The 57,671-nt window shown below is 48.5% G+C and carries 45 protein-coding genes and 1 tRNA gene (2 of these 46 cut by a window edge); 7 read left to right on the forward strand and 39 right to left on the reverse strand.

The features are described 5' to 3' along the window. The 5 genes from B9Y77_RS12775 to B9Y77_RS16065 all read right to left on the reverse strand — a co-directional run. A protein-coding gene (locus B9Y77_RS12775) for a hypothetical protein (RefSeq protein WP_085491912.1) crosses the window boundary here: on the reverse strand, positions 1 to 1,216 show its 5' portion. Its footprint begins 245 nt before the window's first position; only the first 1,216 of its 1,461 coding nucleotides appear in the window; its start codon is at positions 1,214 to 1,216; its stop codon lies off the left edge, out of view. A gap of 17 nt (positions 1,217 to 1,233) precedes the next feature. Beyond that, the gene (locus B9Y77_RS12780) at positions 1,234 to 2,121 is read right to left on the reverse strand and encodes a hypothetical protein (RefSeq protein ID WP_085491913.1); all 888 of its coding nucleotides are present in this window, start codon (positions 2,119 to 2,121) and stop codon (positions 1,234 to 1,236) included. After that, a complete protein-coding gene (locus tag B9Y77_RS12785; protein WP_085492024.1) occupies positions 2,108 to 2,941 on the reverse strand; it encodes a TIGR02147 family protein in 834 nt (277 codons plus the stop codon). Before B9Y77_RS12785 ends, B9Y77_RS12780 begins: the two co-directional genes overlap by 14 nt. Positions 2,942 to 3,083: 142 nt before the next feature. Then, entirely contained in the window at positions 3,084 to 3,773 is a 690-nt protein-coding gene (locus B9Y77_RS12790) for an aspartate/glutamate racemase family protein (protein ID WP_085491914.1), read from the reverse strand. A gap of 183 nt (positions 3,774 to 3,956) precedes the next feature. Continuing rightward, positions 3,957 to 4,100, reverse strand: coding sequence for a hypothetical protein (locus B9Y77_RS16065; protein WP_170861544.1), 144 nt, complete (start codon positions 4,098 to 4,100; stop codon positions 3,957 to 3,959). A 250-nt stretch (positions 4,101 to 4,350) separates the two neighbouring features. Here B9Y77_RS16065 and B9Y77_RS12795 point away from each other — a divergent pair, with 250 nt between their 5' ends. Then, positions 4,351 to 6,195, forward strand: coding sequence for a DNA topoisomerase IV subunit B (locus B9Y77_RS12795; RefSeq protein WP_073425076.1), 1,845 nt, complete (start codon positions 4,351 to 4,353; stop codon positions 6,193 to 6,195). A 77-nt stretch (positions 6,196 to 6,272) separates the two neighbouring features. On the opposite strand, the gene B9Y77_RS12800 is transcribed toward B9Y77_RS12795, so the two are convergent. From B9Y77_RS12800 to B9Y77_RS12830, 7 genes are all read right to left on the reverse strand, one after another. Then, complete coding sequence (locus tag B9Y77_RS12800; RefSeq protein WP_254900033.1) at positions 6,273 to 7,337, reverse strand: BspA family leucine-rich repeat surface protein; 1,065 nt, start codon at positions 7,335 to 7,337, stop codon at positions 6,273 to 6,275. A 128-nt stretch (positions 7,338 to 7,465) separates the two neighbouring features. Continuing rightward, on the reverse strand, positions 7,466 to 8,791 hold the full coding sequence (locus tag B9Y77_RS12805) for a hemolysin family protein (protein WP_085491915.1): 1,326 nt from the start codon (positions 8,789 to 8,791) through the stop codon (positions 7,466 to 7,468). Next, on the reverse strand, positions 8,784 to 9,269 hold the full coding sequence (gene ybeY / locus B9Y77_RS12810; protein WP_012820391.1) for an rRNA maturation RNase YbeY: 486 nt from the start codon (positions 9,267 to 9,269) through the stop codon (positions 8,784 to 8,786). The genes B9Y77_RS12805 and ybeY overlap by 8 nt, the downstream gene beginning before the upstream one ends. Further along, complete coding sequence (locus B9Y77_RS12815) at positions 9,269 to 9,559, reverse strand: hypothetical protein (protein ID WP_012820392.1); 291 nt, start codon at positions 9,557 to 9,559, stop codon at positions 9,269 to 9,271. The genes ybeY and B9Y77_RS12815 overlap by 1 nt, the downstream gene beginning before the upstream one ends. Before the next feature lie 61 nt (positions 9,560 to 9,620). Continuing rightward, on the reverse strand, positions 9,621 to 10,388 hold the full coding sequence (locus tag B9Y77_RS12820) for a metal ABC transporter ATP-binding protein (protein ID WP_085491916.1): 768 nt from the start codon (positions 10,386 to 10,388) through the stop codon (positions 9,621 to 9,623). Next, positions 10,388 to 11,263, reverse strand: coding sequence for a metal ABC transporter solute-binding protein, Zn/Mn family (locus B9Y77_RS12825; RefSeq protein ID WP_073425080.1), 876 nt, complete (start codon positions 11,261 to 11,263; stop codon positions 10,388 to 10,390). The genes B9Y77_RS12820 and B9Y77_RS12825 overlap by 1 nt, the downstream gene beginning before the upstream one ends. Further along, positions 11,263 to 12,054 carry an HAD-IIA family hydrolase gene (locus B9Y77_RS12830; protein ID WP_085491917.1) on the reverse strand — a complete coding sequence of 264 codons (792 nt, stop codon included), beginning with the start codon at positions 12,052 to 12,054 and terminating at the stop codon, positions 11,263 to 11,265. The genes B9Y77_RS12825 and B9Y77_RS12830 overlap by 1 nt, the downstream gene beginning before the upstream one ends. 90 nt (positions 12,055 to 12,144) lie before the next feature. Here B9Y77_RS12830 and B9Y77_RS12835 point away from each other — a divergent pair, with 90 nt between their 5' ends. Further along, complete coding sequence (locus B9Y77_RS12835) at positions 12,145 to 12,870, forward strand: RsmE family RNA methyltransferase (protein ID WP_085491918.1); 726 nt, start codon at positions 12,145 to 12,147, stop codon at positions 12,868 to 12,870. 37 nt (positions 12,871 to 12,907) lie between these two features. On the opposite strand, the gene B9Y77_RS12840 is transcribed toward B9Y77_RS12835, so the two are convergent. From B9Y77_RS12840 to B9Y77_RS12910, 15 genes are all read right to left on the reverse strand, one after another. Next, complete coding sequence (locus B9Y77_RS12840) at positions 12,908 to 16,825, reverse strand: InlB B-repeat-containing protein (RefSeq protein WP_085491919.1); 3,918 nt, start codon at positions 16,823 to 16,825, stop codon at positions 12,908 to 12,910. 177 nt (positions 16,826 to 17,002) lie between these two features. Beyond that, positions 17,003 to 18,187 (reverse strand): formate-dependent phosphoribosylglycinamide formyltransferase, encoded by a 1,185-nt coding sequence (gene purT, locus B9Y77_RS12845; RefSeq protein ID WP_073425083.1) that lies wholly within the window; start codon positions 18,185 to 18,187, stop codon positions 17,003 to 17,005. A gap of 101 nt (positions 18,188 to 18,288) precedes the next feature. Beyond that, entirely contained in the window at positions 18,289 to 19,860 is a 1,572-nt protein-coding gene (locus B9Y77_RS12850) for a hypothetical protein (protein WP_254900034.1), read from the reverse strand. Positions 19,861 to 20,191: 331 nt separating this feature from the next. Next, positions 20,192 to 21,865 (reverse strand): cell division protein FtsZ, encoded by a 1,674-nt coding sequence (gene ftsZ, locus B9Y77_RS12855; protein ID WP_085491921.1) that lies wholly within the window; start codon positions 21,863 to 21,865, stop codon positions 20,192 to 20,194. 31 nt (positions 21,866 to 21,896) lie between these two features. Beyond that, on the reverse strand, positions 21,897 to 23,138 hold the full coding sequence (ftsA, locus tag B9Y77_RS12860; protein ID WP_073425086.1) for a cell division protein FtsA: 1,242 nt from the start codon (positions 23,136 to 23,138) through the stop codon (positions 21,897 to 21,899). Next, positions 23,131 to 23,952 carry a cell division protein FtsQ/DivIB gene (locus B9Y77_RS12865; RefSeq protein ID WP_073425212.1) on the reverse strand — a complete coding sequence of 274 codons (822 nt, stop codon included), beginning with the start codon at positions 23,950 to 23,952 and terminating at the stop codon, positions 23,131 to 23,133. Before B9Y77_RS12865 ends, ftsA begins: the two co-directional genes overlap by 8 nt. A gap of 17 nt (positions 23,953 to 23,969) precedes the next feature. Continuing rightward, positions 23,970 to 25,352, reverse strand: a complete 1,383-nt coding sequence (gene murC / locus B9Y77_RS12870; protein WP_085491922.1) for a UDP-N-acetylmuramate--L-alanine ligase — start codon at positions 25,350 to 25,352, stop codon at positions 23,970 to 23,972. After that, a complete protein-coding gene (gene murG, locus B9Y77_RS12875) occupies positions 25,352 to 26,422 on the reverse strand; it encodes an undecaprenyldiphospho-muramoylpentapeptide beta-N-acetylglucosaminyltransferase (protein WP_085491923.1) in 1,071 nt (356 codons plus the stop codon). The genes murC and murG overlap by 1 nt, the downstream gene beginning before the upstream one ends. Continuing rightward, positions 26,419 to 27,594 (reverse strand): peptidoglycan glycosyltransferase FtsW, encoded by a 1,176-nt coding sequence (locus B9Y77_RS12880; protein WP_085491924.1) that lies wholly within the window; start codon positions 27,592 to 27,594, stop codon positions 26,419 to 26,421. The genes murG and B9Y77_RS12880 overlap by 4 nt, the downstream gene beginning before the upstream one ends. 21 nt (positions 27,595 to 27,615) lie before the next feature. Beyond that, positions 27,616 to 29,001 carry a UDP-N-acetylmuramoyl-tripeptide--D-alanyl-D-alanine ligase gene (gene murF / locus B9Y77_RS12885; RefSeq protein WP_085491925.1) on the reverse strand — a complete coding sequence of 462 codons (1,386 nt, stop codon included), beginning with the start codon at positions 28,999 to 29,001 and terminating at the stop codon, positions 27,616 to 27,618. Next, positions 28,988 to 30,409 carry a UDP-N-acetylmuramoyl-L-alanyl-D-glutamate--2,6-diaminopimelate ligase gene (locus tag B9Y77_RS12890; RefSeq protein ID WP_085491926.1) on the reverse strand — a complete coding sequence of 474 codons (1,422 nt, stop codon included), beginning with the start codon at positions 30,407 to 30,409 and terminating at the stop codon, positions 28,988 to 28,990. Before B9Y77_RS12890 ends, murF begins: the two co-directional genes overlap by 14 nt. After that, entirely contained in the window at positions 30,409 to 32,295 is a 1,887-nt protein-coding gene (locus tag B9Y77_RS12895; RefSeq protein WP_085491927.1) for a penicillin-binding protein, read from the reverse strand. Before B9Y77_RS12895 ends, B9Y77_RS12890 begins: the two co-directional genes overlap by 1 nt. Then, positions 32,288 to 32,605, reverse strand: coding sequence for a hypothetical protein (locus B9Y77_RS12900; protein WP_073425093.1), 318 nt, complete (start codon positions 32,603 to 32,605; stop codon positions 32,288 to 32,290). Before B9Y77_RS12900 ends, B9Y77_RS12895 begins: the two co-directional genes overlap by 8 nt. Then, entirely contained in the window at positions 32,602 to 33,615 is a 1,014-nt protein-coding gene (rsmH, locus tag B9Y77_RS12905; RefSeq protein WP_085491928.1) for a 16S rRNA (cytosine(1402)-N(4))-methyltransferase RsmH, read from the reverse strand. The genes B9Y77_RS12900 and rsmH overlap by 4 nt, the downstream gene beginning before the upstream one ends. Next, positions 33,605 to 34,078, reverse strand: a complete 474-nt coding sequence (locus B9Y77_RS12910) for a division/cell wall cluster transcriptional repressor MraZ (protein WP_073425095.1) — start codon at positions 34,076 to 34,078, stop codon at positions 33,605 to 33,607. Before B9Y77_RS12910 ends, rsmH begins: the two co-directional genes overlap by 11 nt. Positions 34,079 to 34,405: 327 nt before the next feature. Here B9Y77_RS12910 and fliB point away from each other — a divergent pair, with 327 nt between their 5' ends. Together fliB and B9Y77_RS12920 are read left to right on the forward strand one after the other, a co-directional pair. Then, the gene (gene fliB / locus B9Y77_RS12915) at positions 34,406 to 35,437 is read left to right on the forward strand and encodes a flagellin lysine-N-methylase (protein ID WP_085491929.1); all 1,032 of its coding nucleotides are present in this window, start codon (positions 34,406 to 34,408) and stop codon (positions 35,435 to 35,437) included. Between the two features lie 159 nt (positions 35,438 to 35,596). Next, positions 35,597 to 36,139 carry a TlpA disulfide reductase family protein gene (locus B9Y77_RS12920; protein ID WP_085491930.1) on the forward strand — a complete coding sequence of 181 codons (543 nt, stop codon included), beginning with the start codon at positions 35,597 to 35,599 and terminating at the stop codon, positions 36,137 to 36,139. A 248-nt stretch (positions 36,140 to 36,387) separates the two neighbouring features. On the opposite strand, the gene B9Y77_RS12925 is transcribed toward B9Y77_RS12920, so the two are convergent. Further along, positions 36,388 to 36,461, reverse strand: a tRNA-Arg gene (locus B9Y77_RS12925). A gap of 219 nt (positions 36,462 to 36,680) precedes the next feature. Between B9Y77_RS12925 and metF the strand changes: the two genes are divergently transcribed. Continuing rightward, positions 36,681 to 37,571: a methylenetetrahydrofolate reductase [NAD(P)H] gene (gene metF / locus B9Y77_RS12930; protein ID WP_085491931.1), complete on the forward strand. Its 891-nt coding sequence runs from the start codon at positions 36,681 to 36,683 to the stop codon at positions 37,569 to 37,571. A gap of 79 nt (positions 37,572 to 37,650) precedes the next feature. Here metF and B9Y77_RS12935 read toward each other — a convergent pair whose 3' ends face one another. After that, a complete protein-coding gene (locus B9Y77_RS12935) occupies positions 37,651 to 39,834 on the reverse strand; it encodes an OmpA family protein (protein ID WP_254900035.1) in 2,184 nt (727 codons plus the stop codon). Positions 39,835 to 39,852: 18 nt separating this feature from the next. Then, positions 39,853 to 44,193, reverse strand: a complete 4,341-nt coding sequence (locus B9Y77_RS12945; RefSeq protein ID WP_254900036.1) for a hypothetical protein — start codon at positions 44,191 to 44,193, stop codon at positions 39,853 to 39,855. A 489-nt stretch (positions 44,194 to 44,682) separates the two neighbouring features. Here B9Y77_RS12945 and B9Y77_RS12950 point away from each other — a divergent pair, with 489 nt between their 5' ends. Beyond that, positions 44,683 to 45,207, forward strand: coding sequence for a hypothetical protein (locus B9Y77_RS12950; protein ID WP_254900037.1), 525 nt, complete (start codon positions 44,683 to 44,685; stop codon positions 45,205 to 45,207). Positions 45,208 to 45,337: 130 nt separating this feature from the next. Here the strand turns inward: B9Y77_RS12950 and B9Y77_RS12955 are convergent, their stop codons facing one another. Continuing rightward, positions 45,338 to 49,792, reverse strand: coding sequence for a T9SS type A sorting domain-containing protein (locus B9Y77_RS12955; RefSeq protein ID WP_085491934.1), 4,455 nt, complete (start codon positions 49,790 to 49,792; stop codon positions 45,338 to 45,340). A 201-nt stretch (positions 49,793 to 49,993) separates the two neighbouring features. On the opposite strand from B9Y77_RS12955, the gene serC reads away from it, so the two are divergent. Then, complete coding sequence (gene serC / locus B9Y77_RS12960; protein WP_073425102.1) at positions 49,994 to 51,100, forward strand: 3-phosphoserine/phosphohydroxythreonine transaminase; 1,107 nt, start codon at positions 49,994 to 49,996, stop codon at positions 51,098 to 51,100. Between the two features lie 664 nt (positions 51,101 to 51,764). Here the strand turns inward: serC and B9Y77_RS12970 are convergent. The 8 genes from B9Y77_RS12970 to B9Y77_RS13005 all read right to left on the reverse strand — a co-directional run. Continuing rightward, positions 51,765 to 52,100 (reverse strand): GerW family sporulation protein, encoded by a 336-nt coding sequence (locus B9Y77_RS12970; RefSeq protein WP_014545361.1) that lies wholly within the window; start codon positions 52,098 to 52,100, stop codon positions 51,765 to 51,767. 16 nt (positions 52,101 to 52,116) lie between these two features. After that, positions 52,117 to 52,968, reverse strand: coding sequence for a hypothetical protein (locus B9Y77_RS12975; protein ID WP_254900038.1), 852 nt, complete (start codon positions 52,966 to 52,968; stop codon positions 52,117 to 52,119). A gap of 21 nt (positions 52,969 to 52,989) precedes the next feature. Continuing rightward, on the reverse strand, positions 52,990 to 53,820 hold the full coding sequence (locus B9Y77_RS12980; RefSeq protein WP_085491937.1) for a hypothetical protein: 831 nt from the start codon (positions 53,818 to 53,820) through the stop codon (positions 52,990 to 52,992). Then, positions 53,821 to 54,678, reverse strand: a complete 858-nt coding sequence (gene asd, locus B9Y77_RS12985; RefSeq protein WP_085491938.1) for an archaetidylserine decarboxylase — start codon at positions 54,676 to 54,678, stop codon at positions 53,821 to 53,823. Between the two features lie 111 nt (positions 54,679 to 54,789). Next, positions 54,790 to 55,617 (reverse strand): hypothetical protein, encoded by an 828-nt coding sequence (locus B9Y77_RS12990; protein WP_085491939.1) that lies wholly within the window; start codon positions 55,615 to 55,617, stop codon positions 54,790 to 54,792. A gap of 68 nt (positions 55,618 to 55,685) precedes the next feature. Next, entirely contained in the window at positions 55,686 to 56,123 is a 438-nt protein-coding gene (dtd, locus tag B9Y77_RS12995; protein WP_073425108.1) for a D-aminoacyl-tRNA deacylase, read from the reverse strand. A 3-nt stretch (positions 56,124 to 56,126) separates the two neighbouring features. Next, on the reverse strand, positions 56,127 to 57,143 hold the full coding sequence (locus tag B9Y77_RS13000; RefSeq protein WP_085491940.1) for an asparaginase: 1,017 nt from the start codon (positions 57,141 to 57,143) through the stop codon (positions 56,127 to 56,129). Continuing rightward, positions 57,140 to 57,671, reverse strand: the 3' portion of a protein-coding gene (locus B9Y77_RS13005; protein ID WP_139829326.1) for a gluzincin family metallopeptidase. It continues 446 nt past the right edge of the window; only the last 532 of its 978 coding nucleotides appear in the window; the start codon falls outside the window, past its right edge; the stop codon is at positions 57,140 to 57,142. Before B9Y77_RS13005 ends, B9Y77_RS13000 begins: the two co-directional genes overlap by 4 nt.

Here is a 57,671-nt window from a genome sequence, read left to right on the forward strand (position 1 = left end):
TGCGGAGGTCTCTGCTAGATTCAGAACCGTCGCAAGGTTCGCTCAGCCACTTGTCATTGCAGTATCTATCGATGCCATACTTATTGCAAAGTTCGTATTCGCTATAGCCGCATTCAGGAGCAAGTGCGTTGCATACAGGAACCGCGCATCCATCCATTCCCGGTTCGCAATCCTTGACATTCAAAGACCAGTATCCCTGATCACACACAAATTCCTCACCTGTTTCGCAATCAAATGCAAATCTTTTTTCTACACCGCAAAAACCGCAACCAGGCCTATTACCATCGCATTTGATATCAGTGATGTGCTCGCAGATTTCATCGCCCATGCCGTACTCTCTCCACTTGCCACCTTCGCACTTGTAATGACCATTGAAGACACCTTCTTTAAAGCAAGCTTCGCAATATTCGAGTTTGCCCTGAGCGCAGAGTTTATTGTCGTCAGTAGCCTTGACTTCCCACGTTTCACCGTTGCAAACGTAAATGGCACCACTTCCACAATCGGCAATTTCCTTGATGCCATCCGGTTGGCAGAGACGGTAGCCACAGCCACCCATCCCCGGCTTGCATTCATCCGGTTTGACATTCAAGCAAGTCACCGGCTGCCAATTGTTGTTTTGGCATTCATAATTTGCACCTGTCACGCAGTCAACAGCGGTGCGGCCGTTTTGATCCACGCAGTTACCCTTTTCGGTCATGCCATCGTAATCCGTGATGTGCCTGCACGTTTCCACGGTTTTCTCTTCGCAGCAAACCGGCTCCTGAGCCCAAATCCCGTTACAGTGAGTCGTCCAATGACCATTCGGACACGTTTCAACGGAGCTAGAGCTCAACGGCTTTTGAGAAAATGAAGAACTGCTGTTTTTCACAGAAGAAGAACTTGCAACAACAGAACTGGAACTGTTCAATTCAACAGACGAAGAACTGCTCACGCAGAATCGGGTCTCGCCAAATTCGCAAAGCTGTTCGACTGTGTAACCGCACTCAGGAAGCAGTGCAGCACACTGCGAGCTGAGCGGGATATCGGATGAAGAGCTTACAGCAACCTCTGAGCTAGAGGACTGCGGAGCAGGCTGTTCAACTGCCGAGGAAGTTCCACCATTTCCTGCGTTGAAATCAGGACCGCTGAGAGTATCGTTATCGCATGCAACGACTGCGAAAGAGGTAGCCGCCACAACGGCAAGGCTCATCGCCTTGACATAATGATTCTTTTTCATGATGTTTTCTCCTTAATTTATAATTTCACCCATTCATTACCCGTTTTAATAATCGGGCAATTACCAGACAAATCCGCATCAACTTTTATATGTTCCGCTTCGGCATGGCTATTGAGTTCGCCACAGTAGTAGAACAGGAACCTAGACATTTGAGTTAAAGACAGCGCCTTACATTCGTGAGCCGGAATATCAAGCACCTTGATGGCATTCTCGGTAATTTCAGCAACGATATAGGCGGCAGTCAATCCATCGCTATACACATTGAACATATAAAGTCCACAATTTTCGTCCAAAGTTTCGTTCTTTATCGCACTGATGATTTGAGGATACATCGTGAACGCCATCGGGAAATATTCTTGCAGCAATTCGACATTCTGCTTTACAATTTTGTGCGGCCAAGGCGTATCAAATTCGGTCGTCATCGGCGGGTTCGGATTTTGCGGATCGCCATCTATGTTTAGATCAATCGATGTCGCCATGACGCCACTATCAAACGCATCCGATTCTTGATTGAGCAATTTCAAATAATAATCCAACGAAATATCTGGCTTTGCAGTACCTTCATTTGGTTTTTCGGAACTACTGGAATTATTATTCACATCAACACCAGTAGAAGAACTTGTGGCTCCAGGAGGCGTACTATTCGAGGACTCCACATAAGAGCTGCTCGATTTTGCAGAACTGCTCGAAATGGCGTGCGAGCTGCTGGATACGGCCTTCGAACTGCTAGACGATTTTGCAGAAGAACTCGACGATTCCTCTTCGGAGCTCGACGAAACTTTATAGGCAAATTCATTCGTCTCTTCGGACGTACCTGCAATTTTATCCGAAGAACACCCTACAAAGAAGCTCAGCGAAAAGATTACCATGAGCGTTATATATTCATACAAACTACACTTCTTCATTTTCGTTCTCCTTCACGTTTTTCGTCAGGGGGAATAACTGCAAATTCAAGCGATAAACTTGTTCAATATTCTTTTCTTCGGCGGCGATGGCAATAATCTGGCGACGGCATTCATTCAGTACACATTCGATTTTGTGGAACGACTCGCGCGAAAGCCCCATGGTCACTCCACTAAAATTACGAATTTCCTTCGGGAGTTCAAGCGCCGAAGTCGCAAGTCTGGACATTTGGCGGTGCATATTTCTCATGGCAAGTCGCGTTGCATCCGTCGTGCCCTTAATCGATGTTTCGGACTGGACAAAATTGTCTTCGTCTTTTTTCAGGAGTCCCGATTTCGTGAGGAAATCAAGGGAATCGCGAACTTCCGCAGCAGAAATTTGCGGATAACACATCTTCGCCATTTCGCCCGGAGTGGCGCCCGGCATAATCGGGGCAAGTTCCCTGACAACCGAGTTGTGCCAAGTATCGTAGTACTTGAAAAACTCGCCTTCAATCGTGCGGACTTTGTACGTCTTTGCGATGGAAAGCATTTCTTCGTAGGCGGCTTTTTTACTTTCTTCCGTCTCGGCTTGGCCGAACTTGACCATCGCCCTGAAATAATCCATCTCGAAACCAGCAAGTCCCATGGCGGCACCCGTGCGTTCTACACCGATACGGCTCAACTTGCTTTTACCGTCGCAAACAACCTTCATGTACGAGGGAGAACTGAATCCTGCGTTCTTGGAGAATTCTCTCCAGGAGAACGCGGAACAGCGCTTGCGTTCCTCGTAGTAATCTCGCATGAACATGCGGAAATCGGTATATTCGACAATCGGTTTCATATTAAAAAATATAAAACCGTATTTTTCAAAAATCAAGTCTTTCTATGCTACAAAATTAAAGATTTTTGCAAAATTTAAGCATTTTTCTAAAATTCTATCATAAAAATTTTGCATATACTACATCGTGTAGCATATAGAACAATCAACCCAGCGCTTGGCGGGCGGCTTCTTTGGCATGGATGATGGTCGTGTCGTACACAGGGAGCACGCTATCCTTTTCGGAGATGAGCATGCCGATTTCCGTGCAACCGAGAATCACGCATTCAGCACCACGTTCCTTCAAGCTCTCAATGATGCGCTGGTATTCAGCACGCGAAGCATCAAGAACCTTACCCAAGCAGAGTTCATTAAAAATCACGTTGTTCACAATTTCAATATCCGGAGCGTCCGGCACAATCACTTCGAGGCCAGCGCTCTTAAGGCGCTCCTTGATAAAGTCTTGCGTCATCGTGAATTTAGTGCCAAGCAGCGCGACTTTCGTAAAGCCATCGCGAATAACGCTTGTTGCAGCCGCATCGGCAATGTGCAGAATCGGAATATGAATTTCACGTTCGATTTGCGGGACCAGCTTGTGCATCGTATTCGTAGCAATCACGATAAAGTCCGCACCCGCACATTCAAGGCGCTTCGCCGCATCCGCGAGAATCGCCGCATTGCCATCCCAATTGCCATTGGACATGTTCGCCTCGAGTTCTGCAAAATCAACACTATACATCAAGATTTTTGCACTATGGAAACCGCCCAACGCGCTGACAATTTCTTTATTCAAAATTTCATAGTACGTGATTGTACTTTCCCAGCTCATGCCGCCAATCAAACCAATCGTCTTCATAAAATCCTCCGTTATCAATCATCAAAGGCTAATATTCATTAGCCAAACACAACGCAATAATAGCTAATAATTATTAGCACGTCAAATGGAATTAATAAAGATCCCAGCCTTCATACGAAGGCTCGAACATCATATAAACAAGGCCTTCCCAAAAGCCTCTTCAATAATCTATAAGCAAGAAAATTACGAAATAGCTGTAATGCCGCGATCTAACGACTGAAACAAGTCCTTCTTAGAAGCAGCATTATTGGAATTCACATTCCTCCCACTTTGCGCAAGCTGCTTCAAAAGTTTCAATCGTTCACGTGCTGTCTGGATTGCGTCCATATTCCATCTCCTTCAAAACACAACTCCCAACACACGTACAAAGATAAAATAATTTAACAAACTTGTCAATTAAACGAATATCGCCCATTTTTTACCATTCTACAAGATGCGCTGCGCCTCCACCCTTTAAAATTAATTTGCCCTAATGTGCAGTATCAATAATTTTTATATATTTGATCTGGCTTTATGGTTATAGTGAACCCAAAAGTCGTTTGCTATATATGGAATTGAATTTTAAAGAGATTGATTAATGGCAGCTACGAAATATACAGAAGACAGCATCAAATCCCTAGAGTGGCATGAACACATCCGTCTGCGCCCCGGTATGTACATCGGTAAGCTTGGCGACGGACAGAGCCCGGACGACGGCATTTACGTGCTCGTCAAGGAAATTATCGACAACTCCATCGACGAATTCGTGATGGGTGCCGGCAAGAAGATTGAAATCAACATTGACGACCATGCGGCTCGCGTGCGCGACTACGGGCGCGGCATTCCGCTGGGCAAGGTCATCGACTGCGTGTCGAAGATCAACACAGGTGGTAAGTACGATTCCGAAGCGTTCCAGAAGTCCGTCGGTTTGAACGGTGTGGGTACAAAGGCTGTGAACGCCCTTTCTACCAGATTCATCGTCAAGAGCTACCGCGACGGCCGCATGAAGCAGGCAGAATTCAGCCGCGGCGTGCTCGTACAAGACTATAAGGAATGCGCCACAAACGAAAAGAACGGTACCGAAATTTACTTTGAACCGGATGCTGACATTTTCAAGAACTACCGCTTCCTCCCAGCCTACATGGAAGAGAAGGTCTGGAACTACGCCTACTTGAACAACGGGCTTCAGCTCGTGATGAACGACAAGGTTTACACGAGCCCGAACGGCCTTTTGGATCTTTTGAACAAACACGTGGACGATTCCATCCGCTACCCGGTAATACACTTCAAGGGCAAGGATATCGAATGCGCCTTCACGCACGGTAACCAGTACGGCGAACATTACTACAGCTTTGTAAACGGTCAGCACACCACTCAGGGTGGTACGCACCAGCAGGCTTTCCGCGAAGGTCTTGTCAAAGGCGCCCGCGACCACTTCAAGAAGGACTTGGACCCGCAAGACGTGCGCAACTGCGTCATTGGAGCCATTTCCGTGCGCATCCAGGAACCAGTTTTCGAATCCCAGACAAAGACAAAGCTCGGCTCGACGACGGTCGCTCCGGGTGGCGCCCAGCTGCGCTCCTGGGTTGTGGATTACGTAGCAAGTGAGTTCGACAACTTCTTGCACAAGAATCCCGAAACCGAAAAGGCACTCCTCAACCGCATCACGCAAAACGAACGTGAACGTAAGGAAATTGCAGGCATCAAGAAGCTTGCAAACGAACGCGCCAAGAAGGCAAACTTGCACAACCGCAAGCTGCGCGACTGCAAGATCCACCTCACCGACGTGAAGAACGCGCTCAACCGCGAATCGATGATTTTCATTACAGAAGGTGACTCCGCATCCGGCTCTATCACCAAGGCCCGTAACGTGCAGACGCAGGCTGTGTTCAGTTTGCGCGGTAAGCCGCTCAACAGCTTTGGCATGACGAAGAAGGTCGTGTACGAGAACGAAGAATTCAACTTGTTGCAGCACGCACTCGACATCGAAAACGGTCTCGAGAACTTGCGTTACGACAAAGTGATTATCGCGACCGATGCTGATGTGGACGGTATGCACATTCGCCTTTTGCTCATGACGTTCTTCTTGCAGTTCTTCCCGGAACTCGTGGAACAGAAGCACTTGTACATCTTGCAGACACCGCTTTTCCGCGTGCGCAACAAGCAGGTGACCAAGTACTGCTACGACGAAGCGGAACGCGACAAGGCTGCAAAGGAAATCGGCAAGACCGGTCTCGAGATTACTCGATTCAAAGGTCTTGGCGAAATCAGCCCGGAAGAATTCGGACAGTTCATCAACGAGGACATGCGCCTTGAAACGGTGAGCATTCCGCCCGACGCTTCGCTCGGCAAGATGCTGGAATACTACATGGGCAACAACACGCCTATGCGCCAGGAACACATCGTGCTGAACCTGAGAGCTGAAGCAGTCGAAGAATTGTAGTTGATTCAGTAGACAGTAGGAGAAAGAAGCCCGCGAACACAAAAATCGCGAGCTTCTTCTTTTTTTAGGTCCAAAAATTAAAAAGGCAAATCTGCATCCTTATCCATCTCATCAATGTCATCGTTGAAATCGGGACAAGAATCCGGATCCATTGAGGCGAGTTCCACAAACCATTGAGGAAGACGATCTTCCAATTCCAAAACGGAATTATCAAACATATCCCTTACCTGCTTGGGATCCGTGATATTCCATTGTTCGAGATTTCCCTTAAACTGCGATTCGCAAAACATACAGTTCAAATCCGTTTTTTCAGAAACATTCCATGATGAAATATCCCCATTGAATTCGGATCGATAAAACATGTTCGACATATCCCTTGCATGCGAAACATCCCAGCCGCTAATATCGCCATTGAACCTGGATGATGCAAACATTCCGTTAAAGTCTTCGACTTTAGAAACATCCCAACCGCTAATATTGCCATTAAACACAGAAAGATTGAACATGTAGGACATGCAAAGGACATGAGAGGTATCCCACAAACTGATATCGCCGTTAAATTGGGAACGTTCAAACATAAAGCCCATATCACTCACGTTAGAAACATCCCAATGTCCTATATCGCCATTAAATTCCGAATCACAAAACATCAAACTCATACACTGCACTTTAGATACATTCCACTGGCTGATATCGCCATTGAATTTTGTGGCAGAAAACATCATATCCATATCTACCACATTGGAAACATCCCACTGGCTAATGTCACCCATAAATTTTGAGCAATGGAATGTACCTTTCATGTACTTTACATTGGAAACATCCCAGCCGCTAATATCGCCATTGAACTCAGAATCGCTAAACATAAATTCCATAGTTTCCACATGAGACACATCCCACTTACTAATATCACCATTGAACTTGGAATTAGAAAAAACACCGTTCATATTCCTTACGTTGGACACATCCCATTGACTGATGTCGCCATTGAAATTTTGGTTGGGATAAGAGAACAGGTCATCCAGTTCATACAAATCCGAGACATCGATAAAATTCAAATCGCAATTAGGACCAAGCTTTTCCATGTATTCATGGACGAGCTTTTTCAGATGTCCCAAATTTCTCGCTACAACTTTTTCCACTTTATAATCTCCTTTATATCCTTATTATCGTATGAACGTCTCGTATTGTAAAATCTGCGGAATTTTCGGCAAAAGAAAAAGCCCCGATTAGGGGCTTTCCTCACTTTTTTGAGATGCAACTTCGAGCTCTACACTTTGTGGAGTGTCTGCGTCTTGGGGCCTTTCACGCCAGCAGGGAGGATCATCATGACCTTTTCCATGCGGGTGCCATCCATGCGCAGAACGCGGAACGTGTAACCCTGAATCTTGACTTCGGCACCCGGTGACGGGATGATGCCAAGCGTTGCCTGGATGAGGCCAGAGAGCGTTTCCACGTGGGAATTCTCAGGCGGCTTGAGTTCCACATCGAGCTCGTATTCCAAATCCGAAAGCGTCATTAACGGGTCGAGAATGTAGCGTCCGTCCTTCAACTTCTGCACGTCCTCGTCTTCGTCCATGTCGTCTTCGTCGCGGATTTCACCGACGATTTCTTCGAGAATGTCTTCGAGCGTTACAAGGCCAGCCGTGCCGCCGTATTCGTCCACGACAATCGCGAGCTGGTTACCCGTCTTGCGGAGTTCCGTCAAAAGATCATCAATCTTCTTGTGGTACGGCACATAAACCGGCGGCATCACGAGCTTCATCAAGTCAAACGGCTCGTCGTGATGTTCCGTGTACCATTCCAAGAAGTCGCGGTTCGAAAGGATACCGACAATATTGTCGACCGTTTCCTTGTAAACCGGCAAACGGGAATGGCGTTCGTTGTTCAAGACCTTCACCAAGTCCTCAAGCGACGTGTCCACATCAATCGCGCACATGTCCACACGCGGAGTCATGATTTCGCGCACCGGAGTTTCCACGAAGTCGAAGATATTGAGGATCATCTGGCGTTCTTCTTTTTCAAGGCCTTCGCCTTCAGAGAGCGAAGCATCCGAGAGGTCCGCCTGCACAGCGTCACGGCGTTCTTCGGGCAAGAAGCTGAGCTTAGCGTCGTAACCCAAGGCGTTCAGCAACTTGAGGTAAATGGTATGGCAAACGCGTCCCACCGGCACGAACGGCATGCGGATAAGCCTGTACAGCGGCACAAGCACCACAGACAAAGTATCCGGCTTCAAGTTGCCAATCAAGTTCGGGCAGAAGATGGTCACTATATAAATCACGGCACAGGCGCAAAGCATGTACGCCATGATTCCGAGCAGCCAGAAGTCGTGCGTCCACTGCCACGGCGCATTCGAGAACAAATAAAATCCGAACACGCCAATGCCCACGTCCGAAAAGATTCGGCCAATGGAGACGGTTTCGTTGTAGCCTCGGTTTTCGACAATCTTTGCAATCTTCGCTTCGCGGTCCGTGCGATCGTGGTCTTCACGCTTGGCATAGATGGCGGCAAAGACTGCCTTGATTAAAGTAAACGATGCCGAAACTAAAAGAAAGAAAACGAGAAGAACAATCGCAATGGTGTTCGTATCACCCATTTTCCATGCTCTCCTTGTCCTTGTACGGATCCAGTCCCAAGAACTCGCATTCGCGGGCGCGCATCACCTTGCGGTCGGCAGCCTTGATATGGTCGTACCCCGACAGGTGGAGTAGTCCGTGAACAATCACGCGCTTCATCTCGGCAAAAAAGCTATTGCCGTACTGCGGGGCCTGGCGCTTGACCTGGTCCCTTGCGATGTAGATTTCGCCGAGCATCTCTTCTTCGCCCGGGATTTCTTCGTGCCATTCGAACGAAAGCACGTCCGTCACCTTGTCGAGCCCGCGGTAGTTTTTGTTCATCTCGCGAACGAACTCGTCGGTGCAGAGCACGATGTTGACGTTGTTCTCCGTGCCTTCTTCGGCAAGGAGCTTGCGGGCCATAGCTTCGAACTTATCCTTCCACGGGAAGGACTCGATATTCCCCTCGCACAGGAAATCGATAGTGTAGTCTTTCTTTTTACTAGCAGGGTCTGGCATTAAATGTTATACCACTTTTTTAAGACGTTGATAATGGCTTCGGCTTGCGCCTTGCCTGTAATCTTGAACTTGCCTTGGGGCTTAAACGTGCCTTGCATCTTGCGGTAACGGCGCAGAGAGACCTTCGGTTCGCTGAACTCGCCCGTTTTCGGGTCACGGTCCTGGTAGAAGAACATCACGGTCGGCCAGGCGCCCTTTGAAAGGACTTCCTTGCTCAATTCCTTGATGACGACTTCGCCGGTTTCTTCGTCAGTGTATTCGACGGTCAAATCTTCAACTTCTGCACTCATCTTTACCTCCAATGAAACACAAGTACTATACAATTATAACATTATTATGGAGCTTGTGGGTTCACACTTCGTGGTGATGATGCTCGCAGCAGCCACCGTGGGTATGGTCGTGGCTCCCGAGAACACGATGCGGCACCCCGTGGGCAATCAAATCGACCTCGCAGCCATAAGTGCTATGCAACATTTCTTCGGTCAGGTTCGCCCCTTCATGGTAATGCACAGAATGGTTCACGCAAACGACGCTTTTCACCTTATGCGAAAGAGCCATCAAGTCATGCGTCACAATCACAATCGTCATCGTCTCGCTGAATTCAGCAAGCATGCTATAAAGCGCTTCAATCCCAGCGACGTCAATATTATTGGATGGTTCATCCAAAAAGAGAATCTTCGGATTGCAGACAAGAGAACGTGCAATGAGTACGCGTTGGCGTTCACCGCCACTCAGTTCGCCCAAACGACGGTCCAAAAAGGCGCCAATATGCACACGCTCAAGCGCTGCCTTCACTTCATCCGACTTGGGAGAAAGCCCGGTCTTGCCAGTGGCAACGCACTCGCCCACCGTAATCGGGAAGTCGATATTCTTGTTCGTGTTCTGCGGCACATAGCCAATAGCCACTTTCTTTGTCGGGACCTTTTCGCCAAAAACGCGCACAGTCCCAGACGTCGGTTTCAAGAGCCCGACCATCAACCTCATCAACGTGGACTTGCCACCGCCATTCGGTCCGATAATAGCAACAAAGTCATTTTCGTCAATGGACAAGTTCACGTCCGTAAGCACGGGCGACTTTCCATAGCCAAAACTGAGATTGCTTATATCGATAGCAGACATTACTTCTTGCTAGCCTCTTTAAGAGCTTCGATGAACTTACGGGTATTGCCAATGAAATCAGCATCGAGCGGATCCGTTTCAACAACGACGGCATTCAAGTCCTTAGCAATAGTTGCAGCGGCGCGCTTGCTAAACTGCGGTTGCACAAATACGGTCTTCACGCCATTCTTGCGTCCCATCTTGATAAGTTCAGCCAAATCCTTCGGCTTGGGTTCCTTGCCATTGACCTCGATAGCGTACTGCTTGAGCTTGCAATCCTTGGCGAGATAACCGTATGACGGATGGAACACAATAAACGAACGACGGGCAATAGGCATATTGATAACGGTTTCGTTCAGCTCGCGTTCAAGCTTGCTCAAAGTTTTCTGGGTTTCTTGGATTCGGGAAATGTAGTACGTTTCATGTTCAGAATCTATCTTTTTGAGTTCCTGATAAACATTCTGCGCTAAGATTTTCACGCGATACGGAGAGGTCCAAATATGCGGATCGAGTTCTTCTTCATGATGATGACCATGAGCTTCGTGTTCATGTTCTTCCATCTTCATCCATTCCATATTTTTTGCAATATTAATGACCTGAACCTTTTTGTTGGCGCCCAGGAATCGAGGCAGCCAAGCCTTGTCCAAGCCGGAACCATCCGTGAAATAAATCTGAGCGAGCGAGAAAGCCTTGATAATCGCAGGCTTCGGTTCGTAATTGTGCGGATCAGCACCCGGAGGCAAAAGCGTCACCACATTCACGCGAGAACCACCGACCATCTTTACGAGAGTTGCATACGGCTGCAACGAAACAGCAACCGTAATGTGTTCATCGCCGGCAAATACAACGGCGGGAATCACGACGAGCAGGAACAAAAGACGTGCAATATGACGCATTATTTTTTTCCTTCTAAAAAGGCGTTGAAATCAATTTCACTAACGTTATTGACAATAAATTCGGGTTTCACGTCGAGATGCTCGACATCCGACATTTTCGATTCGCCACACAAGGGCAACACAAAACGGCAGCCGGAACGCTTTGCCAGTTCAAAATCCGTATAGAGGCGGTCACCCACAAACAGGATTTCTTCGGGGCGGTAAAGCTTCAAAAGTCCAGAGAGCATCGCCGGGTTCGGCTTGCCAAAGCTCATCTCGGGTTCGACACCGTAAGCCGTCTTGAGGAGAGCCATGAAGCTTCCGATATCGGGCACCGGACCGCGTTCGTCAGGGCAAACGAAATCCGTATGCGTGACCCAGAACGGGATACCGCGCTGCACACGGAAAGAGAGTTCGCAAAGTTCTCGGTAATCAAAGCTGTTGTGGTAAGCGACAAGCACCAGCTCGGTTTCTTCGACCGAAGGGCGCAAATTGAGACTCGGGTCCTGCGCCGCAAACCATTCGTACACTTCCGGGTTCGCAAAGAAAAAGACGTTCTTGATCTTGCGTTCGTGAATCGCATCGAGCGAGAGGTACAACGCCGAGATAATGGAATCATCAGCCAGCGGAAGCCCCATGACCTTAAGGCGGTTCTCGTAAAAGACCGGAGACTTGCTCGTATTGTTGCTCAAATAATAGACCGGCACGCGCTTAGAGACGCGATTGACCGTTTCAACCGCACCTGGGTATGGGCGGCCACTCAAATAGAGAGTTCCGTCTAAATCGAAGACAACAGCTTTTACTTTTTTCACGGGATGTAATATAGAAATTTAGTCTTTAGTTTTTAGTCGCTAGTCATTCGTCTATAGTGATTTGCTGTTTGGTTTGCTATTTTTACTCCTATGAAAACACCTGATAGTCGTTTCTATTGCCCACTCATTAGCGTTGGCACCATTATCTTGGACGAAAATGAAAGCAGCCATGCCGTGCGCGTTTGCCGCGCCGCAAATGGCGATACGCTACAACTCTGCGACGGCCTCGGGCATTACGCCGATGCAACAATCACCAAGGCAGACGCCAAAGCCTGCGAAGTCCGTGTAGACACAGTCGAAGACGCTCCGTTCAAGCGCCCGCGCCTGAATCTCGGTATCGCCTGCCTCAAGGATGACGCCCTCGAAGAAGTCGTTTTCCATGCGGCACAGACCGAAACGGATAGCATCATCTTTTTGCGTACGGACTATTCACAAGAGCCCAAGAACTCCGACTTGAAAAAGACGGTTCGACGCGCCGAGCTCAAATCGCTCGTGAGCCTCAAGCAATCCAAGAAGCCCTGGATGACGCGCATCGAAGGGCCGATTGAATTCGACAAGTGGCTCAAGGATTATCAGGGAGACTTGATTCTCTGCGATATCGATGGAGAACGTAAGCTGGATTTGGGTGAAGGTTCCGCAGATGGAACGCCCGCCAAGCCGATTACTTTACTTGTAGGCCCGGAAGGCGGATTTTCACCTCGCGAAATCGAAGCGATAAAAGCGTTCAAGAACGGGAAAGTCCATTTGCTGAACTTAGGCAACACGCGCCTCCGCGCCCGCACCGCCGCCATAATCGCATTAGGAAAAGTGCTATAACAAAAAGAGCCGCGCAACCGCGCGACTCTTTTAACATTTATCGAACATTCACGATTCTATTTCGTCCGGCAACCCGCAAGAGGTATCGACCGGATTGAGTCACTTGCAACATGACCGTAGAACCGTTTGCATAGCCACGCTGTAACAGTCTGCCCTGCAAGTCCATGAGCGCATAAGATTCGCCCATTTGCAAACCGCTAATTTCAACCATGCGCCCCTGCGTACGAATCGCTATTGGCGATGCAACAAAAGCAGACGCAATCGAGACCTTGCCGGAACTGCTTGATTTCACAGAACTACTACTGGATTTCGACTTGTTCGACGAACTCGACGATTTCACTGAACTGCTACTGGATTTCACCTTTTCGCTAGAAGACGACGACTTCACAGAACTACTACTAGACTTCGGTACGCTTGACGAGCTAGACGACTTCACAGAACTGCTGCTAGATTTCACCATTTCGCTATAAGATGACGAGGACTTCGGCTCACTCGACGAAGACACATCCACAGCACTTGAAGAGCTTGAAGAACTCGAAACGCTCGAAGAGCTAGAACTTCTCGGAGCAGTCACCACAGCGAGCAGGCTATCGATAAACTTATCCGAAACAGACTTGTTCAACACCGGGTACTTATCGCTATCCGACTGCGTCCAAACAGAACCATCCAAGCCATGATCCCTGTAAGACTGCAAACGCTTCAGAAGATTCTTGTTGGCGAAATCTTCGGCAGCAACCGCCGTACCGCCAAGACCCTCCGGCAAGCCTTCCAAATAGTAGGCACCGTCTAAATGAAGATCTACATAATTTTTCTTGAATCCGCAAATACCGCCAATAGAATCCGAGCCCGAAACATTACCCATGTTGTACGAATTGTATACAAGCGTCGAATCATTCTTAAGGTATCCGACAAGTCCACCAATTCCTCCCTTTTTAGAAGAAGAAACTGTAGCCACATTATAGGAATTACTCAAATGCAAGAAATCCGTTATTTCGCCTCCAATTAGCCCACCAACCGCTTGAGTTGCACTGACGGAGCCTTCATTGTAAGAATACATCATCGTAAGAGAACCTTTGGTTTCATACGAAAGTCCAATAAGTCCACCCACATCAGCAGCACCTTCAACAGGACCTCGGTGGAAACAAGAAAGTACCAAGGTCTGTGTACGATCCGTGTAGCCAATCAAGCCACCGACATCTTCGTAACCTTTTACAACACCTTCAAAATAAGAATTGGCAATAACTAAGGACTTCCCATACATCGCTCCGACAAAACCGCCAACACTGTTCCCGCCAAAGACATACGAATCAACAATTCCCAAATTCTTGATAACCAGATTTCCCGATTCAATCCTGCCAAAGAAACCACACGCAGCATGCGAAGAACTATGGCAATACAGCTCCGACAAAATCAATCCAGAAATCGTATGGCCATTTCCGTCAAACACACCTTGATAGTTATTCAACGGGAACCACGGCTCAAACGAAGATATTTTCGACGAATCCAGTTTTCCATCAACAAGGACATTTTCGTTCAGAACAATATCATCAGTCAACTTTGCACAAAGAGGAGTCTTCAGACTATCCACAATATCCCTGAACAGATTCAATTCACTTACATTTGCAATTTCATAGCAACCATCTTTCTGCAACGGGTAATGGATCCACTTTGCGTAGAAAGTCTGCGGGCCCTTCGCCTCAGCAGGAATAGCCTTCATGGCTTCGCCCGAAAAATCCGCATTAGCATACCAACCGCCAAAGACATCACCATCCTTTACAGGAATCGGAAGCGTCGTAACAATCCCCTCTTTATACTTGTTGTAATATTTCACCGTATCATCCGGGAATGTCACCAGCTTCAAGTCCGACAAGGCAACGCTCGCCGAGATGGAGCCACTAAAAATCGGATAACTATCGGAGCCAACTTTCTGTCCCCAAACGAGTCCGTCGCGCCCGGCAGTCCGGTAATTGTGGAGCAAAGTCGCAACAGTTCCATCAGAAAAAAGTTCAGAATCAACATTGGAAACCACAACAGAATCTACGGTACGATAAGTTTTTTCTATTTGCTTTTTAGTTGTTTCCGTGAACGTATTCTCAAATTCAGGAGCTAAACGCGTTTCAATCGAAGAAATAGCAGGCCTCACCTCTAAAGACTTTTCTTTTGCATAGGGGTCTATTCCATACGAATTAACAACAAAAAGTCTATAATCCTGAGTATAACTATATCCAACGCGCCCCACCAAAAGCCCGACATAATTAGAAGAAATCAGCTTTGCCGCACTATAAGAATTTGCAATCAGAGTTTTCCCATAAGTTTGACCAATCAAGCCACCGGATAAAGAACCATTAACAATACCATCATTGTACGAAAGCTCTAGCGTCAAAGAATCTCCTCGATGATGACCCACAAGACCAGCACCGCTTCCAAGAATATAGGATGACGAATAGCAGTTCCTCACATGGACAGCCTTGCTAGAATCACGAACAAGCCCCACAATCGCGCCTACGCCACTAGCGCCATGGAAATACGAATCCATAACGCCTACATTTTCGATTTTCACTTCGCGTTCGGGATCCGGATTCATGACAGACCCAAACAAACCGATATAATAATATCCGTCATTGAAATAGAGACCCGATAAAACATGACCCGCACCGTCAAAATCTCCGGCAAAATTCCAGATAGGAATCCAAGGGAGGAAGTTTTTTCCATCCCCATTAAGGGTATCATTCAGCAACACATTTTTATTAACAACAATATCCTTTGTCAACTTTCCACAAACGTAATCACCATTATAAGAAACCGCATTTGCAATCAAGGCAAAGCCATAAAGTTCCTCGGCTGAGCCAATCTGATAGCATCCATCGGCTTTTTTAGGATACTTGACATCGAGTTTTTTCGCAGGATTTTCATACGTTCCCACGGAGCTTACCAAGACGCTACCCGTCAGATTCGGGTACAAGTCAGCACCCAACGTCTGTCCCCACATAGAGCCTTCAACACCATTTTTATTATAGTTGCGCAACCATTCGAGGATTAGGCCAAATCTAAAGTCATCCTTTTGCAAAGCCATTCCCAACTCGATGGGTTCTCCAAATTCCGGCAACAAATAAAAGATATTATCGGCAACCAAATCATCACTCTTATACGAGCCCACAAGAGGAAGCGGGTTGTCCGTGAATCCCCGTTCAATATAACTGAATGAATTGTAAATGCTCAATTTTCCAAGTGAAGTTCCAACAAGGCCACCAGCAACATCACCAGAAGCCGAGCCTACATTATACGAATTCACAATAGTCAGATCACCGTCGTTACGACCTACAAAACCTCCACAACCTGTAGAGTCTCCTTCATAATATCGGGAAACATACCCCTTATTATAGGATTCGCTAATTTTAAGAGAACTGGCACAGCCTACCAATCCGCCTGAAACCCAACGCGATTCAACGTTGCCACTTTGGTAGCTATTCGTTATTTCTGCTGCATGAGCTTTTCCTGCAATGGCGCCGTTACAACCCGCACCAGAAAAATAGTTGCCAGCGATACCTAGGTTCTTGACAACTGCAAGTTTTTCAACGCTACCATCGGCGTTCGTAAAGCCACGGAGTTCACCAAACAACCCTACACTTGATGTAGAATCCTTTGAAAACTGGTACGCACTGTAATAAAGATTTTCAATGGTATGGTTTTGCCCATCGAAAACACCCCGGAAAAGCTCTATGGGAACCCAGTAATTCGTGTAATTCCAACTCTCCCAATCCACGTAAATATCAGCCGTCAGCTTACCACATTCGTCGTGCGTTTTGGAAGCATTTACAATATCGGCAAAGCCATAAAGCTCTTCAGCGGTCGAAATGGCGTAGCAGCCATCGGAATCAAGCTTAGGCGCAGACGGGACAATCGGATCAGCAGCAAAAGCTACAGCCGCCAAAGCAAGAATTAAAAAACGTTCCATAAATTTCCTCCTTCTTTTCAACAAGAAAAGCACCCCGACTTAAAAGCCAGGATGCTGTATAAAATACAAATTTTTCGAAAAAATTCAGTAATTAGTCATCAGTCATTAGTCAATAGTTACTGTTAGGCACCAAAGGTGCGACTATTCAACCAAAAACTAAAGACTAATGACTAGCAACTACAAACTAATTTTCACTTTTTCGCGCATAGCCATGACAGTTGCCTTGGCTTCTTCGACAGTATCACGGCGAGCAAGGAGAACGCCCATACGGCGGTGGCCCTTGAGTTCCGGCTTTCCGAACAAGCGAAGGCCCGTATCCGGTTCTGCAAGAACTTCTTCCAAGCCGCTGAACTTCACATGGTCAGAATTGCCATCGACAACGATTGCCTTCGAGGCGCTCGGGCCGTGGAATGCAATGTTCGGAATCGGGAGACCGAGAATAGCGCGGGCATGCAATGCAAATTCGGAGAGGTCCTGAGAAATGAGCGTCACCATGCCCGTATCGTGCGGACGCGGAGAGACTTCGCTGAACAAGACTTCGTCCTTGCAAACGAAAAGTTCCACACCAAAGATGCCACGACCGCCAAGAGCGTCCGTGACCTTCTTTGCAATCACCTTTGCCTGTTCCAAGAGTTCCGGCTTCATCGGCTGCGGCTGCCAAGATTCCTGATAGTCGCCGCCCACTTGATGGTGACCAATCGGTTCCAAGAAGCTGGTGCCGCCCACATGGCGCACCGTAAGCAAAGTAATTTCGTAATCGAATGGCACAAAGCCTTCGACAATCACGCGGCTGGCAGCACCAGTGCGACCACCCGTCTGGGAAATGTTCCAGGAATTTTCAATGTCGGCTTCGGTCTTGATGACGCTCTGACCGTGACCGGAAGAACTCATCACCGGCTTTACAACGCACGGGATGCCGATTTCTTTGACCGCCGCCTTGAAATCTTCGTAGTTATCCGCAAAGCGGTACGGGCTCGTCTTGAGTCCGAGCTCTTCGGCAGCCAAGCGGCGAATGCCTTCGCGGTTCATCGTGAGCTTCGTGGCCTTAGCGGTCGGGATGACATTGTAGCCTTCCTTTTCAAGTTCCACGAGCGTATCCGTTGCAATCGCTTCGACTTCCGGCACGATGTAGTCCGGTTTTTCCTTTTCAATGACGGCACGGAGTTCCTTGCCATCGAGCATGTTAATCACGTAGCTGCGATGAGCCACCTGCATGCCCGGAGCGTTGGCGTAACGGTCCACTGCAATCACTTCGACGCCAAGACGCATCATTTCGATGATGACTTCCTTGCCCAATTCGCCAGAACCGCAAAAGAGAACCTTCGTTGCGGTAGAACTAAGAGGTGTACCGATCTCTGCCATAAAAACTCCTTGTTGTGACTACAAATATAAAATTATTAGGCAACCATTAACGGAGATGCCCTCCCGGAACGGGGTCCGGGATGACAAGTGGCGGGCATGAATTAGAATTTCAAATCAACCGGATTGAAATTGAATTTCACGCCTGAGCGGATCCAGGCGTCAGAGCCATCTTCACGCTTGTCATGAGCAAGATTGCGATACACGCGAAAGCCTCCGCCAAAGTAGAATCTAAACCAGTCTTGCACTTTTCTTTCATAAAGAACATCAACGACAAACTGTTTTTCCACAACGCCCGAAAGCGCACTTTCCGGTTTCAAAGCAACATCGTAGTCCGTATAAAGCTCCTTATCGCCTTGACGCAGCCAAGCAAGCGTAAGCGTTGCCGAATGAACGCTCCATTTCCAGTTCATGTCAAACCAGAGATCAAGTGCATCGCAGCCTCTGCGGTAACCAATGGGATAATCAACAAAGTAAGCATCGGCGTAATCAGGTTCTCCCTGCTCGCGATAATTACTGCGATAATTGCGACGACCCGTGTATTTCAAAAGCGGAAGTCGGCTGTTGTTTGCCGCCGGGTCCGTTTTCACGACATCCAAGCGCCAAGAGAACTTGCCGTAGTTGCGGGTTTCAAGTTCATGATAGTATCCGACCATGTAATTAATGATGGAGCGGTTCGTACCCTTCTTTTTATCTTCACCCACCGGGCTTGCAATATCTTCCATGTTAATTTGGCTATAGAACTTAGCACCATTGGAAGTCTTGTAACCAAATTCTACAGAAGTCGCAGCAGACGTATATCCCGTAGCGTAGTTATCATGCCAATACATAAACGGATTGAAAGAGCGGAATTCCAGAGACTTGCCGCCAATGACACTTTGTTCCACAAGGTAAATCCAGAATTTCTTTGTATCGACACCGAGCCTATGGAATACCATGTTTTTCACATTTTCGGTATAAGTACGATTGCGCTGGTTACTAACCTGACGACCGAGTTGCGTACATTTTTGGGCATACGCTTCGCTCCCTTCAGGCGGGCAGCCTGTTTCGTGATCAATCACATCATTAAAAAGCCAGGCGTTCAACGAACTCAGCAAAAAGTCATAGCGGAAAATGCCAATATTCAATTTCCAGTGAATGCCATCGTGATACGGCAAACCTCCCAGAAAAACATCATTCTTGGAAACTTTCAAATCTTCGGGATTAAAACGACCAAACTGCACAAAGCCAACTTCATTATCCCACTTGGCATAGGCATTGATCGGCACATTGATATCAAGTTCACTCGGCTTGTAGGTAAAGTTCGTCTTGAGTTCGCTATTGTACCAAGCTTCCAAATCCTTGCGCAAAGGAGCTTCTATCAAGAAGTGGAAATCCTTGTAGCCCGCGCGGAAACTCAGCGTAAAGAACGGATTGATGCGTTCCTCGTAACTACGAGCCGTTTCTAGTGGAATTCTGATACCATACCAGTTATCACCAATTTTGCTGGTTTTATAGTTTTCGAGTTTTTCAACAGAAAACATCGGGTCGGTCGGTCCGCCGTTAAAGCCGAAATTGAAATCAGTCCCAATCTGGAAATAGCCAACCTTTTCCGCAAGCTTTTCAGAAACATTTTCAGTCGAGGCAAGCGCCGCCCCCGCCATCAAACAAGCAAACAATAAAGCACGAGATAACATAACATAAATGTATTAAAAAGGTGATTCCGGCACGGAGGCCGGAATGACAAATCAGGCATGAAGCAAGCACGCCGTGAGCCCCAAGTGCCTCGTATCAACGAGGCATGGTGGCGAAAGCGGAGCGCCGACGGAGTTTTTCTATTGATTCAGAGCGGAGCGGACACGATAAGGACCACCCAGGCAGGGAGACCCGGGTGATCCCTTGTGTTGTGGTGGGTGCGCACTCACGCACCCGTGTGTGTGTATTCGTTCTCGGAGGCGCACTCGAAAACATTCGAACGCACCAGGTCGAATTTCGTTATTGCAATGTAGAGCTAATCGTTATGCACGATTAGAACAAGTCTGTCATACGCATAAAGGCCGGCAATTCGTAATCGACATCGCGGTCCTTGAGAGCGTCTTCAGAAGCCTTCTGGCTACGCATGTAAGCCGGAGTAGCATAATCAACAGTGTTCACCTGTTCGGTCTGAGCCGGACGGGATTCCTGCTTGAAAGTGCTAGTGTAGTTGCCGTTAGAAAGCGGATCTGCTTCGGCGGCACCCGGAAGTTCTTCGGATTCACGAGCGTTCTTGGACGGAGCAACAGTTTCTTCCGTATAGCTAGCCTTAGCATCGAAGCTCGGGGAAGCGAAAGAAGAAGCCGGAGCAAACATGGCAGCAGCAGCGTTCACCGGAGCAGCCTGGCGGGCTGCAGCGGGCTGAGCATAAGTGTTCTGCGGAGCCGTGTAAGACTGAGCAGAGTAAGACGGAGCAGCCGGAGCTGTTGCCGGAACAACGCGCTGAGTAACAGCCGGAGTAGCAACCGTCGGAGCGGCAGGCATAGCGGCAGTCGGCATGGCAGCCGTGTTACGGCCAGCAAGAGCAAGGAAGTTCGTGGTCGGACGCGGAGTAGCAGCCTGCACCGGAGCAGCCGGGGCCTGATACTGAGCCTGTGCCTGATTCATCTGGTAAGCAGCAGTACCGATACCAGCGTAATTCACTGCAGCGGCATTGTTAGAGCCACCGCAACCCGTTGCGATGATGGTGATGCAAACCTTGTCGCCAAGTTCCGGAAGAGTGATATCACCGACGATGATGTTCGGGTTGCCTTCTTCGCCCACAGCGTCGTAAATGTGTTCCATAGCTTCGTTGTGTTCGAGCAAGGAGTAGTTTTCGCCGTGAGAAACGTTGATGAGCACGCCAGAAGCACCCTGGATGTCGATATCTTCGAGAAGCGGAGAAGAGAGAGCTGCATCGGCAGCGGCAACACCGCGGCCTTCGCCTTCTGCAGTACCCGTACCCATAAGAGCGGAACCACCCTTGAGCATAACCTTGCGGATATCAGCAAAGTCAACGTGCACAAGACCGTGACGGAACATGATGCTGCAGATGCTCTGCACTGCGTTACCGAGGATTTCGTCAGCCATCTTGAAGGCTTCGTCAACAGTAGCGCTCTTGTTCGTGTTCTGGATGAGGTTCAAAAGCTTCTTGTTTTCGATAACGATGATCGTATCGGCAGCTTCGCGAAGAGCGCGAACGCCATTCTGAGCCAAGGAATTACGGACGTTACCTTCAAAGCGGAACGGCTTTGTAACAACGGCAACCGTAAGGATTCCAAGTTCACGTGCAACAGTAGCAACGATCGGAGCAGCACCCGTACCGGTACCACCGCCCATGCCTGCGGTCACAAACACGAGGTCCGCACCCATCATGGCCTTCTTCAAGTCATCGATGTTTTCTTCGACAGCCTTGCGACCCATTTCCGGATCCATGCCAGCACCGAGATTTCTCGTGCTCTTTTCACCGATAAGGATCTTGTGGTCGGCGAGACTCTGATCCAGAGCCATAGCATCGGTATTGATGGCATAGTATTCTACACCTTCAATATTCATCTGCTTCATACGGTTCACAGTATTGCCGCCAGCACCGCCGACGCCAAAAACTTTCACCTTGGCATTTCTGGTTGGAGTGTCATCACCCGTGATACGAGACATAGCCTCGAAATTGATATTTGCAAAGTCACTCATAGTTTATCTCCCTGATTTGAGTGGTTTATGGTTAGAAGTAAGTCTTGATGATGTCGCGAAGGCGCTGCATACCCTTCTTCACAGTTACAAGCAACTGGGTATCCGTGTCACGCTGTTTTCTTTCGCGATGTTTCTTGTTCGCGTAATACAAGAGGCCAATGCCGGTTGCATAAGACGGATTCTGGTATGCATCCTGAATGCCACTCATGCCCTTCGGCTTTCCGATATGGACAGGCTTCTTGAATATTTTAGTCGCAATTTCTTCAATGCCGGCAAGGTTGCAGCAGCCACCCGTAAGGACGATACCGCCATCGATGACCGTATCGAGGTGGTGCTTTTCCAAATCCTTAGCCAAAAGCTTGAAGATTTCTGCAACGCGAGCAGTAATAATTTGAGCCAAAAGCTTACGAGAACAAAGAACTTCTCCACGGTCGCCCACACCAGGGACCGGGAAGGTTTCATCTTCAATCAAATTGTTGAGCGAGCAGGTGCCGTACTTTTTCTTGAGTTCTTCAGCCTTCGAAAGCGAGACCGGAACCTTGAGGCACTTGCTAATGTCACTAGTAATAATGTTGCCTGCAATGTCGAGCGAAGCCGTGTAACGCACGGAATCCTTGACAAAGACAGCGACGTCGGCAGAACCGGCACCGATATCGATCAGCGCCACACCGAGTTCACGTTCGTCATTAGACAAGACAGCAGATGCAGCGGCAAGCGGTTCAAGCACAAAGCCTGCCACATTGAGGCCAGCGCGATTCACGCACTTGGCAATATCCTGGAGAGCGTTCGGGCGTGAGGTAACCACCTGAACTTCAACTCCGAGGCGACGGCCAGAATAGCCTTTCGGATTGCGAATACCCGTTTCGTCATCCAGCGTATATTCACCCGGAAAAATATGGATGATTTCGCCCGCCTTGTCCGGCAGCGTACTTGCCTGTCTCTGGACGTTGATGATATCTTCTTCACGGACTTCGTTCGTCGGAAGCGTCACAAGACCTTTGTAGCTGAACGAAGACACATGCTTACCCGCAATGCCCACATAGACATCGCGCACATCGACTCCAGCAATCGATTCCAGCGTATGAACGGCCTTCTGCAATGTTTCCACAACGGAATCGTATTCATCAGACGATTCAAGCGGAAAGTCACCGCATTCTACCACTCGGACGGAATCCCCTTCCGAGATGCCAACGAACAAATTCACTTTCGAGGCGCCAATATCAAGCCCGAAAATGTAGTCCTCTTTTTTGACTATTTGCTTATTGTCATCCATTGATACACCTCTTATCAAAGTTTTTTATATACGCAAATCCATGAAATCTCATATCTACCTCGCCAGCGCAAAGGAGGTCTCTCCGAAAGCCCTTTCCGACAGCATTGTACAAAGTAAACAAATCCTTATCCCAGTTCGATTCCGGGAACATCACGCGGAACCCGGCATCCTTAAAGAACACTTCATAAGCCCTATCTTGCTCGGACCAGCCCACCTGCGATACACGATCGTAAAGGGACTTATCTTCCTTGCGCATCGCCGACAAAAACTGAGCCACCTGTTTCAACTTCCCTACAGATTCGTTTTCAAGAATCGGCAAGTGTAGTGCCGTCATCATCGACATGGGAAGCGAAAGACCTCTTTCGGAATACACAGTTCCTTTGCCATCTTCAAGCACAGAAAGAATCGGAGACGCTTCCTGGAGCTTGATGTATAGCGACGACGGGAACTTGCTTTCCACTTCTGCCGAATGGATCAGCGGAATCTGCAAGAGAGACTTCTTTACAGAGTCAGCATCCAGTTCCGACATGAGCATGCCCGTTTCCACCTGGGCGCTCTGCACTACGTCCTCCCACGAAAGCATACGATTACCTTCGATTTCGATGTACTGCAAGTGCCTGAGTTCAAGCGGATTGATTTGATGCAGATAGAAACGACTTTGCCACAGCGCGACGGTAGCAACGACAACGAGCAAAGCAAAAAACCAGCCCTTGCGTTTGTACCAACGAACAGTTTTAGCAACACGCATGCGCCTCATACGGGAGCGCTTGCGTCTACGCTTGCGTTCGTTGTATCCGATCCGTCGACCGAACATTGTTGTTTCTTCTAAAGTCAAATGCTCTTCTCCAAAATCGTCTGACCTAGCTTCCAAATGTTACCGGCACCCATCAGAACAATCACGTCGTTCGGCTTAAGCAAATCCTTGCAAACCGGAATCAAGTTGTTCACATCGCCAATGAAGCGAGCATCGCGGTGACCACGGTCAGCGGCGCTGTTGGCTACCATCGCCCCGGTCACACCTTCAATCGGCTTTTCGCGGGACGGATAGATGTCGGTCACCAAGAGCACATCGCAGTTCGAGAAAGCACTACCAAATGCTTCGTGCTGGTCGCGGGTACGCGTAAACAAGTGCGGCTGGAAAGCGACAATGATGCGCTTGTCCGGGAACGCTTCGCGGAAACCAAGGAGTGTAGCAGTCGCTTCAGTCGGGTGGTGGGCATAGTCATCAAAGACCATGACGCCATTCTTTTCACCGATGAATTCAAAGCGGCGCTTGACGCCTTCGAACGCAGCCACAGCCTTGCGGGCAACTTCAATCGAAATACCTTCTTCGACAGCGAGGGCTACAGCAGCCGTCGCATTCAGCACGTTGTGGCGGCCAGGAATCTGAAGTTTGAACTGTCCGAGGCTCTTACCATCGCAAACAATTTCAAACTGCGGGTAACCCTTCACGAACGTGAGATTTTCAACGCGGTACTTAGCCTGGCGAGTAAAGCCGTATGTAATCACCGGCTTCTTGAGGTGCGACAGAATCTGCTGCACGTTCGGGTCGTCGAGGCATACAATTACCTGACCGTAGAACGGAATCTTGTTTGCAAACTGAGTGAATGCATCCTTGATGGCATCGATGTTCTCGTACGTATCGAGATGGTCGGCATCAATGTTCGTGATGATAGCCGAAGAAGGCATCATCGAAAGGAAGCTGCGGTCAAATTCGTCACTTTCGGCAATGAGGTAGTCGCCATGGCCCACTTTGGCACCACTGCACTTACCCTTCACAATGCCACCCACGATAATCGTCGGGTCAAGTCCGGCTTCTTCCCAAATGGCGCCAACGATAGACGTCGTCGTGGTCTTGCCATGTGTACCGGCAATGGAAAGCGTGTACTTGAGGCGCATCAGTTCACCGAGCATTTCTGCGCGGCGGATCACCGGAATGCGGCGGGCACGAGCCTCAACAAGTTCCGGATTGTCAAACGGAATGGCAGAGGAATAAACGACCAAGTCCGCATCTACGACATTCTTTGCTTCGTGCTTCGGATCAATACGGATGCCAAGGCCTTTCAAATAGTCAATGACAGCACCCTCGCCCATATCGGAACCCGTCACCACAAATCCGTTTTCATGGAGCACTTCGGCAATACCGGACATACCGGCACCACCGATACCCACAAAATGAAGGCGACGAACACGTTTACAATCATTAATCTGCATTACGTTCTCTCCATATCCAGGATAATTTTTGCAATCTGGTCAGCGGCATCGGGCATGCCAAGCGATTTAGCGGCTTCGCCCATCTTCTCCAGACGTTCAGAATCGTACAGGAGAGATTCCACCTTGTTCCAAAGATCATTCGGTTCATCATCAAGTTCCACAAGCGCTGCGCCAGCCTTTTCGACTACGCGGGCATTGTGTTCCTGATGGTTTGCAGTCGCATGCGGGTACGGGAGCAAAATAGACGGCTTGCCAAAAGCAAGGATTTCTGCAAGTCCCGATGCGCCGGCGCGGCTAATAATCAAGTCGGCATGTTTCATGTAAGCATAGATGTTGTCCAAGAAGCCACGGACAGCGACATTCGGCAAAATGCCAAGGCGGTTGTTGATGTCATCGACATTCTTTACGCCCACCTGCCAAACCACGCTAATATCTTCGTGGGCGGCAATGCGGTCAATACTTTCTTCAATCTTGTTGTTGATGCCAGAAGCGCCCTGAGAGCCACCGACAATAAACACAGCCTTACGGCCTTCACGGAATTCCACCGGACGTGCCAAGGAATCCGCAGTAGGCAAGTCACGAATCGGGTTGCCGAGAATGCGAGTTTTTTCGATCGGGAATCCCTTCATTGCTTCTTCGGAGGTCACAAAGACCGTCTTTGCATAACGGGCACCGACCTTGTTGGCAATACCTGCCACAGCGTTCTGTTCCTGCAAATAGACCGGAATACCCATAGAACCTGCAGCAAGCACAATCGGAAGCGAAACATAGCCACCCGTTGCAATCACGACATCCGGTGCAACCTTCTTTACAACGCTCTTTGCACGGATCAAGGACTTCGTCAAGTTGAACGGCAAAGCCAAATTCTTGAGGAACGGTCCACGATGCAGAGGAACTGCCGAAATGTATTCGTATGGCCAGTTCTTTGCCACAAGGCGTTCTTCCATAGAATCCTTACGACCAGCAAAAGTAATCTGGGTGACACCCATCTTCTTCAAACTCTCGGCAATAGCCACTGCCGGGAAAATATGGCCACCAGTGCCACCGCAAACAAAGAGGAACTTTTTCATATAGAACTCCTTCTTGTCCTAAAACTCATAAAGGAACTCGCATCAAACGAAACCGTGTTGTTCATATAAGGTTCACGAATGCTCCGGCCACTCGTCGGGCGAGAAATATTCAACATAATTCCAATAAAAGCAGACGACATCAACAGATTCGTACCGCCAAAACTCAAGAACGGAAGCGGCTGACCCGTCGTCGGGAAAAGCCCTACACACACGCAAACGTGAATGGCAAAATTCAAGAAAAGCGAAGTCGTGAGCGCCACTGCCATGTACCTGCCAAATCGGGTCGTCGAAGCTTTTGCAATATTGAAGCCCTGCGAGAAAAGTATTGCAAAAGCGACAAGCACGAGGAACGTTACCACAAATCCAAATTCTTCACCAATGGCAGCATAAACCACGTCCTTGTGGGCTTCGGGCAAATAGCCGAGTTTCTGTTCACCCATGCCTGCACCCGTTCCAAAAAGACCGCCATTGCCAAGCGCTTCAAGAGAATGTTCCAACTGGCGCTTCGATTCCTTCATAGTTCCATCATCGCCCGAGAAGAACGCCTTAATGCGCGTGCTTGTATGCGCCTTGCAAAGCAATACGATAAGTCCCAGCGGAATAGAAGCACCCAAACCCGAAAACAAATATTTATAGTTTGCCCCTGCAATAAAGAGCAAGGTGAAAAGCAAAGCTGCAAACATAATAAGCATCGAGAAATTCGGTTGGAGCGCAAGCAAAAGTGCAGAAATTGCAAACGGAACTGCGGGCTGGACAATCGTACACTTGATGGACTTGATTTCGTCCCCTGCATTCGAAAGCTTCGCACAGACCCAGCAGATAAAGCCAAACTTCATAATCTCAGACGGCTGGATGCCGAAAATCCAGCGGGATGCACCCTTCACCTCACCACCCGAAACAATAGCAGCTAGCGTAAGGACTGCACCAACACCAAAGACAACGCGGGACATATCTTTCCAAAGCGCATAATCAATCTTGTAGAACACGCCCATGATAATGACCGATGCCACGACCTTGTAAAGGTGCTTCATGAGGAAGTATTCAGGCGGCAGGTTTTTCGCCAAAGCCACAGGCGTAGACGTCGAATAAACGACTACGATGCCAAAGCACATTAATGCTAATGCGACAAATAGCAAAAGTTTGTTCATTCCTGTGGACTGAGTGTTCGACATCTTAAATTCTAAAAACCAACCTTAAACCTTGAATACCGGCACCATGTGGAGGAGCGCTTCCACCACCTGTTCCATGTGCATACCGCGACTGCCCTTCACCAAAAGGATATCACCTTCGGCGACAATTTCGCTCAATTCGCTGATGACTTCCGGAACCGTTTCAAAATACTGCACGTTCTTCATGCCGCGAGACTTGGCACCTTCCACGTACTTCTTTGCTTCCTTGCCGACAGCGAGGAGCATATCGAAATTCATTTCAGGCACGAGAGCTCCAATCTGCTTGTGCAAATTGCCACTTTCCTTGCCAAGTTCGAGCATGTCGCCAAGAACTGCAATGCGCTTGCCTTCGACACGCATGTTGCCAAGCGTCTGGAGAGCCATCTTCGTCGAAGACGGGTTAGCATTGTAGCAGTCCGAAATCACCTTGAAGCCGTTAGCGTTCTTGATTTCCATGCGCATGCTTGTGGAGGTAAAGCTAGCCAAAGCCTTAGCGATATCGCCCTTCGGGATGCGGAGAGCCTGACCCACAGCAATTGCTGCGAGAGCGTCATAAAGGTTATGGTCACCAGGGACGTTCAACACAAAATGCGTACGACCGATGTAGAAATCAGCGCAGAGGTTTTCGGTCCACTTGAGCTTTTCAGGCTTCACGACACCACGATGCACACCGAAAGTCACGACCTTGTAATGCTTGGTCGCCTTTACCTTGCAAAGGCGTTCGTCATCGGCATTCACAATCAGCGTGCCGTTTTCCTTGAGACCTGCGACAATGTTAATTTTTTCATTGAACACGCCGTCCAAATCGCCGAGGCGTTCCAAGTGGCTTGCGCCAATGTTCGTAATCACGGCAATATCCGGTTCCGTAGCCAAGGAAAGCGGGCGGATTTCATCCGGACCACTCGTACCCATTTCGACAACGGCAGCTTCGTGGCTGTGCTTCAGCTGGAACAGTGTCATCGGGACACCGATATGGTTGTTGAAGTTACCCTTAGTCGCATGGGTGTTGTACTTCATCGAAAGTACAGCCTTCGTCATTTCCTTCGTCGTCGTCTTGCCGTTACTACCGGTAATAGCGACCTTCTTCAACTTGAAAAATTTCTGATAGCCCTTGGCAAGCTTCAAGAGAGCCTTCGTCGTATCATCGACCGGAGCGTACATCTTGAAATTCGGATCGATAGCGGTTTGGTTTACTACGCTCATCAGAGCTCCATCCTTTTCCATTTGAGGTACAAACTGGTGGGCGTCAAAACGTGCGCCCTTAATCGGCCAAAAGACAACACCTTTGGCACTTTCACGAGAATCCATGCAGAGATTCACCTTGCGTTTCAAGGTACGGGCAGGAACGCCGACAGCTTCGGTTTCCAGAATCTCAAGCATTTGTCCAATAGTCAAATCAAGCTTCAGCATCAGTCATCGCCTTCACCGCGATTTCGCGATCGTCAAAATGATGTTTGGTCTTACCAATGATCTGGTAATCCTCATGACCCTTGCCCGCAATCACAAGCCAGTCACCGCTCTTGAGTTCTGCACAAGCGCGGTTGATAGCTTCTTCGCGGTTTTCGACCACTTCAAACTTGTCCGTCGTCATGCCGGCGCGAACGTCAGCGATGATGTCAGCAGGCTTTTCGGTGCGCGGATTGTCCGACGTGAGCCAAGCCTTGTCCGCAATGCGTTCGGCAATGCCACCCATAATCGGGCGCTTCGTCTTGTCACGGTCACCACCGCAGCCAAACACGGTCGAAAGCTTGCCGCGGCAGAGGCTACGGGCCACATTCAACACGCGTTCAAGAGCATCCGGCGTGTGGGCATAGTCCACAATCACATGCTTGCCGTCCTTGCTCCAGACCTTTTCAAAGCGACCCGGAACACGAACAGCTGCAATCGCCTTGCGCATGGCATCTTCAGGCACGCAGAGAGCATGAGCCCAGGCAAGCACCAGGAGCAAATTGTCCACGTTAAAGTCGCCGCAGAGCGGAGTTTCAAACTTTTCCGTCGCAATCATCGGGAGCGCAAATTCGAGACCGTCTTCGGTGCTCTTGATTTCGCCAAACGGCTTCACATCAGCCTTAGCCTTGCCAAGTCTCGATACAGCCACCTTGCGGCAGTCCAGCACGTTAAAGAGCTTTTCGCCATGAGCATCGTCAATGTTGATGACAGCCACGCCATTTTCTGCGAGGTACTTCGTAAAGAGCAACTTCTTTGCTTCGAAGTAGGCGTCCATCGTCTTGTGGTAATCGAGATGGTCCTGCGTCAAGTTGCTAAAAAGACCGCTTCTGAACTTGATACCAGCAACACGACCTTGGTGGAGAGAATGCGAAGACGCTTCCATCACGAGGTCGGTGCAGCCTTCAGCCACAGCGCGAGATGCAAATTCATAAAGGTCCAAAAGACCCGGAGTCGTAAGCGAAGCCGGCACAGACTTGTCGCCAATCTTATTCTTGATGGTACCGAGCAGAGCCGTCTTGCGGCCTTCCGCTTCGAGCATCGCATTCATAAGGAACGCACTTGTCGTCTTGCCGTTCGTGCCCGTAATGGCATGGCAAATAAGCTTGCTGAACGGATCCTTGTAGAAAATCTTAGCAGCTTCGAGGCGAGCCAGCTTCACATCTGGTACCTGGATCCACTTGGACGTCAGTCCTTCGGGAGCCATAGTCTCGCCAACAACAGCAACGGCACCCGCCGCAATGGCACTGCGGGCAAAAACCTCGTAGCCATCCGCCGGAATGGAGAAGAACAAATTCCCCGGTTTCACACGGCGGGAATCATCACAAAGCCCCGTCACGGACAACTTTTGCATCAGTCCTTCCGAAATCATCAGCTTTTCTCCTTTAAGGTCAGTTTGCAAATCGCACCTTTCTGCAAGGCTTCTTCTGCCTTGGGTTCCTGAGCGACAACGCGGCCTTTTCCTGTATATTCAACATTCATGCGGATGTTCCCCATCACTTCGAGAGCATCCTTCAACGATAAACCCTTCAAATCCGGCATTTTCTTTGCCACGGCATCGCCGAGCAAAAGCGTCTTGCCATTGACAAGTCCTCCGTCCATGCGTTCCGAAATCACACGGAGTCCCTTGCCTTCAAAGCGAACCGGGCACTTATTCCTCTTTGCGAAATCCTTAGCCGCAGACACCATCATCCCGGAAAAGTCCTTATCGCACGGAGAACCAAGCTTGACCTGTTTCAAATTATGAGCGAGCGGCGAAATTGCCGGGTGGTAGTAAATCCCTTCCATGATGCGGCGGAAAATCGGACCTGCAGTAAGACCACCCACAGTCTTTCCATGCGGTTCATCCACAAGCACAAGGCATACATAACGCGTATCTTCGAACGGAGCAAGCCCGATAAACGAAGCCACCTGCAAATTGCGATCGTAAGAGCGAGTTTCCTTATTGTACTTTTCAGCCGTACCCGTCTTGCCGCCAAACAACACGTCGGTAAGTTTCTGCGAAGCCACCTTCTTTGCCGTACCGCTATTCACCACACGATAGAGCATTTTACGGATGGTTGCAGCCGTCTTTTCAGAAATCACACGGCGAAGTTCCATCGGTTCAATCTTTTTCACGACTTCACCCTTGGAGTTACGCCATTCCTTCACAATTTGCGGGCGCATGAGCTTGCCGCCGTTTGCAATAGCCGAATAAGCCATCACCATCTGGATCGGCGTCACAGAAACAGCATGACCAAAGCCCATCGTCTTGAGCGTTCTATCGTCGCGAGTAAGTTCAGCCGGCTTCAAAAGTCTTCCACTTTCTTCGCCAATGTAGTTGTCAAAAGCCCTTTCGCCAATGCCAAAAGCACGAGCCATTCTGTACATACGCATAGCCCCCACTTCAGAGGCAATCTTTGCAAACACAATATTCGAGGACTGCACCATCGCTTCGCTCATGTCCATATCGCCATAGATATGGGTATCGCAAATTCTTTCGGACTTCGGGTTCCATTTCCAGCATTTGCCTTCGTTGGCATAAACCTTCTGCGGACTGACAACATGGTTTTCAAGAGCGGCCGCAGCCGTAATCACCTTGAACGTTGAACCCGGTTCATACGACAACGAAACAATTTCATTCTTTGCAGCGCGATCGACACCCTGATTCTTGGAATTCGGGTCAAATGTCGGGTAGCTCGCCATCGCAAGGATTTCGCCCGTATACGGATCCACGACAACAGCACTTGCGTTTTTCGCCGAGAATTCAGCGACACCGTCCTTCAAAGCCTTCTCTACAATTTCCTGCATGTTGCGGTCAATCGTCAGCACGAGATCCAATCCTGTCCTGGCTTCAATCACATTCTTAGAACGGTTGTAGACCTCTTTCTGGTGCGCATCCTGGACACTTACGCGAATGCCTTCGTCACCACGGAGACTATCGTTGTAAATCTGTTCCATGCCCATGCTACCCGAGCCATTATAGCCCACCTTGCCCACAATCTGCGATGCAAGGGTCCCCTGCAAGAACAAACGGCTATAGCCCAGATTATCACTCGTATCGCGCATGCTTTCGGCAAACACGACTCCGTTTCTATCCATAATAGAGCCACGTTCCGCATACAAGTTCTTTGTACGCGTCACAATCGACCTCGTAGTCGCCTGGTAAACACCACGGTTCATCACCTGGATGTCAAACGTCTGCAAAATCAGCCCGCCCACAACGCAAAGCACAAAAACCTTCAAGAGAAGCAGAGGATCCCAATTTCGCTTATTCATGCGAACCCTCCGTTATCATGATTTTTACCGGAACTTCATTCAATCCAAGTCCCGTCTTTTCTGCAAACTTTGCAAGATGGTTAATCGAAGTGAGCTTGTTGATTTCGAAATCCTTCAAAAGGATTTCACGCTTGAGCAAGCTAGACTTCTCCCTCAAGCCGTAATAATTACCATAAAGGCGGTTGATACTATTCTGCATGTACACCGGGCACATGCAAGCCACAGTCACCATGAAAACCAACAGAAGCACAAGCCCCATAATAACGTTCTTCCCGGACTTTACGGGTTCATTCTGCACATTATCGATCATACTCTTTCATAGATCCTTAACTTCGCAGAACGAGCCCGGCTGTTCCTGTTGATTTCTTCGGCCGAGGGCAAAATCGGCTTACGGTTCACTTTCTTCAAACGCTGGTGGTTGCCACCGCACATGCAAACCGGCAAGTTTTCCGGGCAAATGCATGCTTTTTCAAATTCAGCCGCCGTTTCCTTGACACAGCGGTCTTCGACAGAGTGGTAGCTCATCACGACCAAGCGACCGCCCACCTTGAGACAATTGACTGCGGCACGGAGGCTATCTTCAATCTGCTTGAGTTCGCCGTTCACTTCCATGCGGACAGCCTGGAATATGCGGGCAAGCAAACTATTGGCATCACGGCGCTTATCCGGGAATACGGCTTCGACAACAGCCTTGATATCGCTCGGGAGCACTTCGCGACCTTCGGTGGTAATTTCTCCCACTTTTTCCTTGATGCGAGTGGCAAGCTTGAACGCACGATCCATATCGGCATTTTTGCGGAGAGCGGCTGCAAAATCATCTTCGCTCACAGAGCGGAGCCATTCCTGCGCAGAGACGCTTTCACGACGGTCCATGCGGAGATCGAGCGGATTATCGCCTACAAACGTAAAACCACGGCTAGAGTCATCTACCTGATGGCTGCTGATGCCGAGATCGTAAAGGACACCGTCGAGTGTATTCGGTTCAATTTCGTTTCCGAGTTCGCTAAACGGAACCGGATGGACAATAAACTTGGGGAGAACGCCTGCAAGGCGCTTCGTTGCAAACTGGACCGCTTCATCGTCGCGGTCAAACGCGTGGAGCGTACCATCAGAATCCAGCTTTTGGGCAATAGCGTAAGAATGGCCGCCACCGCCAAGTGTGCAGTCCGAATAGGTGCCGTTCGGCTTGATATTCAAGCCTTCAAGGCATTCCTTGAGCATCACCGGATCGTGATAGAATTCTCTCCCTTGAACTCCAGCGACCGCAGCTTCCGAAATTTCATTTACATGTACTGACTTGCGGAGATTGTTATCTGCCATTATCCCCCTCCGTCAAGCCACCACCATAGAACGCGGCAGAGAAAGCATCGATTGCTTCATTTGTCTGCAAACCATACTTTTCGTTATAGCGTTCAGGATTCCATAATTCGAGAGCTTTACCGCGAGCCGTAACATAAAGAACTTCGTCTTTAAGGCCGGCATACTCCAGTAAAATTTTGGGGAGTAAAATGCGATTCTGGCCATCCATCTCCACAACTGTGGGGCAGAGGCCTCTCCGAACTAAGTCGGCTTGACGGCGGTCGGACCAGCTGTCCAAGTCCGCCATAAATTTCTCAAACTCAGGAAGAACAAACAACCGGAGGGTGCGGTCCGGGCCACGGGTGACCACGAACTCATTCCCTTCGGACGCCGAAAGCTGACGACGGAATTCCCTAGGGAAGGAGGTCCTTCCCTTTCCATCGATAGCCGTTTGGGCTTGTCCTATGAAAGAAGTGAAATTCATATTATTTGACACATTTTACCACAACACATATCACACGTGGAAAATATACCCACTTTCAACCACACTGGCAATACAAAACCGAAACCGAGATTAAAAAAAACATACTTTTTGGCTTTGTTAAGAAAATTTTTACATAAATTTTCATTCCTCCCAGCAATTTTCAGCCGACGCAAGGTAATATTTGCGTAAGATTTTTGTTACAAGCGGTAAGGGTAAGTGATTAGTGGTTAGTAGACAGTAGGAAGCAAACAGAGGATGACAAGGCGCTATTTTCTAAATTTTCTAGTAACTACTAACTACTAACTATTAACTAGTAACTAAGTTTCCATGCTTCTCCGTGTTCCAGAATTCTACGATTCGTTCCATTGCATTGCCGGCAAATGCACCGACACCTGTTGCATCGGTTGGGAAATCGACATCGATGACGAGAGCGCCAAGCGCTACGCCAAAGTTCAAGGCGAATTCGGCAAAAGGCTCCAGCAGAACATCGAAGACGGACATTTCAAACTGATCCCCGGCGACCGTTGCCCATTTTTAAGAGAAGACGGACTCTGCGACATGATTTGCCACCTCGGTGAATCTAGTTTGTGCGACATCTGCCGTGAGCACCCTCGATTTGTGGAAGTCTACGGAGACATCATGGAAAAGGGCGTTGGACTCTGCTGCGAAGAAGCCGTACGCTTACTGCTAGAGAGCAAAGGTTCCGCCACCTCGCCCATTGCGTTTGTCGAACGCGAAATCGACGAAATTCCAGACGAGATCCCCGATGACGCCATCGAAGCTCGCGACGCTATTTTCGAAGAACGAGAACATTTATTCAAAATACTTGCCGACCACAGCAAGCCACTGAACAAACGACTCGTCAAACTGCTCGACTACGCCATCGAAACAAGCGGTTTCGAATTTCCAGAAACACGCCCATCCGAAATCAATGCCACCGATAAAATTTCGGACAACGCCCACCAGACGTGGATCGAGATCCTCGGCAAAGGCGAAAGTTACGGCCCCGCATGGGACACCGCATACAAGCAGCTAAAAGAAAACGGTTGGGCAAAAATCGCCCGCCAAGATTCGCCTCATCCACTTTTCACAGACAGCGATGGCGAAAAAATCATCGCCTACTTGCTATTCCGCTACTATGAAAAAAGCCTGTTCGACGGCAACAGCCTCACCAAAGTCGAGTTCGCCATTTACTTCTGGGTGATGGTGCAAAAGTTCCAAGCCACCAAAATCGACGCCATCAAATTGCTCAGCAAGCAAACCGAATATTCCGAAGAAATCATGGAACTTTTCGAGCAGGAATTCATGGAAAATCCAGCATTTTTCCCCGACAGCATCAAGAAGATATTAATGGAATAGACGAGGGGCGGCAAAACCTTTCAAAAAACGCAATTTTTACATTATTTTTCCCGTTTTTTGACAGAAATCACAATCCATCCCTTTATTTTTTGGTATTTTACAACTGTTTAAAAGGGATCCCCTTCAGGATCAACGAAAAACGTTTTTAGGAGTATGTGTATGCTTAGTCGCATTTTCAGTTTGGTAGCTTTTGTAGCCGTCATGGGTTTTGCGCAGTTCGCACCGGAGCCGCAGGTTGCCGATATCAAATTGATGATGGATTCCACAACGAATCAGCCCATGAAGATGGACTTTTCCAAGCATCTTTCGGGCATCAGTGATCCGGGCATTATTTTCGCCCACTTCAGCAACCGCCCGCTGCTCATCTATTACTTCAGCCCGAAGTGCCCGCACTGCCAAAAGCACTTCCCCGAGATCCAAAATCTCATCAAGGAATATGAATCCAAGGGACTCACCGGCATTGCTATTGGTTTAAACGGCGGCATCAAGAAGAACGACATCCGTTTGTTCATCGACCAGTACCACGCGGTCATTCCGGTATTCCAGGACACCGACAGCAAGTTCGGACCGGCTTACGGCACGGGCTACATCCCGGTGGTCTACCTCGTGCAGAAGGACGGCACGTTCTACCGCTACGAAACACTCAACGAAGCGAACATGAACCATTTGCGCGCTACGCTGAACAAGATTTTGAAGAAGTAATTGCCATTCCCGCCTTTGAGCGGGAATCTCCATTTTTAGGCAGCCCCGGCCTCTGTGCCGGGGTCTGTTGTTTTATAGACCGTCGGCGGGAGGCACAAAGCACTCCGTGCTTTGTAGCCTCTGCTACGGCTCGGCAAAGCCCGAGCGAGCTCGGGCGCTGCGCTCGCCTTGCGCAGAGGTCGAACTTGTGTTTTCCTCAACACCAAAAATATAAAAGGTTCGCACGCCTACGGCGCACGAACCTTTTATACCGTCGGCGGGAGTCGAACCCACGACCCGTTGCTTAGAAGGCAACTGCTCTATCCAACTGAGCTACGACGGCGTTTGTGAGCACACAATATAGTAAATAATTTGATTTTTCGTCAATTTTCGCACGAATCAAAACCTATCTCTCCAAAAAATTACGCATTCCCCGTTGCCATTGTAGGAAATTTTATCTACATTTATGCATGAATTCAAATATTTGCATAAAACAAAAGCGTAACATTCGACATTGCACTGCGGATCCAAAGCTCAATGCCGACCGTTGCACGGAGATACAATGAAGATTATCGACATCCTGAAGCAAGACAAGATGAGCCTCTCCTTCGAGGTGTTCCCGCCGAAGAAAGAAACGAGTTTTGAAAACGTTAAAGCAGCTACCGAAGCAATTGCAAAGCTTAACCCCGCATTCATGAGCGTCACATACGGCGCAGGCGGTGGCGTGAGCCAGTACACGCTCGAAATTGCGAAGAATCTCAAGTACAATTTCAACATTCCGATGCTCGCCCACCTCACCTGCATTTCGAGCACCAAGGAAACCATCCACCAGCGCATCGAAGACATGAAGGCCGCCGGCATCAAGAACGTGATGGCACTCCGTGGCGACCTCACGCCGGAACTCATTGCAAATGGCCGTGGCGACTGCGACTACCACCACGCTGTGGAACTCATCCGCGAACTCAAGGCCGCTGATGCAGACTTTTGCATTGGCGCTGCCTGCTACCCCGAAAAGCACCCGGAAAGTCCAAACCAAGCCGAAGATATCAAGCACCTCAAGGAAAAGGTCGATGCAGGCGCCGACTTCCTCACGACGCAGATGGTCTTCGACAACAACCTTTTCTTCAGCTTCCTTTACAAGCTCCGCGATGCAGGCGTGAACTGCCCGGTGCTCCCCGGCATCATGCCCATCACGAACGCAAACCAGGTCGATCGCGCCATTAAGCTTTCGGGTTCATTCATGCCGCAACGTTTCAAGTCGCTTGTGGACAAGTTCGGTAGCGATCCGGACGCCATGAAGCAGGCTGGCATCATCTACGCCACCGACCAGATCATCGACCTCTACGCGAACGGCATCACGAACGTCCACGTTTATTCCATGAACAAGCCGGACGTCGCCGAAGGCATCCTCAAGAACGTCTCTGCCATCCTCGGCAAGAACTTCGCAGGGTAAAAACGAGAGAAGCCCGCTTCCGCGAGCCCATTAAATTCAACGAAAAAGACCTGGCTCTCAGCCAGGTCTTTTTGCAATTCTATTTTTTTAACTCTTCGACAGCCTTTTCAGCTTTTTCGCGGAGAGCTCGTATTTTCTTAGCACCCGCCTTCGAAGCGGACCTCACCTTCTTTTCGGCATTGGCCTTGAGCTTCACCTTCACTTCGGGCTTGGATTCCGGCTTCACCTCGGACTTTGTCGGAGGCGGCACAGCCGTGCTGTCGTTCAGCAGAGAGTCAGACGGAGCAGCCACAGTGCCATCGCCTTCGGTGTAATAGCCGAACGGGATGAGTTCCACGCGGCGGTTCTTAGCACGGCCTTCGTCAGAGACGTTATCGGCAACCGGTACGCGAGTGCCAAAGCCAATAGCGCGTAAGCGGTCGGCGGCGATTCCCTTCGATTCCATATAATCCGTCACGGAGTGGGCACGGTCTTCAGAAAGCTTCTGGTTGTAGTCTTCGGTACCCACGATGTCCGTATGACCCTGGACTTCAAGCTTCACTTCCGGAATCTTTTCCAAAAGCGCGATGATGTCGTCCAAGGTCGGGTAACTGGACGTCAAAAGCTTTGCCGAGTCGAATTCAAACTGGATGCCTTTCTTGAGGTAATCCAAGTCTTCCTTGCGGCGCAGCGGGCAGCCACGCTTGTTCACCTGAATTCCCGGGAGCGTATTCGGGCACTTGTCCTTGTAATCGGGCACGCCGTCCTTATCGGTATCGAGCGGGCAGCCATCAGCATCCACGGCAACACCTTGCGGCGTATCCGGGCACTTGTCCGGCCCATCAAAGACTCCGTCCTTGTCGCTGTCGAGCGGGCAACCAACAGAATCCACAGGCAAGCCCTTCGGCGTTTCAGGGCACTGGTCCTTGTAATCTGGGACCGTGTCTTCGTCCGTATCCAGCGGGCAGCCGACAGAATCTACCTTGACGCCCTTCGGCGTATCCGGGCACATATCCTTGTAGTCATAGACGCCATCTTCGTCCGTATCGAACGGGCAACCGACGCTATCCACAGGCACACCCTTCGGCGTATCTGGGCACTTATCGATGCCGTCAAAGACCTTATCTTCGTCCGTATCGATGCCGCAGCCGTCTTCGTCCACGACTATCGGCGGGAACGTTTCCGGACACTTGTCCTTGCGGTTCTTTACGCCATCGTTATCGTCGTCCGTGTCAAAGCCAAACGTCCATGTGAGCTTTGCGATACCGGCAATAAGCGGCTGAGCCACATAGCAGTAGCTTGCGCGGTAGCCATTTTCGCCCTTGTACTTGATCTGGAAATCCTTGCAGTTGTCCATGGCGTCTTTGCGATCATAGCCATCCACAAGGTTACCAATACCAATATCAATACCCGCGGCAAAGTCAATGTTGAAGAACGGAATCTTCACATTGATACCCGGCGTGAGCACCATCGGGTCGGTAATCGGGCTGAACGGATACGCATCATTGCCAAAGCGCATTTCGCCACTGAATTCGAGGAACGGCTGGAAATAATCGTTCACGAGCCAGTTCACGCCAGTGCTATACACGAGTGTATTCGAAGCATCGCCAAAACCGAGCATCAGGCCAAGAGAAGAATTCCAAGTAAGAGGAACTCCCTTCTTGGAGTAATCGACAGAGACAATGCCCGTGAGGCCGAGCATTACGCTGTTTGCCGTGTAGGCATACGTCGGGCCGCCTTCGTTATCGAGGAACCAGGCGTGACGCGGGCGAATACCCATGCCCCTCCAGCCAGTCGGGACCGTCAAATCCACAACGGCGGCAGTTGTCATGTAATCCGGGCCAAACAAATGCGGCGTGCGGTATTTTGCATAGAACTGCAAGTCACCGAGGCCACCCTCGCCCATGTGAGCGCGAATCGCTTCGCCAGAGTAATCCTTTGCGTGGTCGTAGTAAATCGGGAGGCTCACGCCGATATCCAAGTCATCACGGAGGCCAAACGCAAAGTTAAAGTTACCGGCCAAAGCGCCGTCAATGCGGCCCTTTTCCATACGGGCATCCCACACATCGAGTTCCTGGGTACGACCATACTGGTCCGTAAACAAGGCGCCACGGGTGTAGCCCCAGTTATCGGTAGCAATCGTACCGCCAGTCCCTACACGGAAATGGAAAAATCCAAGCGTATTCGCATCTTGCTGGTGGAGGCCGGTTTTACCCCCCAGGAGGCCGGTCTGTGCAAAGACCGCCGCCTGCGCAAGAGCAAGTATAAGGGTAAGTTTTTTCATATTCTAGTACAATTTCTATCAGCGGGTCGGGCACCACCCAGCCCATTTATTTGAACCTTCGCAATAAATGTAAACTGCAAAATTAAATATGCAGGTCTCATCATGATTCGGATTAAACGCTTCGCAATATTCTTCCACAGTTTCTGCTTTCTTATAAACTTGATTTGTCTTTACGTAGTATTCCGTTTGTTCGTAATACCTAAGAGTAGACTCAGTTATATCTTCACCTACATGATTGACAAATTCACAGGCGGAACCTGTAGAATGGTCTTCGCAATATTCTGCCACAGATTGCCACATGCTCTCCAATTTGACGAAAGACTCGGTACCGACATGGCAGATTTTCTTGTCGGTTTCCGTTTGACAATCAATATATACACCACAGTGAGACATACTAGAAGAACTACGCGGATTGTTATGATACCCACCGTAAGTCAAATTTTCACCATGAGTTTCGCAGTACTCATCAGAAGTAATCCACTGATACATGGATGATTCATCCTTGTACGCACAGACATAGGTTACGCTTTCTTTGGTAACAGTTGCATCTTCGTTATCTCTGTTGCAAATCTTGTCGAGAGCAATGTCTGTGGAGGCGTCAACCCACTTACCATCGCCATTTACGACTTCTTTAGCTATAGAGCACTTGAAACTGAGGCTTTCACCATCCTTGAGGGTTTCGCTCTTAATGTCTGTAATATTTTTAGTATCACCTCCATCGGTATCGCAAATACCAAGCTTGGCGTTAAGGTACTCTTTTTCATCAATTACTAGCCAATCTGTGGAGGAAGAACTTGCGGGGATTCCTTCTACGTTATTATTAGAAAGACATCCATAGTATGCGTCACCGACTATAGCGACATCTTTTTCGTTCATTCGATTACTCGTGCAAATTCCAAGCGTTGCGTTTTCATCCAAATCGCTTGCTTTAACCCAAGAGTATCCGCTGGAAACTCCAGAAATGTAGTTACACTTGTATTTTTCCCCTCCGTAAACAGCTACTTTGGTTTGATTTTTCATCTTATCTTCATCGCATTCGCCATAGATATCCTCAAAGGTAGGTTCGTGCCAATCATCTCTCTTGGCACTAGCGACAAACGTCTTCGGATTTTCGCCACTCTTTAACGTTACGTTGACTTCAAAGGCGATGCCGTCGGCGTAGCCACTAGCACGCTTGTAATCGCCATAGTTGCAAAGGACATTAATCCATTTCTGTTTTTCGACTTCTGGCATATTCGAGGCAATTTTACTCTGCACGGTTTCTACAGAATCAGGCTCACAGTAGATGTTGACCCAATCGTTACAAGCGTAAATTATATTATCCTTATAACCATTCAAGAGCAAGAGGACGCTGTTTCTTGTGCTTTCGTTGGTAAAATTACCGTAGTACACCCATTCCTTGGCCCCGCTAGCAGTATTGTTTCTCGCATAGGTAGAACCGTGGTAGCTACACTTTTCGTTGAAGGTCGATTCGCCGAGGTCTTCGTCTTCAACCTTCTGCACTGTAGCCTCGACGCGATCACCCACGCAATATTCATCAACAGTCGTTTCACGCCATTCATGGCTATGGTTACCCCAGTTGTCTGTATATTCAGAATTTTCTTCACAAACATATTCATAACCGGATTCAGTAACCAATTTTTCATTGACATAGCCATAATGGCAAGCCTTTTTAACAATATACACTTCTTGCCAATCAGCAGCGATCCATTCGTATTTTTCCTGTTTATCAAGGTAATCGCACTTATAATAATCGGAACCAGTTTCTGCCTTGACTTCGCCCTTTTCCATCGTAGTTTTTGTACATATTCCATATTCCTCGTCATGACCATCTTTCTGTCTCCATTTGGAGCCATCACATACAAGGGTTATTTTGCTCGTTGTCGTGGCTAGTTCCGCATTTTTGTAGTCGAACAGCTTTTCTTTGCCTTCGTTTACTGTAGCGCTGCATTCACCGAGATAAAGCTTAGAAGACGGATCATTTGCAAGTTCTTCCGGAGTCATGCCACTTGCAGCGCTAGAAGAGGATGCAACAGAGTTCGAAGAGTTCGGAATACCAGGCACAAGAGCATCGCAAGTAGAAGAAGCTGATAGATCACATTCGCACTCATACTCTTGAATTTCCCCGTCAAAGAACGCCGATCCCTTATCTCCTTTATTACGGCCCAAGCATACATTTTCAGTATCTTGCCAGTAGCATTTTCCATTGTCGCATACACAAACGGCATTTTCATCAAGACCTTCAAAGCTATAGAAGAAGGTCGAATTAACTGCGTCAGCATCGCAAACTTGTTCCACCGTTGCAACACCTACAGCCCAAAGTGTTACAGGATACCAAACTTGTTCGTTTTCGATATATTCAAAGTAACGGAAATATCCCCCTTTGACATCAGACTTATACACCTTGCTGCTATAGCCAGACGGATCATTGAAAACCTTTGCGTCTTCGACTTTAAGCTTATAGGCTTCCACAAATCCATTCTGCAAAATCTTGTAATAGACGGCATCCGTACCACTCCAGACATTCGTTTCAGCAGTATAGTCGCCATGCTGCATTTGGTTCCACTTGAAGAAGTTCGCGTCGATAAGCAAAGCGAGGTAATCAACAAAGAACATGCTGTGTTCCTTGCCTGCGTAAGTCGTATTGACGGCGGTGTTAAAGTTGCCGTTTTCGGCAAAGACATTGCGGAAAGCGTTATAGACCGAGTTAAAACCCGGAGTCTTGTCCTTTTGGTCAATGAGGGCCATCACCCACACGATGCTGTTGAAGTTTTCGGCCAGGCCAATCTGATCGGGGGCATAATGTTCGAAAGACGGATATTCTTCGCTGTTTTCCAAATAAAGAGCGTGGGCAAGGTCCTTGTTTGCCTGCTCGTTTGCAACACCAAAACCGTTACCATCGTCAACCAATTTCTTTACGCGGGCTGCCTTGTAGTCGGTCAAGAAGTCGATGACAACCGTATCGGAAGCATCGGACAAGTCTGCATAGGCGTTGTAAATGACATCCGTTGCGTTCGAGCCAAATCCGCCAAAGGCGCCGAAAGCGTTGTTACTCAAGTTCAGCTTGACGCGGAGCTTCACAACCGGGGTCGTAAGGTTCGTGATGTCGAGATCCCCTTCGAGGCGTGCAACCTTGTATTCCACCGCTTTTTCGTTGGTTTCTTCGATTGTCACAAAGGATTTATTGGCAGAGGCGAACAAGTCCTGCATAAACACCTTGCCGCTCGGGGCGAACTTTTCGTCAAGATCCGTCACGGTAAGTTCTGCATTGTCGCCACCCTTGAGGTTCTTCCAGATTTCTTCATAGATGTCGTCAGTTTTTGTTTCCTTGTTGGCCTGCACCGGGAAACGCACGACAACATGCTTCTTGTACACCTTGGCGAGGTTCTCGTTCACGACTGTGAACGGGATTTCCATCTTGGTTTCGGCTTCGCCGCACTTGATGGTCACGGTAATGATAGCCTTTTCGTTGTCACGAACCGTATCGACGATGGCGCAAGACTTGTCTTCTAGTTCTGCATTCCAGCTGCTGTAGGCGTCATTGAACTTGCTGTCGATATCTTCGCCGAACTTGTCTGTTGCAGAGCTCAAGTTCTTGAGGGCGTCATCGACATCCTTCTGGTTCTTAGCAGAGGCGCTACTCAAATTCTTGAGAGCTTCGTCAATTTCGCTCTGGCTCTTGGCAGAGGCGCTGCTGAACTTGGCGTCAATATCCTTGTTGATGGCGTCCATATCGGCATCCTTGCCATCCTTACCATTAGTGCCGTCCTTGCCGTCTTCACCCTTCAGGGATTCAAGCCATTCCTTTTCGGTACCCGTAAAACCGTTATCCTTCGCGATTTCGTAAGCGGACTTACCATTCGTTCCGCTAGATCCGTTCGTTCCGCTGGCTCCATTCGTTCCATCGACACCATCTTTACCATTCGTGCCATTGGTGCCGTTCGTACCGTTTTTGCCGTCGGCACCATCCTTACCATTCGTACCGTCCTTACCATCAGCACCATCCTTACCGTTGGCACCATCTTTACCATTGTGGACAACACCAATCGTATCGCTACCATCGCAAACAATGGCAAAGCCGGACTTATCTTTCAGTTCCTTGGATTCGCAACGGTACTGAATAGCTTCGTGGTCGTTCATGGCGACCCATTCGCCTTCAGAGCACACGTACATCGTAGCCTCGGACTTAACAAAGGCCATGGAGCCTTCGGTCTTTTCACTACAGTCATCGTCATTCAAGGAAGAAACCGTGGTAAACTGGTTGCCATCCTGAGAATACAACAGGTCATCGCCGCAACCGGCGAAATAGAAAGCCATTGCAGAAATTGCAAGACCAAGCTTGATGGATTTATTTTTCATTTTTCTCATTTCCAATTTTTTACATTTTGAAAAACGTGGCAAAATCTAGTTTTTTTGGGCAAATTGTAAAGAGATTCTTGCATAGTCCATTTGGGCGATGGCAAACGAAAAAAATATTAGTAAAAAAGAGTTTTAGACCATTTTAAACACTTTTATACGGAAAAGACCTGGCATTCGCCAGGCCTTTATTTTAGAAGGATCAACTTTACTTTTTCATTTGAAAAAACGTGGCGAAAATTAATTCAAATTTTTCATTTCGTAAAGAGATAAGGTCATAGTCCATTTGGGCTATAGCAAATCCAAAAAGTTTTAGTAACATGGCATTTTTAACCCGATAAAAAGATTTTTCGACACATCCCATCATTTTTTGCGTAAAAAACAGGCTTTTTCCCTCCTTTTAAAAAAAACAGTCGATTTTTTAACTAAGCTTTATGTATATTCAAATCATGGGCATCAACAATGCTCGAAGTTTTTAAAAAAAGGTTAATAATGCTTTCTTATCAAGACGCCTACAAAATTGCAGAATCCGTTCACCAAGGTCAGCAAGACAAGGCCGGTGGCCCATACATCGATTTCCTCCAGAACGTCGCCGACTATCTCAAGAACAAAGGCGAATCCGAAGATGTCCAGGTTCTCGCTATTTTGCAGGATTCCATTACTTCTGCCACTAAAAAGACTCCGGCCGACATGATCAAGATGGGCGTGCCAGCTGATATGGTCGACCTCATCCAAAAGATGACCTACCACAAGAATCAGGCTTGGATTGACGAATACAGCTGCCACCTCATGGAAAAGGGTGTGCCGGCCGAAGACGCCACCTATGACGCCCGCGAAAAGGACTTTGTACGCTTTGTCGAAACACTCAAGGACAATCCGACTGCAGCAAAGGCAAAGAGCGCTATCTTGAACGTGCTCATGGACGACAAGTACATCCACCGCCAGGAACGCCGCGAACTCAAGACGAAGTTCCGCCTCAAGAAGTACAAGGCAGCCATCCAGGCACTTGGTGTGTAATTCAGTATAGAGAACGCCGCACGCGGCTACTGACTAGAGACGAGAGAAATCTCGTCTTTTTCTTTACCTCTCACCTATAAAAAAATCTCGGATGTTCTCCGAGATTTTTTTCGCTTCAAATCGCCAATCCTTACTTCAGGATTACACTTTGGACAAGTCCATCAACACGCACAATATAGGTGCCCGCTTTTTCCAAAGCTATGTTCGCATTTCCAGACGCATCAACATGTTTCGACGCCACAAGATGTCCAAGAGCATCAAAGACCTGGACACGTTTGCCACGCGCTGTCGAAAGCACAATCATACGACCCTGCACCTGAACACGGAAGGAACGCTGCACTAGAGTCTTCAAACTTGTTGCCGAACTCGAAGAGCGCTTCACAGAACTGCTCGATTTAGCCTTACTAGAGCTTGACGATTCAACAACCGAGCTACTCGATTTTGCCTTGCCAGAGCTTGACGATTCAACAACCGAGCTACTCGATGCAGGCTTTGACGAACTGCTAGACGAACGGTCGATCACAACAGAAGAACTGCTCTTCACTACAGAAGACGAAGATGCCACAGAACTCGACGAGAGCGGTTCATAGCTAAACGACATGCCAAGAGTCTCTTCGTCAAACACCGGATAAGTCTCGCTCTTTTTCCAAATATGGCTATTTTCAGCCGTATTGCCGGATGTATTCAGCAAGTCCACAAAATCATCGGATTGCATATATTTTGTGCTAAGCGGATTCGTATAGACATAGAAATTTTGCAAGGTTTCATCTTCCAAAAATGTTTGGATTTGTTGGCAGCTCTTTTCGCGAGAATAAGAGGAATCATAGTAAACAAGCGCCGTAAAATCAGGATAAACCTCATCCGGGCATTTCGGAGAAACGCCTACAGGATTTGCCTTGGATGCATTGACCGGAGCAGCATTATAAACGTTCCTTATAAACTCATTGAGGTCAGAAGAATAAGGTATTCCAGACCTTTCTGGAAAGAATTCATTTATATGCCCATAAAGTCCGCCCGCTTCGCCATCCGTCGTAACCGCACCCCAGTTATAGGCATCGCGGAATTCTTCAGTTGAAAGCAAAGCCACAAGGCCACCACCAATCACCTTTTCACTTTCTCCTAGAACCGTCACCGGGGCCACATTGGCAACCATCTTCAAACGTCCACTCGCATAGCCCGCAAGACCGCCCACAGTGTTATAGTAGGTATCGTCTTTTGACTTTTTCATGGTCACACTGCCCAAATTTATAGACTTCTCAATATTATGGCATGAACCGCAAATTCCACCAGTAGAACCGTCTTTATGATTGACTCCCAAAACCTCTATACGGCCGTAATTGACGACGCGGGCAATCGAATCCTGTGAATTCGCAACAACTCCGCCGACAACGCCTAAGCCAAAAACGTTTCCCTTGTTGACGCAATCAAAGGTATTTCTAGAATCTGCAGCAACACCACCGACCATGAAATCTTCAATCATGCCATAATTTTTAGAAGAATCCGCTAAAACTATTTTCACGTCACCTTCGTTTCTGCTAGAAGAGACATTCGCTCGGCCAGCCACTCCACCAAGCATTATAGTTTTAAGTATCAATGATGTAGAATCAACAAACGTGATAGCACCTGTATTCAAGGAATGATCAAGCTTTACATCCTTAAACACATACGTTCCGGCCGACACACCACCTAAGATGAGCCCACCCTTGAAATCATCCATAGCAATTGCGGTAATATCACCATGGTTTTCACACGAATCAAGGTCAGCATCATCGGCGACAACGCCAGCAACATGAGAAGGAGAGAATAAAGATGCTCTAGGATCAATGCTAATGCCATCATAACTCCCAAGCAACCTGACCGTGATTTTTCCAAAATTCTTGGAACCTTTAATCATACCCCAACCATTGTCAGCCACAAGACCGCCAAGATTCATGTTCCTATAACCAACGTATTCAATATCACCTTCGTTTATGCAATTTAAAATAGAGCCCTTATCACTATTTGACGCAACAATACCAGCAACACGCGTAGACCCGTTCGCCTTTATGTTTCCAAGATTGCGGCTATTGCGAATAATCCCGTCATTGAGGCTTGCAAAACCGGCAACCTCTTCATACGAGCCCGCTGGCACATCAAAATCACTGTAATTGACACAGCTATCAATAATTGAAGCATTATAATTTTGATAGACAAAGCCTGCGACCGTGCGCAAATTTTCGCCATTTTCAAGGACCGCTCTCCGAAGAGACGAATTCAGAATTTCTCCGCGATTCAACTGAGCAAAAGCCCCGTACCCTCCCTTGAGAAGAGAATTGACGAGATGCAAATTCTTGATCTGACCATAATTGTCTCTAAACAAGGAACCGTTCAATCCGTATATCTTATGGTTGTTGCCATCAAAAACACGTTTAACATATCGGCCAAACTCGCCTAACGTTTTCAGTTCGCGCGTCATCACCGATAACGAATCCTTGCCCATGACAATATCATTGACCAAAGCCGCCCTAGTTGTATAATTAGCGCCTTTCGACAAATACCAAGCCAATTCCGACGGCGTGAAAATCGCCCAGTTGAGCGACGTGTCCAGATGCATGCGCAGTTTGGGGATGCTCAGCTCGCCATTCCAGCCAATGACTGTCGGATCAGGACGGTACACGACCAAAGAAGGATCCTTAATCGTCTTGGAATACTTGGCATAAATAGTAGCGGGACCATTGAACACAGTCGATTTCGAAACCGTTTTACCCGTAGAATCGACCCAGCCTTCAAAATAGCGACCTTTCGTAGAATATGCCGGAGGCAAGTCTACAAGATGTCCCTTGTAATCCGTAAATCCATAAGACACAAAAAGGCTATCGTCTAGATCAATCCTAAAAAGCGGCAAATGCGAAGAATCACTAAAGTGCGGATAACCGCCATCGAAACTCCAGTCCAACCTTGAATAACGGCCCTCTTCATACATAATCCGCCCCTTAGCCTCGTCTCTCAGGGCTTCGTTCAACTTGTCCACAAATTCAGCCGATTGCATTTCTTTTGTCGATAGAGCAAAGGACTCTAAAACCGATCCTTCCTTTTCTTGGAGCGCCACAATTTCAACAGACGGAAGCAAAGTCGAATCGTAAGCCGAAGTGACAATCCGGCCAGAGTTGACTGCGGCAATTCCTCCAATCAAGTCCGTCGCTGAAGCGGATGTATAAGAATATGACGAAATTACCAAGTCCTTGTTTCTTCCGCAAATTCCACCGACAGAATCCCCCGCCAAAACACCGCGGTTGATTGACTGGCGAATACTGCTGGTATTCATGCCTGCGATACCGCCGACGCATTTTCCCTTCACTTCGCCTTCATTGACGCTAAAATAGATAGCCCCGCCATCTCCGACAATTCCACCGGCATAATTACCCTCCACGCTCCCCTTATTAGTGCACCAACTGATATCCGTACCACGTACAACGATACCCGTACCATTTCCAATAATACCCCCTGCATTTCGTCCGCCATAAATGCTCCCTGTATTTTCGCAATAGTAGGCATGTTTTCCATTCCCCGAAATGCCCCCCGCATCGCCATAATCAATTGAAACCGAACCAGAGTTACTGCAATGGACCACGAATGCCTTAGCAAATCCCACAATTCCACCAGCTTCACTTGATTGATTAGTCGATTGAGACTTAGAAACAATTTTTCCCGTATTCGAACAATAAGAAACCGAATCTACAAGTACGGTAGTCCCAGGCGACGTTATGAAACCAACAACGCCACCTATCGTCTGATCAGAATCAAAATGAACCTCAATGTCACTTGCATTAGAGCAACTGTCGATGAGCCCATCCATCCGCCCAACTACATTGCCAATAGTCACATGGTCAACACCCACATAGCCCTCATCACCCATCTTCCTTGGAAGAGCCTCAAACTTAATCAAGCCTCCACGGGTATGCACATTGTGAATAATGGAAGAAGACGTAAATCCAACAAGGGCAGCCCCATAAAAAGAACTAACATAAGCGTTCGAATCAGCCCCAAAAGAAGCGCCGTAATTGGCTATCGTCACATTTTTAAAGAATCCATTATCCACAAATCCAAACAATCCAAAAACAGAATCCTTTTTAGACGCTAGATTAAGTCCATAAATTGTGTGGTTCTTGCCATCAAAGAGCAACGCGTCAATAAAGCCTTCCGCATTTCCAATAGGCTCCCAAGGAAATTCCGAGACAGAAGACATGTCACTCCCAAAAACGATGTCGTTGTCTAGCACGATACAGCCCCGCCAAGGCTCTTTGACCGTCGGTTCCTTGGCATTTTCATCCGCATCGGGATCTTCAGCAGGATCTTCGGACGGAGTTTCCACGAAATTTATCATTTTCGCAAGACCCGCCAACTGTTCCGGCGTGGAAATATGGTAAAGCGGAAATGTAACATCGATAATTTCATTATTGCCCGCTTCAATTTGTAAAACGGTATCGCGAGCCTCAGGCACCGTAGCACTACCGTCCCAGGCGGCAAATGCAAAAGAAGCCCCCAAACACGACATTGCAAAATAAAACGAGGTCAAAGAATAGACCGATTTACCTTTATCAAACACAGCATCCTCCTTTTTATGGACTAAATAATAATTTGTATTGGAAAATCTGACAACCTTTTTTGCATTTTATCACTCTATAACGACCCTTAAAATCTTTTTATGACCACCGATATAGCCGAACGGAACGGATTTTGCTATTTTTACAGCGTAATTTTTACATGGGTTCACGCCCAGGAATAACCCCTAAAAAGGAACACAACAATGGCAAATAAAGTCTATAACTTTAGCGCAGGACCGTCGGTCTTGCCGGAACAGGCACTCAAGGAAGCATCTGCTGCATGCATCGACTTCGAAAACAGCGGCATCAGTATCCTCTCCATGAGTCACCGTTCAAAGCCGATTGAAAACATGTTCGCCCAGACGGAACAGTACCTCCGTGAATTGATGGGCATCCCGGAAGATTACGACATCGTGTTCCTCGGTGGTGGTTGCTCACTTTTGTTCTGCATGCTCCCGATGAACTTCCTCGACCAGAACGCTACGGCCGACTATGCTTTGACCGGCGTTTGGGCAAACAAGGCTTACAAGGAAGCTAAGCAGTTCGGTAACGCTCTCGCCGCTTGCGACACCAAGTCTGAAACTTACAGCCGCATCGACAAGAACTTGAAGCTCAGCGACAACGCTAGCTACCTCCACGTGACCGCCAACAACACAATCTACGGTACGGAATGGCACAACTTCCCGAAGCCGAAGTCCGGCTTCCTCATGGCTGACGTGAGCTCCGACTTCCTCGCCCGCAAGATCAACGTGTCTGACTTCGGTGTCGTCTATGGCGGCGCTCAGAAGAACATCAGCTGCGCTGGCGTGACTGTCACGATCATCAAGAAGGGCCTCCTCGGCAAGGTAAACCGCACCATCCCGACCATGCTCAACTTCCAGACCCACATCGACGCTGCCAACATGTTCAACACTCCTCCGGTCTTTGCCGTGTACGTGATGAACCGCACCCTCAAGTGGCTCAAGGATTTCGGTGGCGTGGACGCTATCGAAAAGGTGAACCGCAGCAAGGCTGCTCTCCTCTACAGCGCACTCGACAACTCCAAAGTGTTCGTCGGTACGGCTGCTAAGGAAGACCGTTCTATCATGAACGTTCCGTTCGTATTCAACAAGGACGTCGTTGCAGCTGACAAGGCTGACGATCTCGCCAAGGAATTCCTTGAATTCGCTAAGGCTCGTGGCCTCCAGCAGCTCAAGGGTCACCGTTCTGTCGGCGGCTTCCGCGCTTCTATCTACAACGCCATGCCGGTCGAAGGCGTGCAGGCTCTCGTTGACTGCCTCGGCGACTTCGAAAAGAAAGTTCTTGGCTAATTAACCGCGCAATGCATTTGAGAAGGTCCCGGCCTATGGCCGGGGCTTTTTCGTTTACAATCGTCATCCCGTCGCAAACGTAGTTACGAGAAATAATGGATCCCCTATGCTTCGCTTCGAGGATGACTGGTCATGACAAAAGAAGAACCTCCTCATGGAGTATGAGGAGGTCCTATTTTTTGTGTTAGGAGTACGCCATTACGGCGCCTTGGAGGAGGATTTCGTGGCACGTATGTCCCCGTGCCGGGTGTTTCACAAGGTCCCAACAACCAAACACGACCTTGCAAAACTTGCGAGATAAGTTTAGAACCTTCTTTTTGTTCTCAAAATTACTAACCCATATGCACCCAAAGGCTTTCACTTTCTCGTTTTTACATGAATAAAGATACTCTTTTAAATAGCGAATGTCAATAGAAAACCCCATTTTTTTAACATAATTTTGCAAAATATCACATTCAGCCCGCTCCCAAAATGTTCTCAAATTTTTAGCAAAGTTTTCAAAAAGTACAAAAACAGAGAAAAAGACCAATAAAATTCTGTTTTTGACTAAAAAAGGAGATTCCCGCTCAAGGCGAGAACGACATGCAAGGCGGGAACACCGCACAAAAAAAGCCGGAACTAGTCCGGCAAAATAAAATCGAGAACAACGATTTAGAAAGGGCGGTTAATTGTCCGCAGGCTTCTTTGCAAATTTATTTGTAATATCAGGTACGATATCCATAATCTTAGAGACGAGCGAGCTATCCTTGGTAATCGGCATGATGCGCACGTCGTCACCCTTGATGACAAGGAATGCGACCGGATCGACCGAAGCGCCACCGCCAGATGCAGATGTATCGCCCTTATTCTGGTGACCACCAAAGCCAAAGCCAACGGACACGCGGCTTACCGGCACAACAGTTGTTTCGCCCGCCTGGATGGGTTCACCAATGACGGTTTCCGCCTTCGTGATGAAGCGGAGCTTTTCTAAAAGAGTTTCAGCAAGTTTTTCAATAGCCATGTTTTGAATATAGTAATTAATATCTTGCGCCGTAAACGCGGTCGCTCGCGGTAAAGAACTTACGTTCCAAATCCGTCCAATCGAGGTAACCCCACACCGCCACAACGCGCCCACCCGGGAGCCTTGTCGCCATGCCGTTCACACCCTCGCCCGCATTAAAATAAAGCGTCGAAGTCTCGCGATAAATGCCTTTAGGCTGCACAATGTTCAACTGGCGCCCCCAAGCGATAAAATCGTTTTCATCGACAAGGTCCCAGCTACGTGCAACATTCCACTGCAAATCGGCATCTCTATAGACCTGTGCCAACACCGGGAAATAAGCTTTCACGCCAATGAAATACTTCGTCAATACGGACGTATGTCCAGGTTCGCGATGTTCAAACGGAAGGCTAAGGAATTCCTGAGGGAACCCACCATGCCTTGCGTTCGGGAACTGGTGAACATAACTTTCCAGATCGCTTCGTTCATAACGGCGGAAGCTATCGTGCTTAAAGATGAAGATTCGCGAAGCAGAACGGATACTTTGTTCTAGGAAAGAGCCGCGCAGAATCGGCACAATTCCCTGAAAACGCCCACTATTCATGTAATAATCAAGCGCATACACATCGCTCTTGAATTCAAGAATAGTCACATCCAGCGTATCCCCCGTCATATTCATCGGGTAACGCAAATCGACACGTTTCACAAGAGCCTTGATGTTTTCGTTCGGATTATCGTCGATACGAATATCATCCATCGGCCACCTGTCGTTGTAGCACAGCTCCGTATAATCAACAGTTTCTTCTTCTTTCGGTTCGCATGCGCACAAAACAAGCGCCGCAGCGCAAAAGCAGACAAACTTAGGCAACACCGAAAGGAAACGATTCATACTCATAAAATTTAGCATACATCAATCGCGTTTGCGGACTTCGGCATAATTACAATACTCATAAAGCGGGCACTTCGCGCAATGCGATGTCAGCTCGCGGCAAATAAAGCCCTCGCTCCCATTCTCCAAAAAGAACTGGAGGGAATGCGCAGCGAAATACGGGTTCTCCGGAGCAAGTGCGATAAAATATTCATTCGCGAGTTTCTGCTTTTGAGATGGTTCAAGTTCTGCAAAGCTAGATTCCTTCGCGGGCCCAAGCATCGCGAGGAAACGGCGAGCCCCCATCGTAAGCGGCAAGTGAGGCATTCTAGAACTGTCGCGGCACGTAAGTCCAAGACCTAGCGGCCGCGGAGCAAGCAAGCGGTAAATTGCGGCACAAGCTTTAGGGCGCGGATTCGAACGGCCCATAAAATAGATTTCGCCCAAGTCCCGCCACATCTCTTCGGGGGTTCGTTCACGCATCCAAGATGTCAAATCCAGATGATGGCGCACAAAAAGCCCGACGCTCCAAAAAATCCCGGAGACATGCTCAAAGACCGTCCAGTTGCGGCTATTGAACGTCTGCTCAACAACCTCCTCAATTTCACCGCCTTTCGGCACAGGGAGCGACCAAAGCTTATCGCCCGGGAAACGCTCGTGCAACTTCACGAGGAGGCGTAAAATATCGGGGTAAGAACGATCCTGGAACAAGACCGTTCCAAGCAATGTCCACGCAATTTGTTCATTTGCCGTGGGCATTTTTTGAGCAACATAAACTACGGGATCAGCGCACTTGAAAAGAAGCGCTACAAAAGCTTTCGAAGCCTTGAATAGCGCTGGTTCATCGTGAATAAAACGCTTTACCGAGACCAACTAGAGAGCCTCGCCCACCTTCACCGCCTGTCCGAGACGTGCCTTGAACAGGTCCGGATGGCGTTCGCGAATTTTCTTGTCGACCACGAGAATCACGGTGCTGCCCATTTCAAAGCGGCCAAGTTCATCGCCACGGTCAAACGAGTACTGCTGATTCGGAATCCAGTCCAAGCGCTTTTTGTCGCGCGGGAGCTTGCCTGCGTTCGTCAAGATGGAATCGTTATACACGACGCCAATGCGACCAACGTTTGTCGCACCGACCTTGACCACGAGCACTTCGGAACCGTCCGCCAAGCGGAGTTCACTCGTCAAGCGTTCGTTGATGCTGAAAAGACCTTCGACACGTTCTACACTACCTGCGTTGACCGGCCAGAGCGTGCCCGGGCAATAGCTCGAAAGCACGAGGTCGCCCTTGACGGGACTGTGGATGCGGTGGTAGTTGAACGGAGCCAAGTAAATCGTCGCAAAGGCGCCGCCCTTGAAACGTTCTGCAAGTTCTTCGCTACGCAAAAGACTCTTGAGCGTATAAGTCTTGCCCTTCGCCTGGATCAAGTTCTGGTCATCGCCATCGAACGTTCCCGTCTGCGAAAGCACGCCATCGACCGGGCTCACGATTTCGGCACCATCGGCAACAGGGCGCATACCCGGCTTGAGCTTGCGGATAAAAAGTTCACCGATGTTCTTGTAATGGCTGAGCGGGTATTCCGATTCAGACATATCGAGCTTGTAATAGCTAGCAAAGGCGTTGCGAGCAATTTTGCTCAGGAACGGGATGCGCAAACGCGTAAAGGCACCGAAAATGCGGCTTGCGGCATTCTTCGGCAAAAGCTTCATAAAAACGTAGAAAGGAGTGTTCATAACTTAAAAAGTAGTAATTAGTTTTTAGTCAACGGTCTGTAGTTATTTATAATTGCGCCGAAGGCGCCAAAAATTAATCTAATAACTAATGACTAAGAACTCGTAACTAAATCAGTGGTTTTCGAAATGCGCGACGTCGGTGTTGAGCAGTTTCCAGAGTCTAGCGGCAAAAGGCGTTGCCCATTCCTTTTCAGGCGCCACGCGAGTCGTCGTTGCGGCGGTAAATTTGGAGTAAGTGAGGGCAACAAGTTCACCGTAGCGGGCATCCCACATGCTCCACACAATTTGCCATGTGAAGCCACCTTTTTTGCCCAAATCAGGGTCCATTTCCACATTCAACACTAACGGAATCGTCAAATAACGGAGTTCATAGCGGCTAGCAATTCCGTTCAACAAGTCCTTTAGCTTAAACGGCAACTGGCGAGCAATCGTCTGTTCCACACCATCGCGCTCTTCCCACGGAGTCACGTCATCCAAGCGTTTGCCTTCCACGAATTTTTCAGCAAGAAGTTTTGCAGACAAAGAATCGACGTAAGCGGAATCCGTTTCCGGCACACGCATACCGACAATCATCAAGTCTCGTTGCATTTTCGGGAACGCTTTTGCAAACAAAGAATCTTCGATGCGGGCAAGATCAAAGTCGAGGGCATCGGCACTGAAGCTATGGCACATTTTGCAGTTTTCGGGGCGAGTCGCCGTTACCTTGAGCGAAGGGAAAACGCCCACAACAGCATTGGAATCGATACGGCTAAATGCGACCTGGTTCCATTCGCGGTAGAACTTTTCGTCTGTGATATTCAGCACGATATCACCTTGCGTGCCACATTCCGTGCAAGGAGCATCCGCCATATCGCCGCCTTCGGGAGCGCTATCGCGCGAACCCACACAAGAGACGAATAGCATTGACGCGAACAACAACATAAATTGCAAAACTTTCATATAAAGCTCCAAAACATTTTGCAGAACAAGACTTGACTGGATGGGGCTACGTCCCAATGCGCAAGGCTTTATTCTAGCATTATAGTAAATGGACCGTCGTTGACGAGGCTCACTTGCATATCGGCACCGAATTTTCCGGTTTCTACGACAGCGACTTCTTTTTTGCACTGTTCAATAATGTACTCGTATAGTTCATTGGCGAGTGTCGGGTTGCCAGCACCATTGAATGTCGGGCGATTGCCCTTATTGCAATTGGCATACAACGTAAATTGAGAAACAAGCAAAAGCGAACCGCCGACATCCTTGATGGAGAGGTTCGTCTTTCCGTTTTCGTCGGCAAAGATACGGAGCGCAAGCATTTTCTTGATGAAGCGGTCGGCGATTTCGCGGGTATCGCCCTCGCCTACGCCAATCAGCACAAGGAATCCCTTGTTATCAATTTTACCGACAGTTTGACCTTCAATATCGACTTGAGCCTTAGTGACTCGCTGGATGAGGAATTTCATTTTTTAGCTCTCTAGAAAAATCTTTTGAATGGCCGCAGGGTCATTCGTGACGGTTAATGCAAGGCGCAAGAGAACGGCGGCTTTAGCAGGGGGCAAATCGTAAGCGGCAATCGTTCCTGGCACAAGGAGCTGTTCTGGGACAATGCGACCGCGATTGATTCGCGTAGAAATCACGACGGGGATATTCTTTTCTGCGACAGCATCTGCAATCGCACTAGCCCATGCACGAGAAAATTCGCCAGCGCCAGCGCCAGCAATGATAAGCCCTGCCGAACGTTCCGCCGCAAAGCGCACGAGTTCTGCATCAGCATCAGCGTTAAAGTAAAGGACGGTAACGCGCGGCAATTCGCGCAAGTTCGAGATGTCGAACGATTTTACGAAAGGGAGATGTCCGCTTCCTTCGACTTCGCTCAGGGCAGGCTCTGGCAGGCAAGACAGTTCATGAGGCGGGCATGACAATTCAGCAAATGCATCCAAATCATTCGCGTGAATCTTTTGCACCGAGCGAGCGTTCATTAATTTGCCTGCAAAGGCGATGTAAACAGCACAGGATCCTATCGCCTTCGGCTCCAGGATGACATTCGGGCATGACACTGCGTTTTTCACGGCAAAGAGGAGGTTTGCGGGACCGTCCGGTTCTGCAGCGGTAGCGGGTCGCATCGAACCAGTCAAAATCACAGGCTTCGCGGCAGTCTCAGCAGCATTTAAAACTAAGCTCAAAAATAAAGCTGTTTCTTCCATCGTATCGGTCCCGTGCATAACCACGATACCGTCGACATCTTCGCGCTGCAAATGCTCTCGAATCCGGCGAGCCAAAGCAATCCAAAGTTCAGAAGTGATATCGTCCGAATTGATATTGCAAAATTGCTCCACACAAATGTTTGCCACATTCTTCAATTCCGGAATCGCATCAATCAGCGTTTGCGCCTTGATTGAGCCCGACTTGTACCCAATATTTTTACCTAGCTCGCCCGCGCCAGCAATTGTACCGCCCGTCGCGAGAATCACAATATTTTTCATTTTACAGACTCCAACAAATCACGGGCGGTCATTCCATAATGCTTTTTCAATGCACCATCGGTACCGAGCTCTTGCAAATCCTGCAAGCATTTTGCAAAATTGCGAAACGCATCCGCACCGCCGCCATCACGCCATAAAAGTTCTTGGACCATTCTCTTCGAGAACCAGTAAAGTTTCTTTGCCTTTTCCGTATTCGATTCATTCACAAAAGGGTCCGTAAGCGATTTGAGATTCGGGTACGACCCAATCGGGCGAGGCTCATCGTTATGCGAGCCGTCAACCACCATCGCAATGCCCTCGTTCATCCACAGCGGCACCTGCGCACGCGTCATAGAACGAACAAATGAATGCGTCAGTTCATGGAACAACACCGGGCGATAAACTTCACGGTAAGCCATCAAGTTCACAGGCACACGCAACTTGCCATCAAAAACAGCAGCCACCCAGTCCGGGCGCGGTCCCACACCTTGATATTCCTTCTCCTGGTACAGTACCAAACTCATCTTGTTTTCGGGCAAGAAATCGAAC

The organism is Fibrobacter sp. UWB13, assembly GCF_900177805.1.
Lineage (GTDB): Bacteria > Fibrobacterota > Fibrobacteria > Fibrobacterales > Fibrobacteraceae > Fibrobacter.

Bases quoted from the DNA above. Each gene is read 5' to 3' on its own strand.
- B9Y77_RS12780 (WP_085491913.1), bottom strand. From the start codon at position 2,121: ATGAAGAAGTGTAGTTTGTATGAATATATAACGCTCATGGTAATCTTT.
- B9Y77_RS12785 (WP_085492024.1), bottom strand. From the start codon at position 2,941: ATGAAACCGATTGTCGAATATACCGATTTCCGCATGTTCATGCGAGAT.
- B9Y77_RS12790 (WP_085491914.1), bottom strand. From the start codon at position 3,773: ATGAAGACGATTGGTTTGATTGGCGGCATGAGCTGGGAAAGTACAATC.
- B9Y77_RS16065 (WP_170861544.1), bottom strand. From the start codon at position 4,100: ATGGACGCAATCCAGACAGCACGTGAACGATTGAAACTTTTGAAGCAG.
- B9Y77_RS12795 (WP_073425076.1), top strand. From the start codon at position 4,351: ATGGCAGCTACGAAATATACAGAAGACAGCATCAAATCCCTAGAGTGG.
- B9Y77_RS12805 (WP_085491915.1), bottom strand. From the start codon at position 8,791: ATGGGTGATACGAACACCATTGCGATTGTTCTTCTCGTTTTCTTTCTT.
- ybeY (WP_012820391.1), bottom strand. From the start codon at position 9,269: ATGCCAGACCCTGCTAGTAAAAAGAAAGACTACACTATCGATTTCCTG.
- B9Y77_RS12815 (WP_012820392.1), bottom strand. From the start codon at position 9,559: ATGAGTGCAGAAGTTGAAGATTTGACCGTCGAATACACTGACGAAGAA.
- B9Y77_RS12820 (WP_085491916.1), bottom strand. From the start codon at position 10,388: ATGTCTGCTATCGATATAAGCAATCTCAGTTTTGGCTATGGAAAGTCG.
- B9Y77_RS12825 (WP_073425080.1), bottom strand. From the start codon at position 11,263: ATGCGTCATATTGCACGTCTTTTGTTCCTGCTCGTCGTGATTCCCGCC.
- B9Y77_RS12835 (WP_085491918.1), top strand. From the start codon at position 12,145: ATGAAAACACCTGATAGTCGTTTCTATTGCCCACTCATTAGCGTTGGC.
- B9Y77_RS12840 (WP_085491919.1), bottom strand. From the start codon at position 16,825: ATGGAACGTTTTTTAATTCTTGCTTTGGCGGCTGTAGCTTTTGCTGCT.
- purT (WP_073425083.1), bottom strand. From the start codon at position 18,187: ATGGCAGAGATCGGTACACCTCTTAGTTCTACCGCAACGAAGGTTCTC.
- B9Y77_RS12850 (WP_254900034.1), bottom strand. From the start codon at position 19,860: ATGTTATCTCGTGCTTTATTGTTTGCTTGTTTGATGGCGGGGGCGGCG.
- ftsZ (WP_085491921.1), bottom strand. From the start codon at position 21,865: ATGAGTGACTTTGCAAATATCAATTTCGAGGCTATGTCTCGTATCACG.
- ftsA (WP_073425086.1), bottom strand. From the start codon at position 23,138: ATGGATGACAATAAGCAAATAGTCAAAAAAGAGGACTACATTTTCGGG.
- B9Y77_RS12865 (WP_073425212.1), bottom strand. From the start codon at position 23,952: ATGTTCGGTCGACGGATCGGATACAACGAACGCAAGCGTAGACGCAAG.
- murC (WP_085491922.1), bottom strand. From the start codon at position 25,352: ATGCAGATTAATGATTGTAAACGTGTTCGTCGCCTTCATTTTGTGGGT.
- murG (WP_085491923.1), bottom strand. From the start codon at position 26,422: ATGAAAAAGTTCCTCTTTGTTTGCGGTGGCACTGGTGGCCATATTTTC.
- B9Y77_RS12880 (WP_085491924.1), bottom strand. From the start codon at position 27,594: ATGTCGAACACTCAGTCCACAGGAATGAACAAACTTTTGCTATTTGTC.
- murF (WP_085491925.1), bottom strand. From the start codon at position 29,001: ATGCTGAAGCTTGATTTGACTATTGGACAAATGCTTGAGATTCTGGAA.
- B9Y77_RS12890 (WP_085491926.1), bottom strand. From the start codon at position 30,409: ATGATTTCGGAAGGACTGATGCAAAAGTTGTCCGTGACGGGGCTTTGT.
- B9Y77_RS12895 (WP_085491927.1), bottom strand. From the start codon at position 32,295: ATGAATAAGCGAAATTGGGATCCTCTGCTTCTCTTGAAGGTTTTTGTG.
- B9Y77_RS12900 (WP_073425093.1), bottom strand. From the start codon at position 32,605: ATGATCGATAATGTGCAGAATGAACCCGTAAAGTCCGGGAAGAACGTT.
- rsmH (WP_085491928.1), bottom strand. From the start codon at position 33,615: ATGGCAGATAACAATCTCCGCAAGTCAGTACATGTAAATGAAATTTCG.
- B9Y77_RS12910 (WP_073425095.1), bottom strand. From the start codon at position 34,078: ATGAATTTCACTTCTTTCATAGGACAAGCCCAAACGGCTATCGATGGA.
- fliB (WP_085491929.1), top strand. From the start codon at position 34,406: ATGCTTCTCCGTGTTCCAGAATTCTACGATTCGTTCCATTGCATTGCC.
- B9Y77_RS12920 (WP_085491930.1), top strand. From the start codon at position 35,597: ATGCTTAGTCGCATTTTCAGTTTGGTAGCTTTTGTAGCCGTCATGGGT.
- metF (WP_085491931.1), top strand. From the start codon at position 36,681: ATGAAGATTATCGACATCCTGAAGCAAGACAAGATGAGCCTCTCCTTC.
- B9Y77_RS12935 (WP_254900035.1), bottom strand. From the start codon at position 39,834: ATGAAAAAACTTACCCTTATACTTGCTCTTGCGCAGGCGGCGGTCTTT.
- B9Y77_RS12945 (WP_254900036.1), bottom strand. From the start codon at position 44,193: ATGAAAAATAAATCCATCAAGCTTGGTCTTGCAATTTCTGCAATGGCT.
- B9Y77_RS12950 (WP_254900037.1), top strand. From the start codon at position 44,683: ATGCTTTCTTATCAAGACGCCTACAAAATTGCAGAATCCGTTCACCAA.
- serC (WP_073425102.1), top strand. From the start codon at position 49,994: ATGGCAAATAAAGTCTATAACTTTAGCGCAGGACCGTCGGTCTTGCCG.
- B9Y77_RS12970 (WP_014545361.1), bottom strand. From the start codon at position 52,100: ATGGCTATTGAAAAACTTGCTGAAACTCTTTTAGAAAAGCTCCGCTTC.
- B9Y77_RS12975 (WP_254900038.1), bottom strand. From the start codon at position 52,968: ATGAATCGTTTCCTTTCGGTGTTGCCTAAGTTTGTCTGCTTTTGCGCT.
- asd (WP_085491938.1), bottom strand. From the start codon at position 54,678: ATGAACACTCCTTTCTACGTTTTTATGAAGCTTTTGCCGAAGAATGCC.
- B9Y77_RS12990 (WP_085491939.1), bottom strand. From the start codon at position 55,617: ATGAAAGTTTTGCAATTTATGTTGTTGTTCGCGTCAATGCTATTCGTC.
- dtd (WP_073425108.1), bottom strand. From the start codon at position 56,123: ATGAAATTCCTCATCCAGCGAGTCACTAAGGCTCAAGTCGATATTGAA.
- B9Y77_RS13000 (WP_085491940.1), bottom strand. From the start codon at position 57,143: ATGAAAAATATTGTGATTCTCGCGACGGGCGGTACAATTGCTGGCGCG.